44 protein-coding genes (1 of these 44 running past the window's edge) are annotated in these 52,622 nt (G+C 67.3%); 17 read left to right on the top strand and 27 right to left on the bottom strand.

Annotation, left to right across the window (positions count from 1 at the left end; all coding sequences use genetic code 11):
- From AC5P9I_RS12960 to AC5P9I_RS12945, 4 genes are all read left to right on the top strand, one after another.
- Positions 1 to 760 (top strand): methyl-accepting chemotaxis protein (locus AC5P9I_RS12960; protein ID WP_495217363.1); only part of this gene is annotated, 760 nt, incomplete at its 5' end.
- A gap of 34 nt (positions 761 to 794) precedes the next feature.
- Positions 795 to 1,664, top strand: a complete 870-nt coding sequence (locus AC5P9I_RS12955) for a CheR family methyltransferase (RefSeq protein ID WP_049416359.1) — start codon at positions 795 to 797, stop codon at positions 1,662 to 1,664.
- Positions 1,661 to 2,257 (top strand): chemoreceptor glutamine deamidase CheD, encoded by a 597-nt coding sequence (gene cheD / locus AC5P9I_RS12950; protein ID WP_014037083.1) that lies wholly within the window; start codon positions 1,661 to 1,663, stop codon positions 2,255 to 2,257. Before AC5P9I_RS12955 ends, cheD begins: the two co-directional genes overlap by 4 nt.
- Complete coding sequence (locus AC5P9I_RS12945; protein ID WP_049466773.1) at positions 2,254 to 3,327, top strand: protein-glutamate methylesterase/protein-glutamine glutaminase; 1,074 nt, start codon at positions 2,254 to 2,256, stop codon at positions 3,325 to 3,327. Before cheD ends, AC5P9I_RS12945 begins: the two co-directional genes overlap by 4 nt.
- Positions 3,328 to 3,555: 228 nt before the next feature.
- On the opposite strand, the gene AC5P9I_RS12940 is transcribed toward AC5P9I_RS12945, so the two are convergent.
- From AC5P9I_RS12940 to AC5P9I_RS12920, 5 genes are all read right to left on the bottom strand, one after another.
- Positions 3,556 to 3,900: an energy transducer TonB gene (locus AC5P9I_RS12940; protein ID WP_235648603.1), complete on the bottom strand. Its 345-nt coding sequence runs from the start codon at positions 3,898 to 3,900 to the stop codon at positions 3,556 to 3,558.
- Positions 3,901 to 4,051: 151 nt separating this feature from the next.
- Positions 4,052 to 4,462, bottom strand: a complete 411-nt coding sequence (locus AC5P9I_RS12935) for an energy transducer TonB (protein ID WP_049466776.1) — start codon at positions 4,460 to 4,462, stop codon at positions 4,052 to 4,054.
- Positions 4,463 to 4,581: 119 nt separating this feature from the next.
- Complete coding sequence (acnB, locus tag AC5P9I_RS12930) at positions 4,582 to 7,173, bottom strand: bifunctional aconitate hydratase 2/2-methylisocitrate dehydratase (RefSeq protein WP_130768126.1); 2,592 nt, start codon at positions 7,171 to 7,173, stop codon at positions 4,582 to 4,584.
- Between the two features lie 44 nt (positions 7,174 to 7,217).
- Complete coding sequence (locus tag AC5P9I_RS12925) at positions 7,218 to 7,616, bottom strand: type II toxin-antitoxin system VapC family toxin (RefSeq protein ID WP_005416402.1); 399 nt, start codon at positions 7,614 to 7,616, stop codon at positions 7,218 to 7,220.
- A gap of 6 nt (positions 7,617 to 7,622) precedes the next feature.
- Positions 7,623 to 7,847, bottom strand: coding sequence for an AbrB/MazE/SpoVT family DNA-binding domain-containing protein (locus tag AC5P9I_RS12920; RefSeq protein ID WP_005409505.1), 225 nt, complete (start codon positions 7,845 to 7,847; stop codon positions 7,623 to 7,625).
- A 302-nt stretch (positions 7,848 to 8,149) separates the two neighbouring features.
- Between AC5P9I_RS12920 and acnA the strand changes: the two genes are divergently transcribed.
- A complete protein-coding gene (gene acnA / locus AC5P9I_RS12915) occupies positions 8,150 to 10,903 on the top strand; it encodes an aconitate hydratase AcnA (RefSeq protein ID WP_088476041.1) in 2,754 nt (917 codons plus the stop codon).
- Between the two features lie 91 nt (positions 10,904 to 10,994).
- Here the strand turns inward: acnA and AC5P9I_RS12910 are convergent, their stop codons facing one another.
- On the bottom strand, positions 10,995 to 12,545 hold the full coding sequence (locus tag AC5P9I_RS12910; RefSeq protein ID WP_049466778.1) for a BCCT family transporter: 1,551 nt from the start codon (positions 12,543 to 12,545) through the stop codon (positions 10,995 to 10,997).
- A 169-nt stretch (positions 12,546 to 12,714) separates the two neighbouring features.
- On the opposite strand from AC5P9I_RS12910, the gene betI reads away from it, so the two are divergent.
- The 5 genes from betI to AC5P9I_RS12885 all read left to right on the top strand — a co-directional run bounded on the left by betI (position 12,715) and on the right by AC5P9I_RS12885 (position 19,533).
- Positions 12,715 to 13,305 carry a transcriptional regulator BetI gene (gene betI / locus AC5P9I_RS12905; protein WP_014647011.1) on the top strand — a complete coding sequence of 197 codons (591 nt, stop codon included), beginning with the start codon at positions 12,715 to 12,717 and terminating at the stop codon, positions 13,303 to 13,305.
- Positions 13,306 to 13,343: 38 nt separating this feature from the next.
- The gene (gene betB / locus AC5P9I_RS12900) at positions 13,344 to 14,816 is read left to right on the top strand and encodes a betaine-aldehyde dehydrogenase (RefSeq protein ID WP_057495112.1); all 1,473 of its coding nucleotides are present in this window, start codon (positions 13,344 to 13,346) and stop codon (positions 14,814 to 14,816) included.
- Between the two features lie 101 nt (positions 14,817 to 14,917).
- Complete coding sequence (gene betA, locus AC5P9I_RS12895; RefSeq protein WP_021202070.1) at positions 14,918 to 16,600, top strand: choline dehydrogenase; 1,683 nt, start codon at positions 14,918 to 14,920, stop codon at positions 16,598 to 16,600.
- Between the two features lie 222 nt (positions 16,601 to 16,822).
- Positions 16,823 to 18,499 carry a long-chain fatty acid--CoA ligase gene (locus AC5P9I_RS12890; RefSeq protein ID WP_049466783.1) on the top strand — a complete coding sequence of 559 codons (1,677 nt, stop codon included), beginning with the start codon at positions 16,823 to 16,825 and terminating at the stop codon, positions 18,497 to 18,499.
- A 161-nt stretch (positions 18,500 to 18,660) separates the two neighbouring features.
- Positions 18,661 to 19,533 (top strand): crotonase/enoyl-CoA hydratase family protein, encoded by an 873-nt coding sequence (locus tag AC5P9I_RS12885; RefSeq protein WP_130768127.1) that lies wholly within the window; start codon positions 18,661 to 18,663, stop codon positions 19,531 to 19,533.
- A gap of 70 nt (positions 19,534 to 19,603) precedes the next feature.
- Here AC5P9I_RS12885 and AC5P9I_RS12880 read toward each other — a convergent pair whose 3' ends face one another.
- The 10 genes from AC5P9I_RS12880 to recJ form a co-directional block, all read right to left on the bottom strand.
- The gene (locus AC5P9I_RS12880) at positions 19,604 to 21,781 is read right to left on the bottom strand and encodes a response regulator (RefSeq protein ID WP_049466785.1); all 2,178 of its coding nucleotides are present in this window, start codon (positions 21,779 to 21,781) and stop codon (positions 19,604 to 19,606) included.
- Entirely contained in the window at positions 21,778 to 22,923 is a 1,146-nt protein-coding gene (gene rpfG, locus AC5P9I_RS12875) for a cyclic di-GMP phosphodiesterase response regulator RpfG (RefSeq protein WP_495223785.1), read from the bottom strand. The genes AC5P9I_RS12880 and rpfG overlap by 4 nt, the downstream gene beginning before the upstream one ends.
- 205 nt (positions 22,924 to 23,128) lie before the next feature.
- On the bottom strand, positions 23,129 to 24,640 hold the full coding sequence (gene lysS, locus AC5P9I_RS12870) for a lysine--tRNA ligase (RefSeq protein WP_049466789.1): 1,512 nt from the start codon (positions 24,638 to 24,640) through the stop codon (positions 23,129 to 23,131).
- A 160-nt stretch (positions 24,641 to 24,800) separates the two neighbouring features.
- On the bottom strand, positions 24,801 to 26,441 hold the full coding sequence (locus AC5P9I_RS12865) for an acetolactate synthase large subunit (protein WP_074726315.1): 1,641 nt from the start codon (positions 26,439 to 26,441) through the stop codon (positions 24,801 to 24,803).
- 62 nt (positions 26,442 to 26,503) lie between these two features.
- Positions 26,504 to 27,889: an NAD-dependent succinate-semialdehyde dehydrogenase gene (locus tag AC5P9I_RS12860; RefSeq protein WP_049466793.1), complete on the bottom strand. Its 1,386-nt coding sequence runs from the start codon at positions 27,887 to 27,889 to the stop codon at positions 26,504 to 26,506.
- A gap of 621 nt (positions 27,890 to 28,510) precedes the next feature.
- Positions 28,511 to 29,293 (bottom strand): helix-turn-helix transcriptional regulator, encoded by a 783-nt coding sequence (locus AC5P9I_RS12855; RefSeq protein WP_130768128.1) that lies wholly within the window; start codon positions 29,291 to 29,293, stop codon positions 28,511 to 28,513.
- Positions 29,294 to 29,338: 45 nt separating this feature from the next.
- Positions 29,339 to 30,464, bottom strand: a protein-coding gene (gene prfB / locus AC5P9I_RS12850; protein ID WP_099479803.1) for a peptide chain release factor 2 whose coding sequence is annotated in 2 segments (ribosomal slippage) — positions 29,339 to 30,388 and positions 30,390 to 30,464 — 1,125 coding nt in all. Because the reading frame shifts where the segments join, the coding sequence is not laid out codon by codon here.
- Complete coding sequence (locus AC5P9I_RS12845) at positions 30,387 to 30,569, bottom strand: hypothetical protein (RefSeq protein ID WP_167357713.1); 183 nt, start codon at positions 30,567 to 30,569, stop codon at positions 30,387 to 30,389. Before AC5P9I_RS12845 ends, prfB begins: the two co-directional genes overlap by 78 nt.
- Before the next feature lie 144 nt (positions 30,570 to 30,713).
- Complete coding sequence (locus AC5P9I_RS12840; protein ID WP_049464320.1) at positions 30,714 to 33,626, bottom strand: DUF2135 domain-containing protein; 2,913 nt, start codon at positions 33,624 to 33,626, stop codon at positions 30,714 to 30,716.
- Between the two features lie 143 nt (positions 33,627 to 33,769).
- Positions 33,770 to 35,527, bottom strand: a complete 1,758-nt coding sequence (gene recJ / locus AC5P9I_RS12835) for a single-stranded-DNA-specific exonuclease RecJ (protein WP_235645205.1) — start codon at positions 35,525 to 35,527, stop codon at positions 33,770 to 33,772.
- A 145-nt stretch (positions 35,528 to 35,672) separates the two neighbouring features.
- Here recJ and AC5P9I_RS12830 point away from each other — a divergent pair, with 145 nt between their 5' ends.
- The gene (locus AC5P9I_RS12830; protein WP_049464321.1) at positions 35,673 to 36,713 is read left to right on the top strand and encodes a DUF1176 domain-containing protein; all 1,041 of its coding nucleotides are present in this window, start codon (positions 35,673 to 35,675) and stop codon (positions 36,711 to 36,713) included.
- Positions 36,714 to 36,826: 113 nt separating this feature from the next.
- On the opposite strand, the gene AC5P9I_RS12825 is transcribed toward AC5P9I_RS12830, so the two are convergent.
- From AC5P9I_RS12825 to dapB, 5 genes are all read right to left on the bottom strand, one after another.
- Positions 36,827 to 37,744 carry a phosphoglycerate mutase gene (locus tag AC5P9I_RS12825; RefSeq protein WP_049464323.1) on the bottom strand — a complete coding sequence of 306 codons (918 nt, stop codon included), beginning with the start codon at positions 37,742 to 37,744 and terminating at the stop codon, positions 36,827 to 36,829.
- A gap of 4 nt (positions 37,745 to 37,748) precedes the next feature.
- The gene (greA, locus tag AC5P9I_RS12820; protein WP_181453298.1) at positions 37,749 to 38,213 is read right to left on the bottom strand and encodes a transcription elongation factor GreA; all 465 of its coding nucleotides are present in this window, start codon (positions 38,211 to 38,213) and stop codon (positions 37,749 to 37,751) included.
- 8 nt (positions 38,214 to 38,221) lie between these two features.
- Positions 38,222 to 41,464 (bottom strand): carbamoyl-phosphate synthase large subunit, encoded by a 3,243-nt coding sequence (carB, locus tag AC5P9I_RS12815; RefSeq protein WP_049464325.1) that lies wholly within the window; start codon positions 41,462 to 41,464, stop codon positions 38,222 to 38,224.
- A gap of 148 nt (positions 41,465 to 41,612) precedes the next feature.
- Positions 41,613 to 42,740 carry a glutamine-hydrolyzing carbamoyl-phosphate synthase small subunit gene (carA, locus tag AC5P9I_RS12810; protein ID WP_049464327.1) on the bottom strand — a complete coding sequence of 376 codons (1,128 nt, stop codon included), beginning with the start codon at positions 42,738 to 42,740 and terminating at the stop codon, positions 41,613 to 41,615.
- A gap of 309 nt (positions 42,741 to 43,049) precedes the next feature.
- Positions 43,050 to 43,769, bottom strand: coding sequence for a 4-hydroxy-tetrahydrodipicolinate reductase (gene dapB / locus AC5P9I_RS12805; protein ID WP_130768129.1), 720 nt, complete (start codon positions 43,767 to 43,769; stop codon positions 43,050 to 43,052).
- A 213-nt stretch (positions 43,770 to 43,982) separates the two neighbouring features.
- Here dapB and AC5P9I_RS12800 point away from each other — a divergent pair, with 213 nt between their 5' ends.
- Positions 43,983 to 44,444 (top strand): DUF4304 domain-containing protein, encoded by a 462-nt coding sequence (locus AC5P9I_RS12800; RefSeq protein ID WP_057495100.1) that lies wholly within the window; start codon positions 43,983 to 43,985, stop codon positions 44,442 to 44,444.
- A 65-nt stretch (positions 44,445 to 44,509) separates the two neighbouring features.
- On the opposite strand, the gene AC5P9I_RS12795 is transcribed toward AC5P9I_RS12800, so the two are convergent.
- The 3 genes from AC5P9I_RS12795 to AC5P9I_RS12785 are packed head-to-tail and all read right to left on the bottom strand — an operon-like array spanning position 44,510 to position 46,871.
- A complete protein-coding gene (locus tag AC5P9I_RS12795) occupies positions 44,510 to 44,755 on the bottom strand; it encodes a DUF6587 family protein (protein WP_057495099.1) in 246 nt (81 codons plus the stop codon).
- Complete coding sequence (feoB, locus tag AC5P9I_RS12790; protein WP_053462673.1) at positions 44,755 to 46,620, bottom strand: ferrous iron transporter B; 1,866 nt, start codon at positions 46,618 to 46,620, stop codon at positions 44,755 to 44,757. Before feoB ends, AC5P9I_RS12795 begins: the two co-directional genes overlap by 1 nt.
- The gene (locus tag AC5P9I_RS12785; protein WP_049464336.1) at positions 46,617 to 46,871 is read right to left on the bottom strand and encodes a FeoA family protein; all 255 of its coding nucleotides are present in this window, start codon (positions 46,869 to 46,871) and stop codon (positions 46,617 to 46,619) included. Before AC5P9I_RS12785 ends, feoB begins: the two co-directional genes overlap by 4 nt.
- Positions 46,872 to 46,990: 119 nt before the next feature.
- On the opposite strand from AC5P9I_RS12785, the gene AC5P9I_RS12780 reads away from it, so the two are divergent.
- From AC5P9I_RS12780 to yeiP, 5 genes are all read left to right on the top strand, one after another.
- Positions 46,991 to 47,779 (top strand): enoyl-CoA hydratase/isomerase family protein, encoded by a 789-nt coding sequence (locus AC5P9I_RS12780; protein ID WP_130768130.1) that lies wholly within the window; start codon positions 46,991 to 46,993, stop codon positions 47,777 to 47,779.
- A 2-nt stretch (positions 47,780 to 47,781) separates the two neighbouring features.
- On the top strand, positions 47,782 to 48,183 hold the full coding sequence (locus AC5P9I_RS12775) for a VOC family protein (protein WP_130768131.1): 402 nt from the start codon (positions 47,782 to 47,784) through the stop codon (positions 48,181 to 48,183).
- Entirely contained in the window at positions 48,180 to 49,076 is an 897-nt protein-coding gene (locus tag AC5P9I_RS12770) for a hydroxymethylglutaryl-CoA lyase (RefSeq protein WP_064238405.1), read from the top strand. The genes AC5P9I_RS12775 and AC5P9I_RS12770 overlap by 4 nt, the downstream gene beginning before the upstream one ends.
- Positions 49,077 to 49,177: 101 nt before the next feature.
- On the top strand, positions 49,178 to 49,948 hold the full coding sequence (locus AC5P9I_RS12765) for an SDR family NAD(P)-dependent oxidoreductase (RefSeq protein ID WP_103282966.1): 771 nt from the start codon (positions 49,178 to 49,180) through the stop codon (positions 49,946 to 49,948).
- Positions 49,949 to 49,997: 49 nt separating this feature from the next.
- Positions 49,998 to 50,564 (top strand): elongation factor P-like protein YeiP, encoded by a 567-nt coding sequence (gene yeiP / locus AC5P9I_RS12760; protein WP_005409468.1) that lies wholly within the window; start codon positions 49,998 to 50,000, stop codon positions 50,562 to 50,564.
- A gap of 118 nt (positions 50,565 to 50,682) precedes the next feature.
- Here the strand turns inward: yeiP and AC5P9I_RS12755 are convergent, their stop codons facing one another.
- The 3 genes from AC5P9I_RS12755 to AC5P9I_RS12745 form a co-directional block, all read right to left on the bottom strand.
- Entirely contained in the window at positions 50,683 to 51,375 is a 693-nt protein-coding gene (locus tag AC5P9I_RS12755; RefSeq protein ID WP_130768132.1) for a COG3650 family protein, read from the bottom strand.
- 83 nt (positions 51,376 to 51,458) lie between these two features.
- Positions 51,459 to 51,851 carry a nuclear transport factor 2 family protein gene (locus AC5P9I_RS12750; protein ID WP_130768133.1) on the bottom strand — a complete coding sequence of 131 codons (393 nt, stop codon included), beginning with the start codon at positions 51,849 to 51,851 and terminating at the stop codon, positions 51,459 to 51,461.
- Positions 51,832 to 52,622, bottom strand: partial view of a multidrug efflux RND transporter permease subunit gene (locus tag AC5P9I_RS12745; RefSeq protein WP_130768134.1) — the 3' portion only. It continues 2,359 nt past the right edge of the window; the window shows 791 of its 3,150 coding nt (coding positions 2,360-3,150); its start codon lies beyond the right edge, outside the window; the stop codon is at positions 51,832 to 51,834. Before AC5P9I_RS12745 ends, AC5P9I_RS12750 begins: the two co-directional genes overlap by 20 nt.

The following is a 52,622-nucleotide window of genomic DNA, read 5'->3' as shown; positions in this document are numbered from 1 at the left end:
CGCCGAGCACGCCCGCCAGGCCAACCAGCTGGCCATCGGCGCGCACGGCGTCGCCTCGCAGGGCGGTGAGGTGGTCGGCCAGGTGGTCACCACCATGTCGGCCATCGAAGCCTCGTCGAAGAAGATCGCCGAGATCATCAGCGTCATCGATGGCATCGCCTTCCAGACCAACATCCTGGCGCTGAACGCCGCAGTGGAAGCCGCGCGTGCCGGCGAACAGGGCCGCGGTTTCGCCGTGGTCGCCAGCGAAGTGCGTACCCTCGCCCAGCGCTCGGCCGCGGCCGCCAAGGAGATCAAGGGCCTGATCGACGACTCGGTCGGCAAGGTCGCCGAAGGCTCCAGCCTGGTCCACCAGGCCGGCAGCACCATGGGCGAGATCGTCGCCTCGGTGCAGCGCGTGACCGACATCATGGCCGAGATCTCCGCCGCCTCGCAGGAAGAGAGCGCCGGCATCGAGCAGGTCAACCAGACCGTGGTGCAGATGGACGAGACCACCCAGCAGAACGCCGCGCTGGTGGAGGAAGCCACCGCCGCCGCACGCGCCATGGAAGAGCAGGCCGCGCAGCTCGCAGACGCGGTGGCGATCTTCCGCCTCGACAACCAGGTGGCTGCTGCAATGAAGGCCGCGGCCGCGCGCGTCGAGCCCGCCCGCGCGGCCCCTGCAGCGCGCCCGCAGCCCGCCAGCGTGCCAGCACCGGCGCGGCGCGCAGGCGGCAGCGGCACCTTCGTTGCCAGCGACAGCGACTGGCAGGAATTCTGACCCACTGCGGTGGCTTCGGCCACCGCCTCCGCCGATGGACACGTCCCCCGTGCAAAGTCCTACTCCCATCGTTACCGGCCCGCGCGAATTCGAGTTCGCCGACCGTGATTTCCGCCGCGTCTGCGACCTGATCTACCAGCGCGTGGGCATCGCCCTCGCCCCGGCGAAGCGCGACATGGTCTATGGCCGCCTGTCGCGCCGCCTGCGCACGCTGGGCATGCGCAGCTTCCAGCAGTACCTGGACCATCTGGAACAGGAGGACGGCGACGAGTGGCAGGCGTTCACCAATGCCCTGACCACCAACCTGACCTCGTTCTTCCGCGAGCCGCACCACTTCGACAAGCTGCGCGAAGAACTCCAGCAGCGCTCCAGCCGCACCCCGCTGCTGCTGTGGTCGTGCGCGGCGTCCACCGGCGAAGAGCCCTACTCGATGGCGATCACCGCCTGCGAGGCCTTCGGCACCCTGAAGCCGCCGGTGCGCATCATCGCCACCGACGTCGATACCCAGGTGCTGGCCACCGCCGGCCGCGGCGTCTACAACATCGATCGCGTCGCCAGCCTCGATCCGGACCTGCGCCGCCGCTACTTCCAGCGGGGCAGCGGTCCGAATGAGGGCCAGTGCCGCGTACTGCCGGCGCTGCGCGAGTTGATCGAGTTCCGCCCGTTGAACCTGCTCGCTCCGCGCTACGACGTCGGTGGCCCGTTCGATGCGTTGTTCTGCCGCAACGTGATGATCTACTTCGACAAGCCCACCCAGCGCGCCATCCTCGGTCGCCTGGTCCAGCACCTGGCCGACGACGGCCTGCTCTACACCGGCCACTCGGAGAACTACCTGCACGCCGCCGATCTGATCCAGCCCTGCGGCCGCACCCTGTACCGCCGTGCAGCGAAGGCCGGCGCATGAACGCTTCGCTGCGTACCGACGATGTGATGCGCTACCAGGATGCGCGCTTCCAGACCATTGCCGCCAAGCTGCTGCCGACCCAGTACCTGGTGGTCGATGACACCACCGCGCTGACCACCACCCTGGGCTCGTGCGTGGCGGCGTGCCTGCGCGACCCGGTGCTGAAGATCGGCGGCATGAACCATTTCCTGCTGCCCGAGGGCAACGCCGGCGATGGTGCGCCGGCGCGCTACGGCAGCTACGCGATGGAACTGCTGATCAACGACATGCTCAAGCGGGGCGCCCACCGCAAGCGCATCGAAGCCAAGGTGTTCGGCGGCGCCAACGTTCTCAAGGGCTTCACCAGCAATCCAGTGGGCACCCGCAACGCCGAATTCGTGCGCCAGTACCTGCAGGCCGAGCACATCCCGATCATCGCCGAGGACCTGTGCGGCATCCATCCGCGCAAGATCTGGTTCTTCGCCGACACCGGCCGCGTGGTGGTGCAGCGCCTGCCCCATGCACATGAGGCGGAGGTGGCCGCCACCGAATCGGCCGTGCGTGCGCGCCTGTCCAAGGCGCCGGTCACCGGTGGCGTGGAGCTGTTCGAATGACCTTCACCGGCAACGCTCCCTGCCGGGTGCTGATCGTCGACGACTCCGCCGTCGTGCGCCAGATGCTCACCGAGATCCTGTCCAGCGATCCGGCCATCGACGTGGTCGGCACCGCCGCCGACCCGCTGCTGGCCCGTGAAAAGATCAAGCGACTGGCCCCGGACGTGATCACCCTGGACGTGGAAATGCCGCGCATGGACGGGCTGGCGTTCCTGGAAAACCTGATGCGCCTGCACCCGTTGCCGGTGGTGATGATCTCCTCGCTGACCGAGCGCGGCGCCGACACCACCCTGCAGGCACTGGCGCTGGGCGCCGTGGATTTCGTTTCCAAGCCGAAGTTGGACGTGGCCCGCGGCCTGCAAGGCTACGCCGACGAGATCATCGCCAAGGTCAAGATGGCGGCGCGCTCACGCGTCCGCCCGTTGGTGCGTGCCGCCGCACCGAAACTCCTGCTGGACGCCGCGCCCGTGATGCGCCCCGCCGCTCCGCAGTTCCGCACCACCGACCGGCTGATCGCGATCGGCTCCTCGGCGGGCGGCACCGAAGCGCTGCGCGTGGTACTGGAAGGCATGCCTGCCGACGCGCCCGCCGTGGTGATGACCCAGCACCTGCCGGCCAGCTTCAGCAGTGCCTTCGCCGAGCGACTGGACCGCCACTCGGCGATGGCCGTGCGCGAGGCCAGCGACGGCGAAGCGGTGTTGCCCGGCCACGCCTACCTGCCGCCGGGCGGCAAGCACCTGCGGATCATCCGCGACGGTGCGCGCTGGCGCTGCCGCGTCGACGACGGCCCCGCGGTGAACCGCCACAAGCCCGCGGTGGACGTGCTGTTCCGCTCGGTCGCGCAGAGCGCCGGTGGCAATGCGATCGGTGCCATCCTCACCGGCATGGGCGACGACGGCGCGCGCGGCCTGCTGGAAATGCGCCAGGCCGGCGCGCCGACGCTGGTGCAGGACGAAACGACCAGCGTGGTCTGGGGCATGCCGGGTGCCGCGTTCAAGCTGGGCGCGGCCGAGGAACAGGTGCCGCTGGAGCGGATCGCCGAGCGGTTGCTGGCGCTGGCGCGCAGCTGATCGCATGCAGCAGGTGCAGGCCAGCCGCTGACCCTGCTCACCCGATACTGGTAGTGCCGGCCGCTGGCCGGCAGCACCACTGCGGGCAATGTGCGCTTTGCCGGGAAGCGCCTTCAGGGCACGGCCAACTGGACCATCCAGTAGCAGATAACTCAGGAATGCGCCAGGGGGCACCGCTTCAACTGCCTGCCGGGCAATGCGCGGCACCGCTGCATCATGCAGTCGCAGTTACGGCCCCCACATCGTGATCCGCACCTTCCCACGCACCGGTACGCCGTCCCTGCTGGCCGCGTTGTAGCTCCATCGATACGCCGCCTCCACAGCCGCCGTATCCTGCACCGCCGATCCGCTGTCGCGCGCAACGTCCACGGCAACCGGGCGGCCCTGCTCGTCTACGTCCACCAGCAGGGTGGCCGCGCCGTCACCGCGCTCAGGCTTCTGGTAGTTCTCAAGCTGCATCGGATGCTGGCGTTGGGATTCCGCATCGACCGAAGCGTAGATTTCCACCTTCTCGGCAGCCTCTGACCGCACCGCGTTGGCACGGGCGATCTCCAGAAACTGCTCCTGCAGCATATACACGCGGCGTTCGGCGGCACTCACCGGGTATCAGCGTCGCCCTCGTGGCTCGCCTGCGTTGCCGGCGGCACGGGTTCATTGGCCCAGGCGGGTATCAAAGCTGCCAGTAGCAGCGCCGCTCGCCCCAGGCTTGCGGCTGCGCGCAGCATCACAGCTTGAACGACACCGGTACGCGTATCTCTCCGGGCACCGGCACACCGTCTTCGCTCGCCGGCAGGTATCGCCACTTGCGAGTCGCCACCTGCGCGGCCTCGTCCAGCTCCGGCCAGCCGCTGCTCTCCAGAACGATCGCGTCAAGCCACTGTCCATCGGCAGCCACCTTCACCATCAGGATCGTTTCGCCCTGTTTCTCCTCGCGAAAGGCCTGCGACGGATAGCGCGGCGGGTTGTTGTGCTTGGTCTCCATCACGATCGACGCCGATACGCGCGCGGGGCGAATTTGCTGCGTCTCCTGCTGCGCCATGGCGCTGTGGGCCATCATCAGCGTGGCCAGCACCACCGCACTGCCAACGCAGCGCCGGCAGCGGGTTCGAATCCCTTTCAATCGATCCTGCGACATCCGTGTACTCCAACATACGAAGCGGAAAGTCCAGCCCGGTGCACAACAAGAAAACCCCCGGCTCTCACCGGGGGTTTTTCATTTCAACGGGATGCCGGCCAGCGACCGGCACTACCGCATCAGGCAGCGACCGTCTTGGCCACGTCCTGGTATTCCTCGATCTGGTCGAAGTTCATGTAGCGGTAGATCTCGGCGCCGCTGGCGGCGATCACGCCCACATCGGCCATGTACTCCTCCTTGGTCGGGATGCGGCCCAGGCGCGAGCAGATTGCCGCCAGTTCCGCCGAACCCAGGTACACGTTGGTGTTGCGGCCCAGGCGGTTCGGGAAGTTGCGGGTCGAGGTCGACATCGCAGTGGAGCCTTCACGGATCTGCGCCTGGTTGCCCATGCACAGCGAGCAGCCCGGCATTTCCATGCGCGCGCCGGTGGCGCCGAAGGTGCCGTACACGCCTTCCTTGGTCAGCTCCGAGGCGTCCATCTTGGTCGGCGGGGCCACCCACAGGCGGGTCGGCAGGTCACGCTTGCCTTCCAGCAGCTTGGCCGCGGCGCGGAAGTGACCGATGTTGGTCATGCACGAACCGATGAACACTTCGTCGATCTTGGCCCCGGCCACTTCGGACAGGGTCTTCACGTCGTCCGGGTCGTTCGGGCAGGCCACGATCGGCTCGTGGATGTCGGCCAGGTCGATCTCGATGACGGCGGCGTACTCGGCGTCGGCATCCGGCTCCAGCAGCTGCGGGTTGGCCAGCCAGGCTTCCATCTTCTCGATGCGACGCTGCAGCGAACGCGGATCCTGGTAACCCTCGGCAATCATCCACTTCAGCAGCGTGATGTTGCTGGTCAGGTACTCGATGATCGGTTCCTTGTTCAGGCGCACCGAGCAGCCGGCGGCCGAACGCTCGGCCGAGGCGTCGGACAGTTCGAACGCCTGTTCGACCTTCAGCTCCGGCAGGCCTTCGATTTCCAGGATGCGGCCGGAGAAGATGTTCTTCTTGCCAGCCTTGGCCACGGTCAGCAGGCCGGACTTGATCGCGTACAGCGGGATCGCGTTGACCAGGTCACGCAGGGTCACGCCCGGCTGCATCTTGCCCTTGAAGCGCACCAGCACCGACTCCGGCATGTCCAGCGGCATCACGCCGGTGGCAGCGGCGAAGGCGACCAGGCCCGAACCGGCCGGGAACGAAATGCCCACCGGGAAACGGGTGTGCGAGTCACCGCCGGTACCTACGGTGTCCGGCAGCAGCATGCGGTTGAGCCAGCTGTGGATCACGCCGTCGCCCGGGCGCAGCGAAACGCCGCCACGGGTGGAGATGAACTCCGGCAGGGTGTGGTGGGTCTTCACGTCCACCGGCTTCGGGTAAGCCGCGGTGTGGCAGAACGACTGCATCACCAGGTCGGCCGAGAAGCCCAGGCACGCCAGGTCCTTCAGCTCGTCGCGGGTCATCGGGCCGGTGGTGTCCTGCGAGCCGACCGAGGTCATCTTCGGTTCGCAGTAGGTGCCCGGGCGCATGCCCTGGCCTTCCGGCAGGCCACAGGCGCGGCCGACCATCTTCTGCGCCAGCGAGAAGCCCTTGCCGGTATCGGCCGGCTGCACCGGCAGGCGGAACAGGTCGGTCGGGGCCAGGCCCAGCGCTTCGCGCGCCTTGCCGGTCAGGCCACGGCCGATGATCAGCGGAATGCGGCCGCCGGCACGCACTTCATCGAACAGCACGTCGGACTTGACCTGGAACTCGGCGATCACTTCGCCGTTCTTCAGCGCCTTGCCTTCGTACGGGCGCAGCTCGATGACGTCGCCGTGCTCCATCTTCGATACGTCCAGCTCGATCGGCAGCGCGCCGGCATCTTCCATGGTGTTGTAGAAGATCGGTGCGATCTTGCCGCCCAGGCAGACGCCACCGGCGCGCTTGTTCGGGATGAACGGAATGTCATCACCGGTCCACCACAGCACGCTGTTGGTGGCCGACTTGCGCGAGGAACCGGTGCCGACCACGTCGCCGACGTAGGCAACCAGGTGGCCCTTTTCCTTCAGCGACAAGATCTGCTGGATCGGGCCGCGCTTGCCGTCTTCTTCCGGGGTGAACGGCGCATCGTCGCGCTTGTTCTTCAGCATCGCCAGGGCGTGCATCGGAATGTCCGGGCGGGTGGTCGCGTCCGGTGCCGGCGACAGGTCGTCGGTGTTTGTTTCGCCCGGCACCTTGAACACGGTGACGGTCAGGCTCTGCGGCACTTCCGGATTGCTGGTGAACCACTCGGCATCGGCCCAGCTCTGCAGCACGGCCTGGGCGTTGTCATTGCCCGCCTTGGCCTTTTCCTGCACGTCATGGAACGCATCGAACACCAGCAGGGTCTTCTTCAGGCCGTTGGCGGCGATGGTGCCGACGCTGGCGTCGTCCAGCAGCTGCACCAGCGGGGCCACGTTGTAGCCGCCGAGCATGGTGCCCAGCAGTTCGGTGGCGCGCTCACGGCTGATCAGCGGGTTCTGCTCGCTGCCCAGGGCGATCGCCGCCAGGTACGACGCCTTGACCTTGGCCGCGTCATCGACGCCGGCCGGCACGCGGTGGGTCAGCAGGTCGAGCAGGAACTCGGCCTCGCCCTGCGGCGGGTTCTTCAGCAGTTCGATGACATCGGCCGTCTGCTGCGCGCTCAGCGGCAGCGGCGGGATGCCAAGCGCAGCGCGCTCGGCGACGTGGTGGCGGTAGGCTTCCAACATGACAACTCCCGGGTAATGCGTAGGTTGAAAAATCAAAAGTGGGCTCAGGCGTGCGGCACGATCAGCTTCAGGCCCTTGAAGTAGTCGCGGTAAAACGTGTCGTTCCAGGTGATCAGGCCATCGCACTGCAGCAGTGCGTGGGCGCCGACCATGAATTCATCCAGGCTGCGGCGGCTGCCGCCACGCTGGCGATGACGGCGGTGCATCTCGCCGGCGCGCAGTGCCGACTTGGCTTCCATCGGGTTGAAGTGCACGCCCATTTCTTCCAGCGCTTCGAGCACCTCGGCACCGCCGCGCAGCGATGCGCAGACTTCGGCCAGGGTCGCGCCGCAGACCACCACGCGGCCGCCGACCAGGCTCTGCCGGAGGATGGCTTCCACGGCATCGGCCTGCGGGCCATTGCTGAGCAGCTCGACCAGTACCGGTGAATCGACGGCGATCATCACGGCTTATTCCTCGTCGCGCACCGCGCGCACCGCCGCATCGGACGACTCGAAGCCGTCCAGCGCGAACTTGCCGCGCGCCCGTGAAATGGCATCGTCAACACTCTTGCGCAGGATGATGCGGCTGCCGTCCAGCTCGACCTTCAGCAGCGTGCCCTTGGTCAGGCCGAGGGCATCACGCACCGCCTTGGGCAGGGTGATCTGTCCGCGTTCTGCAACAGTGGCTTCCATCGGTAGGCCCTCCAGAGTATGCACAAATTATACATACTTCCCCGGGCATACTTCCACCCTGAACAGGACCGGCGCCCCGCCAGCCCTTGCCTCGCAAAGGATCGGCCACAAACGTGACATACGCCATACACCTCCCGCTGTAGTCTGGAACCGATGCCGCAGGTCGGAGCCCGGCCCGGATGAACCCATTCAGTCCGGGGTTCATACTGGGATGACCGGGGCCGTCAGGCCCGCGGCGACCGCAAGCAGGCCCGCCCATGCGCGGGCCACTGCAAGCCATCCGCAAGAAGGAGTTACCCCGCATGAGCGATTCGTTCTCCACCCGCAGCCAGCTGAACGTCGGCGGCAAGACCTACGACTACTTCAGCCTGCCCACGCTGGGCCAGCGCTTCGATATCTCCCACCTGCCCTACTCGATGAAGATCCTGCTGGAGAACCTGCTCCGGCACGAGGATGGCGGCATCACCGTCGGCAAGGACCACATCGAGGCCGTGGCCCGCTGGAATCCGGCCGCCGAACCGGACACCGAAATCGCCTTCATGCCCGCGCGCGTGGTCCTGCAGGACTTCACCGGCGTGCCCTGCGTGGTCGACCTGGCCGCGATGCGCGACGCCGTCGTCAAGCTCGGCGGCAAGCCGGAGCAGATCAATCCGCAGATTCCCTCCGAACTGGTCATCGACCACTCGGTGCAGGTCGACGTGTTCGGGAAGCCCGACGCGCTGGACCTCAACGGCAAGATCGAATTCCAGCGCAACCAGGAGCGCTACGGCTTCCTGCGCTGGGGCCAGAAGGCCTTCGACAACTTCAAGGTGGTGCCGCCCAACACCGGCATCGTCCACCAGGTGAACCTGGAGAACCTGGCCCGCGTGGTGATGACCGCGGACAAGGATGGCAAGGCCGTGGCCTACCCGGATACCGTGTTCGGCACCGACAGCCACACCACCATGATCAACGGCATCGGCGTGCTGGGCTGGGGCGTGGGCGGCATCGAGGCCGAGGCGGCCATGCTCGGCCAACCATCGTCGATGCTGATCCCGCAGGTGGTCGGCTTCAAGCTGACCGGCAAGCTGCCCGAGGGCGCCACCGCCACCGACCTGGTGCTGACCGTCACCCAGATGCTGCGCAAGCTCGGCGTGGTCGGCAAGTTCGTCGAGTTCTACGGTGATGGCCTGCAGCACCTGCCGCTGGCCGATCGGGCGACCATCGGCAACATGGCCCCGGAATACGGTGCCACCTGCGGCATCTTCCCGATCGACGCCGAGTCGCTGAACTACCTGCGCCTGTCCGGCCGCAGCGAAGAGCAGATCAACCTTGTCGAGGCCTATGCCAAGGCGCAGGGCCTGTGGCACGAGCCGGGCAGCCCGCACGCCCAGTACAGCACCACGCTGGAACTGGACATGGGCACGGTGAAGCCGTCGCTGGCCGGTCCGAAGCGCCCGCAGGACCGCGTGCTGCTGGAAGACGTGCAGAAGAACTACCGCGAAGCACTGGTCGGCATGACCAGCAACCGCGACAAGCGCAGTGATGATGTGTCCTCGTTCGTCAATGAAGGCGGCGGCGCGGCGGTCGGCAACGAGCAGCTGGCCAAGGGCTTCGCCGACATCGAGATCGAAGGCCGCAAGGTGCGGCTGAAGGATGGCGCGGTGGTCATCGCCGCCATCACCTCGTGCACCAACACCTCCAACCCGGCGGTGATGATCGGTGCCGGCCTGCTGGCCCGCAACGCGGCCGCCAAGGGCCTGAACCGCCAGCCGTGGGTGAAGACCTCGCTCGGGCCGGGCTCGCGCGTGGTCACCGACTACCTGGAAAAGGCCGGCGTGCTGAAGGAACTGGAGAAGATCGGCTTCTACGTGGTCGGCTACGGCTGCACCACCTGCATCGGCAACTCCGGCCCGCTGCCGACCGAGGTCAGCGCCGGCATCGCCGCCGGTGACCTGGTGGTCACCTCGGTGCTGTCGGGCAACCGCAACTTCGAGGGCCGCGTGCACCCCGAAGTGAAGATGAACTACCTGGCCAGCCCGCCGCTGGTGGTGGCCTACGCCATCGCCGGCACCACCGACATCGACCTGACCACCCAGCCGCTGGGTACGGGCAGCGACGGCCAGCCGGTGTTCCTGCGCGACATCTGGCCGAGCAACAAGGAAATCGGCGACGTCATCGCTGCCACCATCGGGCCGGAGATGTTCAAGCAGAACTACGCCGACGTGTTCAAGGGTGACACCCGCTGGAACACCATCGCCTCGCCGGACGGCAACCTGTACGCGTGGAGCGATGCGTCCACCTACATCAAGAACCCGCCGTACTTCGATGGCATGACCATGCAGACCGGCAGCATCGACGACGTGCACGGCGCGCGCGTGATGGGCCTGTTCGGCGATTCGATCACCACCGACCATATTTCCCCGGCCGGCAACATCAAGAAGGACTCGCCGGCAGGCCGCTTCCTGCAGGAACGCGGCGTGCAGCCGGCCGACTTCAACAGCTACGGCAGCCGCCGCGGCAACGATGACGTGATGGTCCGCGGCACCTTCGCCAACATCCGCATCAAGAACCTGATGTTCGGTGGCGAGGAAGGCGGCAACACCCTGTACTACCCCGCCGGTGGTGGCCAGCCGGAGAAGCTGGCGATCTATGATGCCGCCATGAAGTACAAGGCCGACAAGGTGCCGCTGGTGGTGCTGGCCGGCAAGGAATACGGCACCGGCTCGTCGCGCGACTGGGCGGCCAAGGGCACCCTGCTGCTGGGGGTGAAGGCAGTCATCGCCGAGAGCTTCGAGCGCATCCACCGCTCCAACCTGGTCGGCATGGGCGTGCTGCCGCTGCAGTTCCGCAACGGCGAGAACGCCCAGAGCCTGGGCCTGGACGGCTCGGAAGTGATCGACATCACCGGCCTGCAGGACGGTGCCAGCAAGCGCGCCACGGTCACCGCGACCAAGGCCGACGGCACGAAGAAGACCTTCGAGGTCTCGGTGATGCTGCTGACCCCGAAGGAAGTCGAGTACTTCCGTCATGGCGGCCTGCTGCAGTACGTGCTGCGCCAGTTGGCCAGCAAGTAACGAAAAAGGGCCGGATCCGCACGGATCCGGCCCTTTCCGTTTGCGATGCCCCCCCTTAGAGCCGAGCCTGCGCTCGGCTCTACAGAAGCGCTTACCTGCGTGGCGCATCCGGGTCGGTGCGCAGCGCCTTCAACAGGCCCCACATGTAGAACGCCAGGGTGAACGAGAACGGCAGGCCACACAGCACCACCGCCGTCTGCATCGCACTGAAATTGCCGGCCAGCAGCAGGCCGACGCTGGCCACGGTGATGCCGGCCGCCCAGAACACGCGCAGCCAGATCGGCGCGTCATGGCCATCTTCGACACCATCGTCAACGCGACGGGTGCACAGGTTGGCGATCATCAGCGTGCCCGAATCGACCGGGGTCAGGAACAGCACGAAGCCGATCACCACCGCGGCACCGGCCACGTATGGCGCGCCGGGCAGGTACTCCAGCAGCTTGAACAGCGTCATCGCCGCATCGTGCTGGGCCACCTCGCCCAGGATCGACTGGCCATGGTTGAGCACCAGGTCGATGGCGGTGTTGCCGAAGATCGACAGCCAGGCCAGGGTAAAGCCGAGCGGGATCAGCAGCACGCCCATGATCACTTCGCGGATGGTGCGGCCGCGCGAGATGCGCGCCACGAAAAGGCCGACGAACGGCGCCCAGGCGATCCACCACGCCCAGTAGAACAGCGTCCACGACCCCATCCATTCACGGCCCTTGGGATCGTTGAGGTACATGTCGAAGCTCTTGCGCACGAACGCGCCGAGATAATCGCCGGTGTTCTGGATCAGGCCGTCGAACAGGTGCAGGGTCGGGCCGGTGACCAGCACGAACAGCAGCAGGCCGCACAGCAGGCGCACGTTGAGGTTGGACAGCCACGCAATGCCCTTTTCCACGCCAGCGACCACGCCGATGGTGGCCACCACCATCATCACCAGCACGATGGCCACCAGCACCTGCGGCGTATCCGGGATGTGGAACAGGTAGACCAGGCCGGACTGCACCACCAGCGCGCCGATTCCGAGGTTGGTCACCATCGAGATCAGCGTGGCCAGGATGCCGAAGCCATCGACCATGTCGCCGATGCGGCCATGGATGCGCTCACCGAAGATCGGGTACAGCGCCGAGCGCAGCGCCAGCGGCAGGTCGCGGCGGTAGGCGAAGTAGCCCAGCGCCACCCCGACCAGTGCATACAGCGCCCAGCCATGCAGGCCCCAGTGCAGGAAGGTCAGCACCATCGCCTCGCGGCCGGCGGCCACGGTGCCGCCAGGCTGCCCGGGCGGGTGCAGGAAATGGTCCAGCGGCTCGTAGGCGCCGTAGTACAGCAGCGCGATGCCGATGCCGGCCGAGAACAGCATCGAGACCCAGGCAACGTAGCCAAAGGCCGGTGATTCCTCGTTGTGGCCCAGGCGGATGCGGCCGTAAGGCGAGAACGCCAGCCACAGCACGAAACCCAGGCACAGCACGATCAGCAGCATGTACCACCAGCCGAACGCGGCAGAGACCTCGGCCTGCGCCCATTGCAGCCAGTGCTCGCTGCCTTCGGGATAAAGAACGGTGAGCAGCCCCAGGATGCCGATCGACACCGATGAGCTGAGGAAGACAAAACGGTTCAAGCGCAGGGGCGAACGCTTGGGATGAGCCAGGGAAGACATGGGATCGTCTCATCAGTCCGGGGGAGCACATGGGCGGGGCCGGACCGGAAAACCGGGCCCATGGCGTGGGGCGCGAGCGCATCCTAGGGTTTATTGATTGAACGTTCAATCAATAAAAAGCATAATGGCCGGCAACCCGATCGTTCGGGTCGCAAACCGTGGAGAGACAATGCCGAAGAAAGGCGTGGAACCGGTACGGCGCGAACAGCTGATCCGGGCCACTTTCCAGACCATCGACGAGATCGGCATGGCCGACGCGACCGTCGCCACCATCGCGAAGAAGGCAGGGCTGTCCAGCGGCATCGTCGCCCACTACTTCGGAGACAAGGACGGCCTGCTCAATGCTGCAATGCGGCAGATCCTGCGCGAACTGAAGGACGCCGTCGCCCGCTACCGCGCCGAGGCCAGCGATGACCCCCGCGAGCAGCTGCGTGCCATCGTCGATGGCAACTTCGACGACAGCCAGATCAACGGTACCGCGATGCGCGTCTGGCTCACGTTCTGGGCCGCCAGCATGCATCAGCCGGAACTGGCCCGGTTGCAGCGCGCCAACGACCAGCGCCTGTTCTCCAACCTGTGCCACCAGTTCAACCGCCTGCTGCCCCATCCGCAGGCGCGCCTGGCCGCCCGTGGCCTGGCCGCGATGATCGACGGCCTGTGGCTGCGCGGCAGCCTGGTCGGCGGCCAGTTCAACGCCGACAAGTCCCGGCGCATCGCCTACGGCTACATCGACTTCCAGTTGCAGGCTGCCGCGCTATAAGCGCTTCAGCACCCGCCCCCTTCCAAGGAGTACGCCCCATGACCACCCTGCCCGTCCAACAGCTCTACATCCACGGCCAGCGCGTCGATGCCACCAGCGGCAAGACCTTCAAGACCGTCAACCCGGCCACCGGTGAGGTGATCGCCGAAGTGCAGGTTGCCAGCCAGGCCGACGTCGAGCGCGCCGTGCAGAGCGCGGCCGAGGGCCAGAAGGCATGGGCGGCAATGACCGCGATGGAGCGTTCGCGCATCCTGCGCCGCGCCGTCGAGATCCTGCGCGAGCGCAACGACGAGCTGGCCCACCTGGAAACGCTGGACACCGGCAAGGCGCTGGCCGAGACCACCACGGTGGACATCGTCACCGGTGCCGACGTGGTCGAGTACTACGCCGGCCTGGCCACCGCCATCGAAGGCATCCAGCTGCCGCTGCGCGAATCGAGCTTCTTCTACACCCGCCGCGAACCGCTGGGTGTGGTGGCCGGCATCGGCGCCTGGAACTACCCGATCCAGATCGCCATGTGGAAGTCCGCCCCCGCCCTGGCCGCCGGCAACGCGATGGTGTTCAAGCCGTCCGAAGTGACCCCGTTGACCGCGATCCGGCTGGCCGAGATCTACACCGAAGCCGGCGTGCCGGCCGGTGTGTTCAACGTCGTGCAGGGCCCGGGCCGCGAGATCGGCCAGTGGCTGACCGAGCACCCGGTGATCGAGAAGATCTCCTTCACCGGCGGCGTCGCCACCGGCAAGAAGGTCATGGCCAGCGCGGCGTCCTCGTCGCTGAAGGAAGTGACCATGGAGCTGGGCGGCAAGTCGCCGCTGGTGATCTGCGATGACGCCGACCTGGACCGCGCCGCCGACATCGCGGTGATGGCCAACTTCTTCAGCTCCGGCCAGGTCTGCACCAACGGCACCCGCGTGTTCGTGCCGCGCACCATGCTGGCCGCGTTCGAGGCCGCCGTTGTCGAGCGCGTCAAGCGCATCCGCATCGGCGACCCGATGGCCGCCGAGACCAACTTCGGCCCGCTGACCAGTTTCCCGCACATGGAAAACGTGCTGCGCTACATCGAAAGCGGCAAGGCCGAGGGCGCCCGCCTGCTGGTGGGCGGCGGCCGTGCCACCGAAGGCGCGCTGGCCAACGGTGCCTACGTGCTGCCGACCGTGTTCTCCGATTGCCGCGACGACATGACGATTGTCCGGGAAGAGATCTTCGGGCCGGTGATGAGCATCCTCGCCTACGACGACGAAGACGAAGTGGTGCGCCGCGCCAACGACACCACCTTCGGCCTCGCCGCCGGCGTGGTCAGCAAGGACATCAGCCGCGCCCACCGCATCATCCATCGCCTGGAAGCCGGCATCTGCTGGATCAACACCTGGGGTGAATCGCCGGCCGAAATGCCGGTCGGTGGCTACAAGGAATCCGGCGTCGGCCGCGAGAACGGCATCTCGACCCTCGGCCACTACACCCGCATCAAGTCGGTGCAGGTCGAGCTGGGCGACTACGCCAGCGTGTTCTGACCGGCGCGCCGCCAGCACGCCCCTTCGTCCGGCCATCGCGCCGATCCGACATTCCGCCGCGACGCCTGCCCGCAGTGCGTCGCGGCCTGCAGGAGACACCCATGAGCACCCATAACGAGTACGACTACATCATCATCGGCGCCGGTTCGGCCGGCAACGTGTTGGCCACCCGCCTCACCGAAGATGCCGATGTCAGCGTGCTGCTGCTGGAAGCCGGTGGCCCGGACTACCGGTTCGATTTCCGTACCCAGATGCCGGCCGCACTGGCCTTCCCGCTGCAGGGCAAGCGCTACAACTGGGCGTACAAGACCGATCCGGAGCCCTTCATGAACAACCGCCGCATGGACTGCGGCCGCGGCAAGGGCCTGGGCGGCTCGTCGCTGATCAACGGCATGTGCTACATCCGTGGCAATGCGATGGACTACGACAACTGGGCCAGCATGCCCGGCCTGGAAGACTGGACCTACCTGGACTGCCTGCCCTACTTCCGCAAGGCCGAAACCCGTGACATCGGCCCCAACGACTACCACGGCGGTGACGGCCCGCTGCGCGTGACCACGCCCAAGGCCGGCAACAACGAACTGTTCGCTGCGATGGTCGAGGCCGGCGTGCAGGCCGGCTACCCGCGCACCGACGATCTCAACGGCTACCAGCAGGAAGGCTTCGGCCCGATGGACCGCACGGTGACCCCGAAGGGCCGTCGCTCCAGCACCGCCCGCGGCTACCTGGACCTGGCCAAGCCGCGCCCGAACCTGACCATCGTCACCCACGCGCTGACCGACCGCATCCTGTTCTCGGGCAAGCGTGCGGTGGGCGTGCAGTGGCTGCACAACGACCAGCCGCAGCGTGCGACCGCCCGCCGCGAGGTGCTGCTGTGCGGCGGCGCCATCGCCTCGCCGCAGATCCTGCAGCGCTCGGGCGTCGGCCCGGCCGACCTGCTGCGCAGCCTCGACATCGACCTGGTGCACCACCTGCCCGGCGTCGGCGCCAACCTGCAGGACCACCTTGAGATGTACCTGCAGTACGAGTGCAAGAAGCCGGTCTCGCTGGCCCCGGCGCTGAAGCTGTACAACCAGCCGGCGATCGGTGCCGAGTGGCTGTTCCTGGGCACCGGCATCGGCGCCAGCAACCAGTTCGAGGCCGGTGGCTTCATCCGCAGCGACGCCGAATTCGACTGGCCGAACCTGCAGTACCACTTCCTGCCGGTGGCGATCAATTACAACGGCTCCAACCCGATCAAGGCGCACAGCTTCCAGATGCACGTCGGCTCGATGCGCTCGCCCAGCCGTGGCCGCATCCACGTGCGCTCGAAGGATCCGCGCGAACATCCGAGCATCCTGTTCAACTACATGTCGCACGAGCAGGACTGGCGCGAATTCCGCGCGGCGATCCGCATCACCCGCGAGATCTTCGCGCAGCCGGCACTGGCCCCGTACAGCGGCCGCGAGATCTCGCCGGGCAGTGCACTGCAGACCGATGCACAGATCGATGCGTTCGTGCGCGAGCATGCCGAGACCGCCTACCACCCGTCCTGCTCGAACAAGATGGGCCATGCCGATGACCCGATGGCGGTGGTCGATGGCCAGGGTCGCGTGCACGGCCTGGAAGGCCTGCGCATCGTCGATGCCTCGATCATGCCGCAGGTGGTGACCGGCAACCTCAACGCGCCGACCATCATGATGGCCGAGAAGCTGGCCGACGTGATCCGCGGCCGCACGCCGCTGGCCCGCAGCACCGCGCCGTACTACAAGGCCAACGGCGCACCCGTTCGCAAGCAGGGTTGACGCAGGCGGCCCGCTTGGGGCCACGATAGTGCCGGCCGCTGGCCGGCATCCATCGGATGGCCTGTCCAGCGCAGATGCCGGCCAGCGGCCGGCACTACCCAGCAAAGAGGCTCTCCGGGGCCTCTTCGCGTTTTCCCTACGGCGGGGTATGCTGCAATGACCGGCCGTTGTCGATACGCTCAGGGTCGGAACCTAATACATCACGATTCCTGGAGGGGGAATATGAGTCTGGATCGTCCCTGGCTGCAGAGCTATCCGAAAGGCGTTCCCGCCGAAATCGACGTCAACGAGTTCCATTCGGTAGCTTCGGTCTTCGACGCTTCCGTCGCGAAGTTCCGCGACCGTCCCGCCTACTCCAGCTTCGGCAAGGTCCTCACCTATGGCGAGACCGACGCGCTGGTCGAACAGTTCGCGGCCTACCTGCTGGGTGAGCTCAAGCTCAAGAAGGGCGACCGCGTCGCCCTGATGATGCCCAACTGCCTGCAGTACCCGGTGGCCACCTTCGGCGTGCTGCGCGCCGGCCTGACCGTGGTCAACGTCAACCCGCTGTACACCGCGCGCGAGCTCAAGCACCAGCTGATCGACGCCGGCGTGACCGCGCTGGTGGTGGTCGACAACTTCGGCGACACCGTCGAACAGGTCATCGCCGATACGCCGGTCAAGCATGTGGTCACCACCGGCCTGGGCGACCTGCTCGGCGCCAAGGGCGTGATCGTCAACTTCGTGCTGAAGTACATCAAGAAGATGGTGCCCAACTACCATCTCAAGGGCGCGGTGCGCTTCCGCCAGGCGCTCAAGCTCGGCAGCCGCCACAGCCTGCCCAAGGTCGAGATCGACCACGACGACATCGCCTTCCTGCAGTACACCGGCGGCACCACCGGCGTGGCCAAGGGCGCGATGCTGACCAACCGCAACCTGATCGCCAACATGCAGCAGGCCTCGGCCTGGATCAGCGCGTCGGGCATCGAGATGGGCAAGGAGTGGATCATCACCGCCCTGCCGCTGTACCACATCTTCGCGCTGACCGCGAACGGGCTGGTCTTCATGAAGTTCGGTGGCTGCAACCACCTGATCACCAACCCGCGGGACATGAAGGGCTTCGTCAAGGAGCTCAAGTCGGTGCGCTTCACCGCCATCACCGGCGTCAACACGCTGTTCAACGGGCTGCTCAACACCCCCGGCTTCGACACGGTCGACTTCTCCTCGCTGAAGGTCACCCTGGGCGGTGGCATGGCGGTGCAGCGCGCCGTGGCCGAGCGCTGGAAGAAGGTCACCGGCGTGACCCTGGTCGAGGCCTATGGCCTGACCGAGACCTCACCGGCGGCCTGCATCAACCCGCTCACCCTGACCGAGTACAACGGCTCGATCGGACTGCCGATCCCGTCCACCGATGCCTGCATCAAGGATGACAACAGTGCCATCCTGCCGCTGGGCGATGTCGGCGAGCTCTGCATCAAGGGCCCGCAGGTGATGAAGGGCTACTGGCAGCGCCCGGAGGAAACGGCCAAGGCCATCGACGCGGACGGCTGGCTGCATACCGGCGACATGGCCAAGATGGACGAACACGGCTTCTTCTACATCGTCGACCGCAAGAAGGACATGATCCTGGTGTCCGGCTTCAACGTGTACCCGAACGAAGTCGAGGACGTGATCGCGATGATGCCGGGCGTGCTGGAAGTGGCCGCAGTCGGCGTCCCGGACGACAAGTCCGGCGAGGTGGTGAAGGTGGTCATCGTGAAGAAGGACCCGAACCTGACCGCCGAAATGGTCAAGGAGCATGCCCGGGCCAACCTGACCGGCTACAAGCACCCCAAAATCGTTGAATTCCGAAAGGAGCTGCCGAAGACCAACGTCGGCAAGATCCTCCGTCGCGAACTCCGCGATACGCCCGCCCAGTAAGGGTTTGCGGCAATTTGAACGATGCAGGGCCCGGGGCGGAAACGTCCCGGGCCCTTTCGCATGCGACGCCCCTGAGGCGGTGTAGCATCGCCGCGTGTGTGGACCGTTCGGCCCGCCGGCCACCCACCTGACACTGCGGGCCGCATGCCGAGGACCCTTCCATGAGTACCATCGAAAAGCTGCCTTCAAGCGGCTCACCGTTCGCCACCATCCGTACCGAAGACAGCGCCGACGGCGCTGCCCACTGGCTGTTCATGCACGCCGATGCCGCCACCGGGATCCGCCCCTGCTGCCGCAAGGACATGCTCGACGAAATGTGGAGCTACATGGCGGCCATCACCCGCAGCCCTGCCCAACGCCACAACGGGACATTGCGGCATTTCGTGCTGGCCTCCGACGCCGTCGCCTACAACCTGGGCGGCGACCTGGACCTGTTCACCCGCCTGATCCGCGAAGGCAACCGCGACCTCCTGCTGAACTACGCCCAGCGCTGCGTGGAGGGCGTGCACCACCTGCACACCGGGTTCGGCGGCGACGTCCGTTCGATCGCGCTGATCCAGGGTGACGCCCTCGGCGGCGGCCTGGAAATGGCCCTGGCCTGCCACACCATCGTCGCCGAGGAAGGCTGCGGACTGGGCCTGCCGGAGGTGCTCTTCGGCCTGTTCCCGGGCATGGGTGCGTACTCCTTCCTGTGCCGGCGCGTGTCCCCCCACCTGGCCGAGAAGATCATCCTCGACGGCCGGGTCTACAGCGCCGAGGAGATGCACGCGATGGGCGTGGTCGACGTGCTGGTGAAGAAGGGCGAAGGCCGGGCGGCGGTGGAAGAACTGATCCGCCAGCAGCAGCGCACGCCGCAGTCCTATCTGGCGATGAACGCCGCACGCGCCATCGCCCAGCCGGTCAGCTACGACGAACTGCTGGAGATCACCAAGGTATGGGTCGATTCCGCCCTCGCACTCGGCGACCGCTCGCTGCGCACCATGGATCGCCTGATCAAGGCCCAGACCCGTCGCGCCAGTCTCGACGCGGCCTGATTCCTCCCCTCCCCCAGGATGGGTTCAAGCCCGGCTGGCCACCGGGCTTTTTTTGAATTCACGCCACGCCTCAGCGCGCTTCACCATCGTCGGCGGCTCCGCGCATGCGGCGTTCGGCCCGCGCGTCCAGTGCGCGCCGGCCTTCCTTGATCGCCTCCTGCAGGATGCCCAGGCGCGTGCGCCATTCGGTCTTCAGCTGCCAGTCGGCCATCCGCATCAGCTCGCCGGCACGGTTGGACGCGCGCATCAGGCCAAGGTTGCTGGCCACGCCCTTGATCGCGTGGGACTGTTCGCGGAACACGTCCCAGTGAGCCGCCTCACCGGCCTGCTCGGCCTTGCCCATGCAGCTCGCCACGTCTTCCAGGCACTGGCGGATGAATTCACGCTCGAAGCCCTCGCCCATGCCCAGCGAGGCCAGTTCGTCCAGCACGCTGCTGTCGAGCACGCCATCCTGCAGCGGCGCCGCCGGTCGCACCACCGGTGCGGCCATGGTCTTCAGCTGGGCATTGCTGGCGATCTCGGCCAGCGTATCGAGCAGGCGCACCGCAACGACGGGCTTGGCCAGGAAGGCATGTGCGCCGGCCTGGGTACAGCGCTGGATCGCCTCGGGCGTTACATCCGCACTGAGTACCAGTACCGGCGTGCGCGGACCGCCGCCGGCCTGCATCACCCGCAGTTCCTTGAGCATGTCCAGCCCGCTCATGCCCGGCATGTGCAGATCGACGATGACCGCGTCGAACTCGCTGTCGGCCAGCGCATCCAGCACCGCCTCGCCGCCGTCCACGCACAGCACGCGATGGCCGGCCTTCTGCAGCAGGCGCTGCAGGACCATGCGGTTGGCCTCGTGGTCGTCGGCCACCAGGATCTGCATGCTGCGCACGCGGGCGCGATGGCGCAGGAACGGATCGGCAAAAGCGATCACGTTGCCGCCCGGGCCCACGCCTTCGTCGCCGCTCAGACTCGGCACCGCGCCCGGCACCTGCGGCTGCGGCGGCGCGAACGGCAGCTCGACCCAGAAGTGGCTGCCGCGCGGCGGGTTTTCCAGATAGCCGATGTCACCGTCCATTGCCTCGACCAGGCCCTTGGCGATGGTCGTGCCCAGCCCGGTCCCCTCGTGACGGCGCGCCATGCTGACGTCGGCCTGCTCGAACGCGTCGAACAGCCGTGCACGCATGGCAGGTGGCACGCCGATGCCGGTGTCGAGGATGTCGAAGCGCAACCGCACCGCCCCGCTGGCATCGGCCTGTACCACGCCGACCCGGATCTCGACCCGGCCATGGTCGGTGAACTTGACCGCGTTGCCGGCCAGGTTCAGCAGGATCTGGCGCAGGTGCCCGACATCGCCGCGCACGCGTGGCGGCACACCGTCGGCCACCTTCACCCGGTAATCCAGCCGTTTGGCTTTGGCCTGTGGCAACAGGATCAGGCCGATCGCCTGGATCACGTCGGCCACGGCGAAGTCCTCGGCCACCACGCGCAGCTTGCCGGCCTCGATGGCCGAAATGTCCAGCACTTCCTCCACCAGTGCCAGCAGGCTGCGCGACGACGCCTGGATGGTGTTGAGGCACTCGCGCTGCTCGTCATCCAGGCGCGTGGTGGCCAGCACTTCGGTCATGCCATTGAGACCGTTCAACGGCGTGCGGAACTCATGGCTCATGTTGGCCAGGAACCGGCTCTTGGCCTCGCTGGCGCGGCGCGCCTCGGCCATCGCTTCGGTCAGCTGCCGCAGCAGTGTCGAGAAGTACAGCGGCACCGCTGCCAGGCCCAGCCAGAGGCCGATGGCCAGGCGGAAATTCTGTTGCCAGTAGGGCGTCAGCAGCACGGTGCAACCGAAGCTCACCATGGCCATCGCCACCGCCACGTACAGGTAATGGTTGCCGAAGCGCATGCCGTTGCCGACCGTCACCCACATCACCACGATGTAGACCCAGGCCAGCGGTTCGCCCATCTGCACCATGCCCGCAGCGATCAGGCCGTAGTCGGCCAGCATGCCCAGCACGCGGCGGGGATCGGAACGCGCCGGCCGCCACAGCAGCCAGCCGAACAGCAGCAGCGACAGGCTCAGGCCGGTCAGCACGATCGCCAGCACACCGACGTACTGGGTGTGCGGCAGATCGTGGCGCGGCGCCGGCAACAGCACGTAGGCCAGGATCAGGCTGATCAGCACGATGCGGACGATCTGCTGGCCGTGCTCGCTGTCCTGGCGCTGGGACAGGCGCAGCCGCAGCTGCGACAACAGGCGTTTCACGCGCCCAGCCCCGGGCGCGCGGACGCCATCGAATGCTCGGCGCAGATCTGGTCCAGCTGTTCGCGGCCGCGCAGCAGCGCGTCCACGCATCGAGGATCGAACAGCCGGCCACGCTGGGCGTAGAGATAAGCCAGGGTGGCTTCCATGGTCCATGCTTCCTTGTACGGACGGGGCGAAATCAGGGCGTCGAAGACATCGGCGACGGCCACGATGCGCGCTTCCAGCGGAATCGCATCGCCGACCAGCCCGTCGGGATAGCCGCTGCCGTCGTAGCGCTCATGATGACGCAGTGCGATCAATGCGCCAACCTGGATGAAACGATTCTGGCTGCCGCTCAGCAGTTCATGGCCAATCCGCGGGTGCCGGCGCATGATCGCCAGCTCTTCCTCGTTGAGCTTGCCCTGCTTGAGCAGCACCGCATCGGGAATGGCGATCTTGCCCATGTCATGCAGCGGCGCAGCCATTTCGATCAGGCGCACGTCCTCCTCGGGCAGCCCGAGCTGTTCGGCGATCAGTCCGGCCACGCGCGCCATGCGCTCCAGGTAGGCGCTGGTGCCGGCGTCACGGAACTCGATCGCCCGCGCCAGCCGCGACAGCGTTTCGCGCTCGCGCTCTTCGACCTCATGCATGCTGGCCAGCAGGCGCTGCTCCAGCGACAGCGCCCGTTGCTTCACGTTTTCGGTCTGCTGGCACAGCTGCAGCAGGTTGTAGCAGCGCGCACGCAGTTCGCGCGGGCGGATCGGCTTGACCAGGAAGTCGATGACGCCGGCTTCCAGTGCCGCCTGGCGGATCGGCTCGTCACCGACCACGGTGATCAGGATCACCGGAATGTCGCGGTGCTTGGGCAGGCGACGGAAACGACGGGCGAACTCCAGCCCATCCATCTCCGGCATGCGGTAATCGAGCAGCAGCAGGTCGACCGGATGGGCTTCGCACCAGGCCAATGCGGTCAACGGGTCTCCGAAGTCATACACGCTCAGTTCCGGCGCGATGTCTTCGATGACGTGACGCAGCATCGTCCGTGCGGAAGTCTGGTCGTCAACGATGACGATGTTCAACGCGTACTCTGCCTGGTTTTTCGACCACGCTGGATCATCAGCAGGCGAGGATACTCTGCCGCTGCGAACGCTCGCACCCTGCATCGGCCTGACTCCCGTGTCATGCGTCCCGATTCATGATCGTCATCACAATGTGAAGCGGACTCCCCACACCGTGCCCTCCCCCTGGCGCCGATCAAGCCATAACAGGCGTCAAGGTAGTGCAATTACGATACGCCGAGTGCGGGACGCGTCAATCGCGCCGTCTCGTTTCGGGACGGCGCGCACAATCGGGAGTCAAAAAGGCGACTTACTGCTCCGGACGCATGTACGGGAACAGCAGTACATCGCGGATCGAGCTGCTGCCGGTCAGCAGCATCACCAGACGATCCACGCCGATGCCGAGGCCGCCGGTCGGTGCCATGCCGTACTCCAGCGCACGGATGTAGTCGGCGTCGTAGTGCATGGCCTCGTCATCACCACCTTCCTTCGCGGCCACCTGGGCCTGGAAGCGCTGGGCCTGGTCTTCCGGATCGTTCAGCTCGGAGAAGCCGTTGGCCAGCTCCTTGCCGTTGACGAACAGCTCGAAGCGGTCGGTGTAGCCCGGGTCATTGTCGTTGGCACGGGCCAGCGGCGAGACCTCCACCGGGTGGTCGGTGATGAAGGTCGGCTGGATCAGGGTGTGCTCGACGGTGGCCTCGAAGATCTCCAGCAGCAGCTTGCCCCAGCCGTAGGACGGCTTGACGCGGATCTTCAGGCGCTCGCAATGGCGCAGCAGCGCGTCGCGGTCGGTACAGTCGGCGACGGAGATTTCCGGGTTGTGGTGGCGGACTGCCTCGTCCATGCGCCAGCGGCGGAACGCCGGGCCCAGGTCGATCTTCGCGCCATCCCACTCGACCTCGGTGCTGCCGTTGACGGTCCTGGCCACGTCACGGATCACGCCTTCGGTCAGGTCCATGATCTCGTTGTACGTGGCGTAGGCCTCATACAGCTCCATCATGGTGAATTCCGGGTTGTGGCGGGTGCTGACGCCTTCATTGCGGAAGTTGCGGTTGATCTCGTACACCCGCTCCAGGCCACCCACGGTCAGGCGCTTGAGGTACAGCTCCGGCGCCACGCGCAGGTACAGGTCCAGGTCCAGCGCATTGTGGTGGGTGGTGAACGGCTTGGCCGCCGCGCCGCCGGGGATGTAGTGCATCATCGGCGTCTCGACTTCCAGGAAGTCGCGGCTGTCCAGCCATGCGCGCATGGCGCGGATGATCTTGGAGCGCTTGATGAAGACCGCGCGCGACTCCGGGGTCACGATCAGGTCGACGTAGCGCTGGCGATAGCGCTGCTCGACGTCGGCCAGGCCGTGCCACTTGTCCGGCAGCGGGCGCAGCGACTTGGTCAGCAGGCGGATCGACTCGGCCTTGACCGACAGTTCGCCGGTCTTGGTGCGGGTCAGCCCGCCTTCGACGGCGATGATGTCGCCCACGTCCCAGCCCTTGAACGCGGTGTAGGCATCGCCCAGCACGGCCCCCTGCAGGAACAGCTGGATGCGGCCGGATTCGTCCTGGATCTGCGCGAAGCTGGCCTTGCCCATGATGCGCTTGGCCATCAGGCGGCCGGCCATCTTCACCTGGCGGCCGTTGCCTTCCAGCGCCTCGGCGGTCCACTGTTCGGCATCGGCGAATTCTTCCTGCAGGCGGCCGGCGAAGTCCTCGCGGCGGAAATCGTTCGGATACGCGATGCCCTGCCCACGCAGCGCTTTGAGTTTCTCGCGGCGCTCGGCGATCAACTTGTTTTCGTCGACGGGGGGGGTATCGGTAGCTTCGCTCATGGATCTGCGGGAATCGTGTAGTGAGGGGGGATGCAGCGCCCGGCACAGCCGGTTGCCCAGCATACCAAAACCGCCCTGCCCCAGCCGGGAGAAGGGTCAGATCCCTTTGCTGCGCAAAGGCATCCGACCCCGTCCGGGACCCTGCCTGGACCCTGGATGTCTACCTGTTGCCGGGGAAGGCCTGCCGCAACTCATCCACCAGCACCCGCTGGTTCTCCGAATAGTCCACCGGCACCGAGACCAGGTGCACCCCACCCTCGTTGAACGCAGCTTCCAGGGTCGGGATGAACTGCTCGATGGCGGTCACCTCGTGGCCCTTGCAGCCGTAGGCCTCCGCGTACTTCACGAAATCCGGGTTGCTGAAGGTCATGCCATAGTCGGTGAAACCATCCACCGCCTGCTTCCAGCGGATCATGCCGTAGGCACCGTCGTTGAGGATCAGCACCACCAGGTTCAGGCCCAGCCGGCGCGCCGTCTCCAGCTCCTGGCTGTTCATCATGAAGCCGCCGTCGCCACACACCGCCAGCACCCGTCGTTGCGGGTACAGGATCGAGGCCATGATCGCCGACGGCAGGCCCGCGCCCATGGTCGCCAGCGCGTTGTCCAGCAGCAATGTGTTGGCCACCTGGGTGCGGTAGTTGCGCGCAAACCAGATCTTGTACATGCCGTTGTCCAGCGCCACGATGCCATCCGGTGGCATCACCTGGCGCACGTCGTGCACCAGCCGCTGCGGGGTGAACCGGGCCTCTTCGGCACGGTCGGCCAGGTGCTCGAGGATGGTTGCGCGCAGCGGCAGCAGCGCATCGGCATTGGGCACTGCACCTTCGATGCGATCGGCCAGCTGGGTCAAGGAACGGCCGATATCACCGATCACCTCCACCTGCGGGAAGTACACCTGCTCCACCGCCGCCTGCGAGTAGCCGATATGGATCACCGTCGGCCCACCGGGGCGCATCACGAACGGCGGCTTCTCGGTGACTTCGTGACCGATGGTCACGATCACGTCGGCCTGGTCGATCGCCATGTGCACGTAATCACGCTCGGTCAGCGCCGCGGTGCCCATGTACAGGCCCGAGCCCCCGGCCACCGCGCCCTTGCCCATCTGCGTGGTGAAGAACGGAATGCCGGCGCGCAGCACGAACGCCGACAGCGCCTCGCTGGACTGCGGCCGCGACGCCGCCGAAGCGATCATCAGCAGCGGACGCCGGGCGTTGCGGATGATCTCCGCCGCGCGATCCAGCGCTTCCGGGCTGGCGACCGGGCGGTCCACTGCGTGCGGCGGGATCAGCGCCGCGCCCTCGACCTCATCGGCGGCGATGTCCTCGGGCAGCTCCAGCAGCACCGGGCCTGGCCGCTCTTCCTGGGCAACCCGGAACGCCTCGCGGACGATGGTCGGGATCGTGCGCGCCGAGACGATCTGCCGCGCCTGCTTGGTCAGCGGCTTCATCGTGCTGACGATGTCGACGATCTGGAAGCGCGCCTGCTTGCTGGCCACGATGCCCTTCTGTCCGGTGATCAGGATCACCGGCCACGCACCGAGCAGCGCATAGGCAGCGCCGGTGGTGAAGTTGAGTGCGCCCGGGCCGAGCGTTGCCAGGCATACGCCCGGCTTGCCGGTCAGGCGGCCGTAAGTGGCCGCCATGAAGACCGCTGCCTGTTCGTGGCGGGTGATGACCAGTTCGATGCTGGAATGGCGGAGCGACTCGACCACGTCGAGGTTTTCTTCGCCGGGAATACCGAAAATGCGCTCGACGCCTTCGTTCTCAAGTGCGGCGACGAGCAGATCTGAACCCTTGGACATCGGATGCCGTCCTTTGTGCTGGACTGATGGTGGATCGTTGCAGGAAGGATGAGAGCCGCGCGTCAATGCTTGTCGAACCACACTGTCTGCGCGTTGACGAATTCACGGATGCCGAAGTGCGAGAGCTCGCGGCCGAAGCCGCTCTTCTTCACGCCGCCGATCGGCACGCGGGGGTCGGAAGCGGAGAAGCCGTTGACGAACACACCGCCGGTCTGCAGCCGGCGCGCCAGCTGCATGGCACGGGCGCGGTCGCCGGTCCACAGATTGCCGCTGAGGCCGAATTCGCTCTGGTTGGCCAGTTCCACTGCGTGGTCGGCATCGCGGGCGCGGCTGATCGAGGCCACCGGCCCGAACGTCTCCGTATCAAAGGCCTGCATGCCCGGCTCCACGTCCGCCAGCACGGTGGGCGCATAGAACGCGCCCGGGCGATCGAGCTGATGGCCACCGACGAGCAGCTTCGCGCCTGCGTCCACCGAGGCGCGCACCTGCGCGTCCAACTGTTCCAGCAGGTCCTGGCGTGCCATCGGCCCGATGCGGTTGCCTGCCTCGCGGCCATCGCCGATGGTCAGTGCCTGCACCTTCTGGCAGAACTGCGCGACGAAGCGGTCGTACACCGCGTCTTCAACGATGATCCGCTTGCCGGCAATGCAGACCTGCCCGGTATTCTGGAAGCGCGAGGCCACCGCCGCCTCCACGGCAGCGTCCATATCGGCATCGGCCAGCACGATGAACGGATCCGAGCCCCCCAGCTCCAGTACCACCTTCTTCAGCGCCTGCCCGGCCTGGGCGGCGATGCTGCGGCCGGCGGCCACGCTGCCGGTCAGGGTGACTGCCGCAATGCGGTCATCGGCAATCGCGCGGCTGGTGCCCTCGCGGCTGATGTTGGCGGCGATGAAGGTGCCTTCCGGCAGCCCCGCGTCGCGCCAGGCGGCGTCGAGCAGCTGCGCGGTACCGACGATGTTCTCGGCCGGCTTCAGCAGGAAGCCGTTGCCACCCATCAGGATCGGCACCGCCGCGCGCATCACCTGCCAGTACGGGAAATTCCACGGCATGATGCCCAGCACCACGCCCAGCGGCAGGTAGGACACGTAGGCCTTGTCATCGGGCACCTGGGTGGGTTCGTCACGCAGGAACTGCGCGCCGTGGTCGGCGTACCAGTCGCACAGCACGGCGCACTTCTCGATCTCGGCCAGTGCTTCGGCCTGGACCTTGCCCATTTCGGCAGTGGCCAGCGCGGCCAGCTTTTCACGGTCACGGCGCAGTACGGCGGCCATCGCACGCAGCACTGTGGCCCGCTGTTCGAGGCTGCTGGCGCTCCAGGCGGCGAAGCCGGCCTGGCCACGCTCGAGGATCGCATCCAGTTCGGCATCGGTGGCGAAGGGATGGCTGGCGATCTGCTGGCCGGTAGCCGGATCGCGGGAAATGGCGGTGGTGGGGGCAGCGGACATGCAGGGCTCCTGTTGTCTCGACAACGGGCGGTGGCCCGTCTTCTGCACAGGAATGTGGACCCGATTGGCGGAGGCAACAAGGCGTCTGCCTATCCTGTGACCGGCACTTACCTGGCTGAATGGGGGCTCTTGGCAGGGCTGCGCCCTGCACCCGCAGAGCAACTGCAACAGCCGAAGCAGCAGCAACAGCGGGCTATCCGTGGGATGGCGAGGTGCGTCCGGTTGCGGGAGACGCCGTAAACCCGTCCTTGGGGGCTTGGCCGCGGCATCCATGCCGCGGACACTCCCGCAACCGGACCCACCCCGCCTTCGACGGTTTTCCGCGATCTGCCGGAAATACTCTTGGGAACTTCTTTCGATATCTGACAGATGTGTCGACCAACGTCGACACCCACCAACAGCCGCGCGGAAACTGTCAAAGGCGGGGCGGTGTGGGTTGGCAGGACCGTTGGCGCCATGGATGGCGCCATCGAGCCCCCAAGGATGGGTTTACGGCGTGTCCTGCCAACCCACACCGCCCCGCCATCCCACGGAATGCCCGCTGTTGTTGTTGCTTCTGAGGTTGCCGGCCAGCGGCCGGCACTACCGCGGGTGCAGGGCTGCAAGCCCTGCCGAACAGCCCTACTTTCGCGGCAGGTAGGTCACCAGGGAAAGATCGTGCCGGCTCTCCGGCACCAGCGCCACGTACTGCAGGTCCAGCAGCCCGCGCGTGGGATGGTTCAGCTTCTTCGCACCCTCATCGAACCGGCGCACGTCGTGCTCCGGCCACCACTGGCGGAATTCTTCGCTGTGCGCGGCGAGGTCCTCGACCAGCGCCAGGAACGGCGCCTTGTCCGGCGCCTGCGCCATCGCCGCGCGGAAGCCGGCCAGCAGGCCACGGGTCATTTCTTCCCAGTTGAGGATCAACGTGCGGTACGGCGGGTACAGGAACATCAGCCGCAGCGTGTTGCGCTCATGCGGCGCCAACTGGCTGTAATCCACGAACAGATCGGCAATGGCCGGATTCCAGGCCAGGATGTCAAAGCGGGTGTTGCGCACGTAGGCCGGGATCGGCTGCATCGCCTCCACCAACTGGCGCAGGCCATCGGTCACGCTCTCGTCCGGCGACTCCAGCGGCACGCCGTAGCCGGACAGCGCAAACGCATAGGCGCGCTCGTCGTCGCTCATGCGCAGCACCTGCGCCAGCCGCTCCAGCACCACGGGCGAGGCGCGCACTTCACGGCCCTGCTCGATCCAGGTGTACCAGCTGACGCTGACCCCGATCGCCAGCGCGACTTCCTCGCGTTTCAGGCCCGGGGTACGCCGGCGCCCGGCCGGCAGGCCGAGCGTGGCGGGGTCGACACGGGCGCGGCAGGCCCTGAGGAAGCCGCCCAGTTCCTTGCGTTCACTTTCGCTGCGCATCATCGCCCTCCGTTGCGGAAGGCGATGCTATCCGCGCAGGCGCGTCGATCAGGCATCGACGCGCTTGGAGCCCACGGCCAGGCCGGCCTTGAGGCTGGCCTCGACGAACTCGTCCAGGTCGCCGTCGAGCACCTTCTGCGTATCCGAGCGCTCGATGCCGGTACGCAGGTCCTTGATACGGCTCTGGTCGAGCACGTAGTTGCGGATCTGGCTGCCCCAGCCGATGTCGGACTTGGTGGCTTCCACCGCGTCCTTCTCGGCGTTGCGCTTCTGGATCTCCAGCTCGTACAGCTTGGCGGCCAGCATCTTCATCGCGTTGTCGCGGTTCTGGTGCTGGCTGCGGCCGGTCTGGCAGGCCACGACGATGTTGGTCGGGATGTGGGTGATGCGCACCGCCGACTCGGTCTTGTTCACGTGCTGGCCACCGGCACCGGACGAACGGTACACGTCGGTACGCAGGTCGGCCGGGTTGATGGTGATGTCGATGTTGTCGTCGATTTCCGGCGACACGAACACCGAGGTGAAGCTGGTGTGGCGGCGATTGTCCGAGTCGAACGGCGACTTGCGCACCAGGCGGTGCACACCGGTCTCGGTCTTCAGCCAGCCATAGGCATAGTCGCCTTCCACGCGCAGCGTGGCCGACTTGATGCCAGCAACGTCGCCGCCGGAGACTTCCATCAGCTCGGTCTTCCAGCCACGCGATTCACACCAGCGCAGGTACATGCGCAGCAGGATCTCGGCCCAGTCCTGGGCTTCGGTACCACCGGCACCGGCCTGGATGTCGACGAACGCGGCCGCATTGTCCATCTCGCCGGAGAACATGCGCTGGAACTCCAGCTTCTCCACGTGCGCCTGGTGCTTGTCGAGGTCGGCGACCACGGCCAGAGCGGTTTCCTCGTCCTGCTCGGACTCGGCCAGCTCCAGCAGCTCGGTGGCGTCGTTCAGGCCATCGAGCACCGAGGCGATGCCGCCCACGGTCTTTTCCAGGCTGGAACGCTCGCGGCCCAGGTTCTGGGCGTATTCGGCGTTGTTCCAGACGTCGGGGCTTTCCAGCTCCCGCGTTACTTCTTCAAGACGCTCTTTCTTGGCGTCGTAGTCAAAGATACCCCCGAAGCGACAGCACGCGATCGGTCAGATCGGTGATGCGCTGGCGGACAGGATTCAGTTCGATCATGTCGGCGGTCGTACATTCAAAAGATGACTGGTAATGATACCGCAGGCGGCGGGTGCCCGGAATGAGGGCCCGGGCAGGCTGCGGGCGGGCGCGAGCGTGGTCCACCGCCGCAGCCTCCGGACCGGGCGATGGCCGCCATGGGCCGGGAGCGGCTGAGCGGCAGCCGCCCCCCCCGCAGGGCATCGATGCTCTGCGGCCGACGACGGTGTCCCCGGCCCAACCCACCGGACCGCGGCCGCCAGCCGATCACTACTTCACCTCGAACTCGCCTACCAGCACGGTCTCGGCACGGTCCTTCAGCCGCATCGTCACGCTCTGGTCCTTCTGCTTCGGCGTACCCCAGTGGGTGGTCAGGCGCAGCATGAGCGTGGTGGCACCGGTGACCAGCTGCTGGCGGCTGCCGAAGTAGTTGGCCTCCACCTTGTACCTGCCCGGCTTGGCGTTGCGCAGCGAGAACTGCTCAGGTCCATAGCCACCGGTGAAGTCCTCCGACATCTGCCCGCCCTGGTAGGTCAGGCGATTGCCGTAGTACGCGCGCTCGCCGTTCGGGTCGGTCACCCACAGGTCCATGTCGCTGTTGTCGGCATCCCAGGACAGCACCACGCGCAGGTCCAGCGGCATTGCCTGCAGCAGGCGCGGGTCGATGGCCGAGGTATCCAGCCGCGGCGTGCTGCGTGCCACCAGGTTGGTCAGCTCATCCAGGGCAACCAGCGCGATGCCGTCAAAGCGGCTGTCCCACGGCCGCACCACCACCTGGTACAGCGGCGCCAGGGCCTGCTGCGGCTGGCCGGCCGCTGCCAGTGCCAGGCCCAGGTCACGGAAGCTCTGCGGTTCCTCCTGGCCCATCGCCAGCACCTGCTCGAATACCGGCACCGCCAGCGCGGGCGCGTCGGCCTGCATCAGCCGGTAACCGAGCACGCGCAGCAGGTGGCGGTTGTCCAGCTCCATCTCGGCCAGGTTCGACAGCACCCGCAGCGCCAGCTCGCGCTGGCCCTGCTCCAGCAGCAGGTCGGCCACATCAAGGAAGAACGCGCTGCTGTCGGCGTGGGCATCGCGCTCGGCCAGATAGCGGTCATAGAGCTGCGACGGCGGCCCCTGGCGCAGGCGCCGGGCGACGGCCGAGTCCGGCTGCCAGGCCGCCAGCTGGATGCCGAGCTGGCCATCGTTGGCGGCTGCAGCGGCATCGACCGAGCCGCCGGTGACCACAATCGAATCCAGTGCATTCTCCGACGCGGGCGCCGGACGACGCGCGCGTGCGCTGCTGGCCTGCATGCGCTGTTCTGCCGCCGCGGACATCGGTGCAGGCGCGGGCGGTGCCGCGGGCGCCGGTGCGACGAGCATCGCCATCGGCGCTGACTCGGCAGGATAGTCGGCCGAAGCAACGTGCAGCGCTGCTTCCTTGGCCCGCGGCGGCGCACCCTTCGGCCAGCTGCGGCTCCACCACTGCTGGCGCTCCTTCCAGCGCGCAGCCACCTGGTCCAGGCGCTCGCGATCGGCAGCAGCGCGGTCAGTCACCTGCCGTGCGAACCGCGCATCGTAGTCCGCGCGCAGCTTGCCGGACGGACGGATGGCATAGCGCAGGTAATCCTCCAGCGTCTCCAGCACGATCAACGAGGTGTCCGGCCCGACCAGGCCAAACTGCTGTGACAGGCGCTGCATGGCCTCGCGGTTGCCGCGGCGGTCGACGGCCAGTTGCTGCAGGCGCGCCTGCGCCCACAGGCCGGCCAGCAGTTCGCCGTCATCGCCTTTCTGCGTGGCCGGCAGCGCCTGCCATTCGCCGCCACCCACGCGCACCCGCATCGGCACGCCGTCGGCTGCCAGTCGTGCATGCAGCCACAGCCAACCCTGGGCTTCACTGCGACGGTCGATGACCACGTCCTGCACGCCGCGCCCCGCATCGACCTGCACATCCAACGGCGACGCCAGCAGCGCATGCGCGGCCGCGTCGACATCCTTGCCCAGCGCGACGAAACGGCCGCCATGCGCCTCACTCCAACCCCGCAGTCGCACGGCATCGGTGCGCGCGCCGGCGCTGCTGACCGCAAACAGGCGTTGATCCGGCGCCATCGCCGGCAGCTGTTCCGGCCCATAGGTCAGCAGGCCATCGCTGAACAGCATGTATTCCTTCACGCTCGATTGCGGCTGCCACTGCGCCAGCGCGCTGGCACCGTCCGGGCGCACGGCCTGCAGGGCTGCGCGCAGCTCGCTCCAGTTGCCGGCGCGGATACGGAATCGACGCACCGGCTCGGCGCGATCCCGCAGCACGGTCAACGCCACGGTGCCGTCACCCAGCGCAGCGAAATAGCGATCCAGCAGGGCGAACTCACGTGTGCGATCGCGCTGGCCCGCCGAGCCGGAACCGTCCCACAGCAGCCCGATCTCGCTGGGCAGCGTGCGCGGCGTGCTGCTGGCCGCCAGCGGCAGCTGCGCCAGCAGGTAATGGCCGTCCTGCCAGGGCGCCACCTGCACCTGTGCCTGGCGGGCTGCCGGCAGGCTCCACTGCAGTTGCTGCGGCAGCTGCGCACCCCTGCCCTGCCACTGCAGCTGGCCCGCGCTGATGCGGAAGGGTGCCGTACCTGCAGTAGTCGCGCCGGGGGCCTGCAGTTTCAGCTCAACCGAGGCTGCACCGGCGGCGAACTGCAGCGGCAGTATCCACTGCCAGCCTTGGCCGGCGAAGGCCAACGACTCGCGGATCACCAGCTGCACGCGCCGGCTGCCGCCGGCCGGCAGCGGATAGATGCGCAGCCGGAACTGGTTGCCGGCGGTCTGTTCCAGCAGCCCCGGGTCGACGCCACGACGGGCGATCTCCTCGAACACCTGGCGGCCGCGGTCCTTGGGCACCGGCACCGCGTCACGCATCTCGCCGTTGATATCCAGCGCGAAGCCGCTGATCTGCTGGCCATCGGCCAGGGGGAACTGCAGCTCGCCCTCCAGTACCCGCCGGTTGGGGTTGTGGAATTCCAGCGTGATCCGGGTCTGGGCGATGCCGGCCTGCACTTCGCCTTCGATGCGGGCTTGTCGTAATTGAACCGGCTGCTCAGCCGCCGGCGCGATCAGCAGCGGCGTGGCAGCCTGCGGCCGGGAGATCGGCGGCGACTGCGCGCCAGCGGGCCAGGCCGCAAGGGCCAGCAGCAATACGGTGCAGCAACGGGTGAAGACCATGACCGGACTCCAGTGGGATCGTGGAGCGTTGAACGCACCAGCAACCGTAACGGGGTTGGCGCCCCCCAAAAAGGGGACGGAGGGGATTAAGTCGCAATTGGCGTACAAGGCAAAAGCGGCTTAATCCCCTCCGTCCCCTTTTTCTATGCGGGCAGGCAATGCTCCACGATCAGCTGGATGGCGCTGCCGCCACGGTAGTCATCGCAGGCCAGCCGGTAGGCCAGGTGGACGTGACGTGATGGCGCGTTGCCGTGCCAGCCGCCGAAATGGATGGCGTTGATCGTGCCGGGTACGCCGGGCAGGCGCAGTTCCAGCTTCAGGTGACGCTCCTTCAGCACGCGCCAGTTGGCCACTTCGAAGTGGCCGTCGAACAGCGGCTCGGGGAAACCCTGGCCCCACGGCCCGGCCAGGCGCAACGCATCGGCGTGGCGATGGTCCAGCTCGTCCGCGGCCAGCTCGCCGTCACTGAGCACCTGCTGCTGCAGTGCCGCCGGATCGAGCATCTCCAGCACCACCGCGGCGAAGGCGGCCTTGAAGTCATCGACGTGGTCACGCCACAGGCTGAGGCCGGCCGCCATGGCGTGGCCACCGAAGCGTTCGATCAGGCCCGGGTGGCGCGCATCGACCAGCGCCAGGGCGTCACGGATGTGCAGGCCGGGAATGGAGCGCGCCGAGCCTCGCAGGGTGTCGGCGCCGGGTTCGGCCGGCGCGAAGGCGATCACCGGGCGATGCAGGCGATCCTTCATCTTCGACGCGACCAGGCCGACCACACCCGGATGCCAGTCGGCATCGAACAGGCAGGCCGCCACCGGTCGCTGCCCCGACATGTCGAGCACCACGCGGGTCAACGCCTGCTCGGCGCCATCGGTCATCGACTGCTGCACCGCACGGCGTTCTGAGTTGATCTGCTCCAGCGTCTGCGCGATCTCGCGCGCCTGGCGCGGGTCTTCGGTCAGCAGCAGCGCGATGCCCAGCGCCATGTCTTCCAGCCGGCCCGCGGCATTCAGGCGCGGGCCGAGCGCGAAGCCGATGTCGGTGGCAGTGAGCCGCGCGGCATCACGGCCACTGGCTTCGATCAGCGCACGCAGGCCGACACAGCCCTGCCCCGCGCGCAGGCGCCGCAGGCCCGCGCTGACCAGTGCCCGGTTGTTCGGATCCAGCGCCACCAGGTCGGCGACGGTGCCGACCGCCACCAGGTCCAGCAGCGTGGTCAGGTCCGGCCCCTTGCCATCGGCGAAGACGCCGGCCTCGCGCATGTGCCGGCGCAGCGCCATCAGCACGTAGAAGATCACCCCGACGCCGGCCAGTGACTTGCTGGGGAAGGCATCACCGTCGAGATTGGGATCGACGATGACATCGGCCGGCGGCAGCTGCGGCCCGGGAAGGTGATGGTCGGTGACCAGCACCTGCCAGCCACGCGCCTTGGCCGCGGTCACGCCCGCATGGCAGGCGATGCCGTGATCGACGGTCACCAGCAGGTCCGGCTGCAGCGCGGCCAGTTCCTCCACCAGCGACGGCGACAGGCCATAGCCATGCACCATGCGGTTCGGCACCGCGTGGAAGACGTGTTGCGCGCCGAGCATGCGCAGGCCGCGCACGCCGACCGCACAGGCGGTGGCGCCATCGCAATCGAAATCGCCGACCACCAGGATGCGCCTGTCATTGGCGATGGCCTCGATCAGCAGACCCACCGCATCATCGATGCCGGTCAGCAGCTCCGGCGCGTGGAGGCTGCCCAATTTCGGCAGCGCCAGCTCTGGCGTACCTGCGCCACGGCTGGCATACAGGCGCGCCAGCAGTGGCAGCGTGCCCTCTGGCCAGCTGCCGGGTACGACCGCATCGCGGCGGCGGATCATCGGCGTATCGGAGGAGGAGTGCGCAGCATCGGCGGCAAGGGACATCGGCATCGCCGGGTTGCGGAAGACATCCCCATGATAGCGCGGGGTCGGATCTCTCTGCCCGCAGGAGGCTCCACCCCGATCGCGAGCATTTGGAATTTGCCAGCATATCTTCCATGCTTGTCGGCCCGGAAATGGACTTCAACGCATGCATCGCACGCTCCTTCCCGCGCTGCTGGGCCTCGCCCTGGCCCCGGCCACCCACGCCGCCACGCCCGAACCGAAGGCCGGCGTGCAGTTCCAGCACAACGACTGGTCGCTGGCCTGTGACAACACCCGCACCTGCCGCGCCGCCGGCTACAGTCCGGAACAACCCGGCAACCTGCTCAGCCTGATGCTGGAACGCGCGGGCGGCCCGGGTACGAAGGTGCTCGCGCGGCTGCGCAATGGCGAGGATGGCGAAAGCGCGACGCCGGCCGGAGCGCTGCGCCTGCGCCTGAACGGCAAGGACCTGGGCCCGGTGCGCGACACGGGCGACGGGGACAAAGTGTTGTTGCAGCAGGCACAGACCGATGCACTGGTCGCCGCACTGCCGCGCCAGGCACGCATCGAGATCATCGACGGCAAGGGCAAGGCGTGGCCGATCTCCGACAGCGGTGCAGCGGCCGTACTGCTGAAGATGGACGAGGCCCAGGGCCGGCTGGGCACGCCCGGTGCGTTGGTGCGGCGTGGCGACAAGCCCGAAGCGAGCGTGCCTGCGGCATTGCCGGTGCCAGTGATCATGCGCGGCACGCTGGTGGCTCCGCGCGCCTTCGACGCGGCACTGGCGAAAGCACCGGGCCTGCGCAAGGCACTGATCGCCAGCCTGCCGAAGCCGGATGAGTGCGGCCGCCTGAGCGAGGGCGGGACAGATGAGATCGAGATCCAGCGACTGGACGCCCAGCATGTGCTGGCAAGCACCAGCTGCTTCATGGGTGCCTACAACTTCAGCAGCGGCTACTGGGTAGTGCAGGACAAGGCGCCGTACGAAGCACGCTTCGTCACGTCCGATGCGGAAGACTTCGATCGCGACGACGCTACGTTGAGCGGTCGTTTTCGCGGGCGCGGCGTCGGCGACTGCATCTCCGGCCACGACTGGGTCTGGGATGGAACGCGTTTCGTGAAGGCCAGTGCGTTCACTACCGGGCAGTGCCGGGGCGTAGCGGGCGGGCACTGGACGCTGCCGACGGTGGTCAGCGAGGTTCGTTGAGGCGCCGCTACCTGCGGTAGTGCCGGCCGCTGGCCGGCAACCCCGGGAAACATCGGGGTCAGAGCCATTTTCCGATGGCAAACGGATCCGATCCCGCTCGGCCGAGGCCCCGATCAGTCGTGGAGCTGGCGCGGCTTCTTCCAGAACTGCCAGCGCTGGCCGCGGTCGAGCTGGAACTGCAGACCGTCCTCGAAATCCAGCACCAGCCGTTGCAGTTCGCCACGCTTCAGCGCGGCCAGCAACGGCCGGATCGCATCGTTGCCGAGCTGCTGCAGCGAACGCAGCTGGCGCAGATCAACCAGTGCGTCCACCGCCTGCTCGCCGTCGACCGCCACACCGGCGGCCAGGGCCAGGCCCTGCAGCAGCGCGTCGCGGCTGCGCACCTGCGCGTGCGGCGTGCTGACCGACACCGGCATCACGCCACCGCCCCAGAACCACAGCGAATTGATCGGCTGCTGTCCCTGCGCGGCGCGCTGCTGGTTCCAGGAATGGTTGTGCAGCAGCACCTGCGCCTCGGTCATCAGCGCCCGCCAGCGGCGGCCGCCCTCGCCTTCCGGCAGGTGCGAGAACAGGTCATCGCCCAGCACCTCGTCCGGGCTGTCGAAGTCCGGCAGGACCACGTCGATCGGCAGGCGCAGGTACCAGCGCGAAGGATCAGGCGCATCGAGCACGAACCCGGCATCGGCGAACAAGGGTTGCAGCACCGGCAGCAACGCCAGGCTGTCGGCCAGCGTAGGCCGCAGCGTTTCGCCGTAGGCCATCATCCGCGCGCCATGCATGTCCGGCACCATGCAGGCCGGATCGGCACGCAGCCAGCTGGCGCCAGCGGCATCGCCGACATCGCGCTGGCGGGTCAGCGCGGCCACCGGCCAGTGCGGCGCGGCGACCGAGAAATGGCGTGACAGCTGCGCGCGTTCGCCCGGCGCGACCTGCACGGTCGTGGCACGGCCGAGCGCGCGTGCCACATCGTCCGGCAACGCCGCCGCGGCAAAGCGGCTGCGCGCCGGCAACAGCAGGGTCGCCGTCGCCACCCGGTCAGTCCACGTAGCTGACGCTGACGATCTCGTACTCGCGCTGGCCGGCCGGGGCGTCGATCACGATCGAATCGCCTTCCAGCTTGCCGATCATCGCGCGCGCCACCGGCGAGGAAATCGCGATCAGGCCCTGCTTGATGTCCGCCTCTAGGTCACCGACGATCTGGTACTTCTTCTCTTCGTCGGTTTCCACGTCGGCCAGGGTCACGCTGGCGCCGAACACCACCTTGGAGCCGGCATTGAGCTTGCTCACGTCGATGATCTCGGCGTGCGACAGCTCGCCTTCCAGCTGCTTGATGCGGCCTTCGATGAAGCCCTGTTCCTCGCGCGCGGCGTGGTACTCGGCGTTCTCCTTCAGGTCGCCATGCTCGCGCGCTTCGGCGATCGCGGCGATCACCTTCGGGCGCTTGACCGACTTCAGGTGATCCAGTTCGTCGCGCAGCTTCTGCGCGCCCTTCATGGTGATGGGGGCTCTCATGCATTCAACTCCTTGTGCAGCTCCTGCAGCGACCAGACGGGACCGGTGCCGCGGAATTCCAGTGAATCCACCAGCGCCTTGGCGCCGGCAATGGTGGTCGAGTAGGTGACGCGATGCTGCAGCGCCTCGCGACGGATCGAGAACGAGTCGTTGATCGCCGAACGACCTTCGGTCGTGTTGACGATGTAGACGATCTCGCCGTTCTTGATCGAGTCGACGATGTGCGGACGGCCTTCGACCACCTTGTTGATGATCTCGCAGTCCATGCCGTGCTGCTGCAGCCAGGCGGCGGTGCCACGGGTGGCGACCAGGCTGTAGCCACGCGCCAGCAGCGCCTTGGCCACCGGCAGCACGCGCTTCTTGTCCGGATCACGCACCGAGACGAACGCCTTGCCGACCGGCGGTGCCTTGATGCCACCCGCTTCCTGCGCACGCGCGAAGGCGGCGTTGAAGCTGCGGCCCACGCCCATCACCTCACCGGTGGAGCGCATCTCCGGCCCGAGGATCGGGTCGACGCCCTGGAACTTGGCGAACGGGAAGATCGCTTCCTTCACCGAGTAGTAGTCCGGCACGATTTCCTTGGTCGCGCCCTGCTCGGCCAGCGTCTTGCCGGCCATGCAGCGGGCGGCGATCTTGGCCAGCGGCATGCCGGTGGCCTTGGACACGAACGGCACGGTGCGCGAGGCACGCGGGTTCACTTCCAGCAGGTAGATGGTGTCGGCACCTTCGTCGCTGGTCTGGATCGCGAACTGGGTGTTCATCAGGCCGACCACGTTCAGGGCCTTGGCCAGCTCCACCACCTGGCGGCGCAGCTCGGCCTGGGTTTCAGCCGACAGCGAGTACGGCGGCAGCGAGCACGAGGAATCGCCCGAGTGCACGCCGGCTTCTTCGATGTGCTCCATCACGCCACCGATCAGGACGTTGCCGTCCTTGTCGGCAATGATGTCGACGTCGCACTCGACGGCGTTGTCGAGGAAGCGGTCCAGCAGCACCGGCGAATCGTTGGACACCTTCACCGCGTCGCGCACGTAGCGGGCCAGGTCGGCTTCACCGTAGACGATTTCCATCGCACGGCCACCCAGCACGTAGCTCGGGCGCACCACCAGCGGGTAGCCGATCTCGCGGGCCAGCAGCAGGGCTTCCTGGTCGTTGCGGGCGATGCGGTTCGGCGGCTGCTTCAGGCCCAGCTTGTCGACCAGCTGCTGGAAGCGCTCGCGGTCTTCGGCCAGATCGATCGAGTCCGGGCTGGTGCCGATCACCGGCACGCCGTTGGCTTCCAGCGCGCGCGCCAGCTTCAGCGGGGTCTGGCCGCCGTACTGCACGATCACGCCCTTCGGCTGCTCCAGTTCGACGATTTCCAGCACGTCTTCCAGGGTCAGCGGTTCGAAGTACAGGCGGTCGGAGGTGTCGTAGTCGGTCGACACGGTCTCCGGGTTGCAGTTGACCATGATGGTTTCATAGCCATCCTCGCGCAGCGCCAGTGCCGCGTGCACGCAGCAGTAGTCGAACTCGATGCCCTGGCCGATGCGGTTCGGGCCACCGCCCAGGATCATGATCTTGTCGCGGTTGCTCGGCGCGGCCTCGCACTCGTCCTCGTAGGTCGAGTACAGGTAGGCGGTGCCGGTGGAGAACTCGCCGGCGCAGGAGTCCACGCGCTTGTAGACCGGGCGCACCTTGTGCGCACGACGCAGCGCGCGGATGGCGGCTTCGTTGGTGCCGGTCAGCTGCGCCAGGCGCGCGTCGGAGAAGCCAGCGCGCTTCAGCTTGCGCAGGCGTGCGGCGTCCAGCGCGTCGATGCCACCGGCAGCGACTTCTCCTTCTGCAGCGATGATTTCCTCGATCTGGTCCAGGAACCAGTGATCGATGAACGACAGCGCGTAGATCTCTTCCACGCTCATGCCGGCGCGGAACGCATCGGCGACGAAGAACAGGCGCTCCGGGCCGGGCGCCTTCAGCTCGCGGCGCAGGGTCTGCAGGTCGTCTTCGTTGGACAGGTCCAGCCCGGTCGGATCGAAGCCGACCTTGCCGGTCTCCAGGCCACGCAGGGCCTTCTGCACCGACTCCTGGAAGGTGCGGCCCATCGCCATCACCTCGCCCACCGACTTCATCTGGGTGGTCAGGCGGGCGTCGGCGGCCGGGAACTTCTCGAAGGCGAAGCGCGGGATCTTGGTGACGACGTAGTCGATGGACGGCTCGAACGAGGCCGGGGTCAGGCCGCCGGTGATCTCGTTCTTCAGTTCGTCCAGGGTGTAGCCCACGGCCAGCTTGGCGGCGACCTTGGCGATCGGGAAGCCGGTGGCCTTGGAGGCCAGCGCCGAGGAACGCGACACGCGCGGGTTCATCTCGATGACGACCACGCGGCCGGTCTTCGGGTTGATGCCGAACTGCACGTTCGAGCCACCGGTATCGACGCCGATCTTGCGCAGCACGGCGATGGAGGCATCGCGCAGGCGCTGGTATTCCTTGTCGGTCAGGGTCTGCGCCGGCGCCACGGTGATCGAGTCACCGGTGTGCACGCCCATCGGGTCCAGGTTCTCGATCGAGCAGACGATGATGCAGTTGTCCGCAGTGTCGCGGACCACTTCCATCTCGAACTCCTTCCAGCCCAGCACCGACTCTTCCACCAGCACTTCGGTGGTCGGCGACAGTTCGAGGCCGCGGCTGACGATCTCGACCAGCTCTTCGCGGTTGTAGGCAATGCCGCCACCGCTGCCGCCCAGGGTGAAGCTGGGGCGGATGATGGTCGGGTAGCCGACGCGGGTCTGGATTTCCAGCGCTTCGTCCAGGGTGTGGGCGACGGCGGCGGTCGGGCATTCCAGGCCGATCTCACCCATGGCCACGCGGAACAGCTCGCGGTCTTCGGCCATGCGGATCGCTTCGCGCTTGGCGCCGATCAGTTCGACGTTGTACTTCTCCAGCACGCCGTTGTCGGCCAGGTCCAGCGCGCAGTTCAGCGCGGTCTGGCCACCCATGGTCGGCAGCAGCGCGTCGGGCTTTTCCTTGGCGATGATCTTCTCGACCGTCTGCCAGTTGATCGGCTCGATGTAGACGGCGTCGGCCATCTCCGGGTCGGTCATGATCGTGGCCGGATTGCTGTTGACCAGCACCACGCGGTAACCCTCGTCGCGCAGGGCCTTGCAGGCCTGGGCGCCGGAGTAGTCGAACTCGCAGGCTTGGCCGATGACGATCGGGCCAGCACCGATGATGAGGATGGTCTTGAGGTCAGTGCGCTTGGGCATTTTCTTCTCTAAGTCAGTACAGCGTGACAAGGGGGGTGATCGCACGCTGTCGATCAGGAATCTTGATCCGCAGCGCCGCGCCGGGGGCAGCAGCGATGCGGGGTTTACGGTCCATCGCGACGCCACCGGCAGGCCGGCGGCGTACTGATCACGCCTTGGCCTGCTCCATCAGCACCACGAAGCGGTCGAACAGCGGACCGACGTCGTGCGGGCCCGGCGACGCTTCCGGATGGCCCTGGAACGAGAACGCCGGCACGTCGGTGCGGGCGACGCCCTGGTTGGTGCCGTCGAACAGCGAACGGTGGGTCACGCGCAGGGTCGGCGGCAGGGTTGCTTCATCGATCGCGAAACCGTGGTTCTGCGAGGTGATCATCACCCGCCCGCTGTCCAGGTCCTGCACCGGGTGGTTGGCACCGTGGTGGCCGTGGCCCATCTTCATGGTCTGCGCGCCCGAGGCCAGGCCCAGCAGCTGGTGGCCCAGGCAGATGCCGAAGGTCGGGATCTTCACGTCGATGAAGGTCTTGATCGCTTCGATGGCGTAGTCACACGGCTCCGGGTCACCCGGGCCGTTGGACAGGAACACGCCGTCCGGCTTCAGTGCCAGCACTTCGGCGGCCGGGGTCTGCGCCGGCACAACGGTCACTTCGCAGCCGCGCTCGGCCAGCATGCGCAGGATGTTGGTCTTCACGCCGAAGTCATAGGCAACGACCTTGAACCGGGCCGGCACGCTGACGAAGGCATTGGCATCCAGGTCCAGCTGGCCCTCGGTCCAGGTGTAGGTCTTCTCGGTAGTGACGACCTTGGCCAGATCCATGCCCTTGAGGCCCGGGAACTTGCGGGCGGCTTCCAGTGCCTTTTCCACGTCGATGTCGCCGGCCATCAGCGCACCGTTCTGCGCGCCCTTCTCGCGCAGGATGCGGGTCAGCTTGCGGGTGTCGATGCCGGCGATGGCAACCACGCCACGCTGGATCAGCCAGTCCTGCAGCGACACCTGGCTGCGCCAGTTGCTGGGACGGCGCGGAACATCGCGCACGATCAGGCCGGCCGACCACACCTTGGACGCTTCATCGTCCTGGTCGGTCATGCCGGTGTTGCCGATATGCGGATAGGTCAGCGTGACCATCTGCCGGGCGTAGGACGGGTCGGTCAGAACTTCCTGATAGCCGGTCATGGCGGTGTTGAACACCACCTCACCGACGGACAGGCCGGGCGCGCCTACGGATTCGCCCTCGAATACGGTGCCGTCTTCGAGGACGAGGATTGCGGCTTGGGTCACGGGAATCTCACTTTGGCTACCGAGGGGGCTGCCGAAGTCACGCCTGCGCTTCACGGAAATCCGGTTGCAAAAAAGCGCGGACGTACGGTCTGGGACCGGTCCGGCTTTCGTGATTCGGCGAGTGCGAATTGTAGCGCTGCCGGGGCGCTCGCGCCAGCGGTTATCGCGCTTCATGAACAGGCGATTGCGCATTCATTTCAATCCGGCGGCGTATGCGGCAACCGCTACCGGATAGTGCCGGCCGCTGGCCGGCAATCCCATTGGCGCCCCGTAACCCAAGGTTGCCGGCCAGCGGCCGGCACTACCGCCTTACGCCAGCAGGTCCCGCACCCGGTAGCTGCCCGGGGCCCGGCCCTGCAGCTGGCGGGCGGCGAACAGGGCGCCGCGGGCGAAGATGTCGCGGTTGGTGGCCCGATGCACCAGCTCGATGCGCTCGCCCAGCCCGGTGAACTGGACCAAGTGCTCGCCGACGATGTCGCCTGCACGCAGGCTGGCGTAGTGCGGCTCCGCCCCACCCCGCTGCGCGGCCGCACCCAGGGTCAGCGCGGTGCCCGACGGCGCGTCCTTCTTCTGGGTGTGGTGCGATTCGACGATGTCGCAGTCCCAGCCGGGCAGCGCCTGCGCCGCGCGCTCGACCAGCTCGTCCAGTACCGCCACGCCCAGGCTGAAGTTCGAGGCCCAGACCAGCGGAATCTTCGCCGCTGCCGCCTCCAGCGCCTGGCGCTGCGTGCTGGAGATGCCGGTGGTGCCCGACACCAGCCCGGCCCCACGCTCCACGCACAGCGCCAGCAGCGGGTCGAAGCCCTCCGGCAGGCTGAAGTCGATCGCCACGTCGAACACCGGCGCGCCGGGCAGTTCGCTGGCACCGAAGAACGGCACGCCGTCGACTACGCGCTGCGCCGGCGCACGGCCGGTCACCGCAGCCACCATCTGCAGGGTTTCGGGATGTTCGGCGGCCAGCCGCAGCAGGGCCTGGCCCATGCGCCCGGAGGCGCCGTGAATGAGCAATCGCAGGGGAGTCTGGTTCATGCCTGCAGGCTAGCGGCAGCACGCCCGCTCCGGCAAGCGCCATCGCTGTGACGCTGCATGCTCTTTGATTGAGGGCGCTCATTCCTCGCGACGCACGGTGTTGCCTGCGCGCACCTGTCAGGCCGTTCGACTCCGGCGGTGACGGGTTTGCCACTGGACGCGGCAACGCTCCGCTTCAAGTCTGTGGCCCTCCCTTCAGCCGGGGCAACACCCATGAAATCCTCGACCGTCTTCAGCAAGTGCGCCAGGAAGACCGGCTTTGCCGGGACGTCGACGACCCGCTACCGCTTGTTGGATGCCGCGCTGCTTGTCGTGAATCACCAGCGCGCCAGCGAAAGCCGGGGCTTCTATGTGAATGCTGGACTCTACTTTCCGGAGCTGCTCGCGTATCCGCTCGCGCCTGACGATCTTGAAACGGCCTTCCGGTACCGCTCCAGCATTCCCACGCCCCATGTCGACTGGCGGATCGAAGAAACGCCGGGCCTGCGCCGGGCCTTCATCCAGCAGGATCTTGAAGATCTGCTCGAGGCCGGCAATCGCGACGCATTGAAGGCCCTGCTGCTCGATGCCCTGGCGGACGTGGCGGGTTTCGCAGCAGCCCATGGAAACCGCGCGTCGGTGCGGCGCCTGAACCGGGACGGGAACTTCCGGGCGATCATCCGCAGAGAGGTCTGAACACTGAGAGCGTGCGAACCAAGGTTCGCACCCACCCGGCGGCCGCCGCCGAGCATGGCTCGACGCTACTTCTTGGTCGGACCGCAGCTGTCGCAACCGCCACAGGCGCCACCACTACCCGTTGCCGGCGGCGCGATCTTTCGCCCCAGCGCCTGCGCCCAGGCCGCGCGGCCCGGCTTCAGCAGGGCCAGCGCCAGCGCCCCGCGCAGCGTGCGCACGGTCCCGGGGAACTGCTTCTTCAGCACCACCCAGGCACTGACCAGCACGGCCACCGCGATGATCAGGTACTGGACCAGCAGCCCGGTATCCATCAGCCGCCTCCCAGCGCCCTGGTCACCTGGTAGGTGATCAGCGCGGCCACATAGGCCGCCGCGAACAGGTAGAACGCCGCGAAGCCCATCTGCTTCCACGAGTTGGTCTCGCGCTTGATGGTGGCCAGCGTCGAGATGCACATCGGGGCGTAGATGTACCAGACCAGCAGCGACAGGGCCGTGGCCAGCGACCAGCCGTCGCTGATCAATGGGGTCAGTGCCTGGCTGGCGGCATCGTCGTCGGCCGCCGACAGCGCATACACCGTCGCCAGCGACGACACCGCGACCTCACGCGCGGCCAGGCCCGGAATCAGCGCGATGCAGATCTGCCAGTTGAAGCCCAGCGGCGCGAAGAACACGGCCATCGCATGGCCGATCCGGCCCGCGTAGCTGTAGTCGATCGCCGGCAGGGTGGCATCGACCGGGGCCGCCGGGAACGACAGCAGCACCCACAGCAGGATGGTCAGCGCCAGGATGATGCCGCCGACGCGCTTGAGGAAGATCATGCCGCGCTCATACAGGCCCACCGCCAGGTCACGCACGTGCGGCAGCCGGTAGGACGGCAGCTCCAGCATCAGCGGGTGCTCGCTCTTGTCGCGGCGCCACTTCTTCATGATCCACGACATCGCCAGCGCACTGAGGATGCCGGCCGCGTACAGGCCGAACAGGACCAGGCCCTGCTGGTTGAACACCCCCCACACCGTCTTCTGCGGAATGAACGCACCGATCAGCAGCGCATACACCGGCAGGCGCGCCGAGCAGGTCATCAGCGGTGCGACCAGGATGGTGGCCAGGCGGTCACGCGGGTCCTGGATGCTGCGCGTGGACATGATGCCCGGCACCGCGCAGGCGAAGCTGGACAGCAGCGGGATGAACGAGCGGCCGGACAGGCCGGCGGCGGCCATCATGCGGTCGAGCAGGAACGCCGCACGCGGCAGGTAGCCGGATTCCTCCAGCACCAGGATGAAGAAGAACAGGATCAGGATCTGCGGCAGGAACACCACCACGCCACCGACGCCGGCGATGATGCCGTCCGTCAGCAGGCTGGCCAGCGGGCCCTCCGGCAACACGCTGCCAACGAGAGTACCGAGCCAGGCGAAGCCAGCCTCGATGCCGTCCATCAGCGGCGTCGCCCACGCGTACACGGCCTGGAAGATCAGGAACATCACCACCGCCAGGCTGATCAGCCCGAACACCGGGTGCAGCAGCCAGCGGTCCAGTGCGTCGTCGATCTTCGCGGTCCGGGCCGGCATCCGCACGGCGACTGACAGGATCTCGCGCACCCTGGCGTGGTAATCGATGCCACCTTCCGGGCCCGGCACCGGTGCATCCAGGTGCGGCACCATCGCGTCCAGGCGCTCGACCAGGGCCCTGGCCCCCTGCTTGCGCACCGCCACGGTCTCCACCACCGGTACGCCCAGCTCGCGCTCGAGCGCGGCCACGTCCACCTGGATGCCACGGCGCTGGGCCGCGTCGACCATGTTCAGGGCCACCACCATCGGCTTGCCCAGTTCGCGCAGCTCCAGCGCGAAGCGCAGGTGCAGGCGCAGGTTGGTGGCGTCGATCACGCACAGCAGCACGTCCGGCGCCGCTTCGCCCGGGTAGAAGCCCCGGCACAGGTCACGGGTGATCGCCTCGTCCAGGCTGGCCGGATGCAGGCTGTAGGCGCCCGGCAGGTCGAGCACGGCGAATTCACGGCCGGACGGCGCACGCAGGCGGCCTTCCTTGCGCTCGACGGTGACGCCGGTGTAGTTGGCGACTTTCTGCCGGCTGCCGGTCAGCTGGTTGAACAGCGCGGTCTTGCCACTGTTGGGGTTACCGACCAGTGCGATGCGCAGCGGGGCGGAGGAGGCAGTAACGGTCATGCACGGCGTTCCTGACTGACGGCGTCGACCACGACGCGCTTGGCTTCACTGATCCGCAGCGCGAACCGGGTGAACCCGACCTGCACCAGCAGCGGCTCGCCCCCCACCGGACCCTTGGCCACCAGGCGTACTTCCTCGCCATTCACGAAACCCAGCTCGCGCAGGCGACGGGCAATGGCATCGTTGGCATGCAGGTCCTGCACGGACTCGACCACGGCCGAGGTGTGCAGCGGCAGTTCGGACAGCGTCATCTAGCGTGTTCTCTGCTGGATGTAAATGGTTCTCGATTCTAACATTCCCGCGTCGCGTCATGGCCCATGACCAACGGCCCGCTATGATCCATACAGGTATGGAGTGACTCTGGAATCCCATGAACGATGCTTTGCAGATCGAGCGCCGCGGCGCCGTCCTCACCCTCTGGCTGAACCGGCCGGAGCTGCACAACGCCTTCGACGCCAGCCTGATCGCCCGGCTGACCGCCGCGCTGGAGGCCGCCGGGCGCGACGATTCGATCCGGGCCGTGGTGGTGGCCGGTCACGGCGCCTCCTTCTCGGCCGGTGCCGACATGCAGTGGATGCGCGGCATGGCGGCGGCCAGCGAAGCCGACAACCGCGAGGACTCGCTGGCCCTGGCACGGCTGATGCGCACCCTGGACGAGCTGCCCAAGCCGACCCTGGCACGGGTCCACGGCGCGGCCTTCGGCGGCGGTGTCGGCCTGGTCGCCTGCTGCGACATCGCCATCGCCAGCACCGCGGCCCGCTTCGGCCTGACCGAAAGCCGCCTGGGCCTGCTGCCCGCCGTCATCTCGCCCTATGTGATCGAGGCCATCGGCCCCCGCCAGGCCCGTCGCTGGTTCGCCACCGGCGAGCACTTCGATGCCGACACCGCGCTGCGCATCGGCCTGGTCCATCAGCTGGTCGAGCCCGAGCGCCTGGACGAGGCGCTGGAACGCCAGCTGGCGCTGCTCGACAAGGCCGGCCCGATCGCCTCGTCCACCGCCAAGCAGCTGGTGCGGCAGGTCCGGGACAGCCATGACCGCGACGCCCTGGATCGCGATAATGCGGCCCTGATCGCGCGCCTGCGGGTCTCCGCCGAGGGCCAGGAAGGCCTGGGCGCCTTCCTCGACAAGCGCGCCCCCCATTGGGTCACGGAAGCCTGAACATGCTCGATCATCTTGGTTTGACCAGCGCCGACCTGGCGCGCAGCAAGACCTTCTTCCTGCAGGCGCTGGCGCCGCTGCAGATCGGCGTGGTGATGGAAGTGAGCGCCGAACAGACCGGCGACCACGACCACGTCGGCTTCGGCAGCGACGGCAAGCCGTTCTTCTGGCTCGGCAATGGCGGCACCGCCAGCCACGGCGTGCACGTGGCCTTCGCCTGCGCCCGCCGCGCGCAGGTGGACGCCTTCCACGCCGCTGCCCTCGCCGCCGGTGGCCGCGACAACGGCGCCCCGGGCCTGCGCCCGTGGTACCACCCGGATTACTACGCTGCCTTCGTGCTCGACCCGGACGGGAACAACATCGAAGCGGTCTGCCACCTCCCCGCCGCCGGGGTGGCCGCATGAGCGACTACGTCCGCATCGTCGAGGTCGGCCCGCGTGACGGCCTGCAGAACGAAAAGCAGTCGGTGTCCACCGCCGACAAGATCGAACTGATCAACCGCCTGTCGGCCACCGGCCTGCGCAGCATCGAGGCGACCAGTTTCGTCAGCCCGAAGTGGATCCCGCAGCTGGCGGACGCCGCCGAGGTCTACGCCGGCATCCAGCGCCGGCCCGGCATCCACTACCCGGTGCTGGTGCCGAACGAACAGGGCTACGACCGCGCCCGCGCGGTGGGCGTGGAGGAAGTGGCGGTGTTCACCGCTGCGTCCGAGGCCTTCAACCGCACCAACACCAATGCCGGCATCGACGAATCGCTGGCCCGGTTCGAGCCGATCCTGCGCCGCGCCGCCGCCGATGGCGTGCGCGTGCGCGGCTACGTTTCCACCGTGCTCGGCTGCCCTTACCAGGGCGAGGTGCCGCTGGCCGACGTGGTGCGGGTAGCGCGCGCGCTGCACCAGATGGGCTGTTACGAAATCTCGCTGGGCGACACCATCGGCGTCGGCACCCCGCGCAAGGCACGGGCGATGCTGCAGGCGGTCGCTGCCGAGATCCCGATGGACGCCTTGGCCGTGCACTTCCACGACACCTACGGCCAGGCCATCGCCAACATCGCCACCTGCCTGGAAGAAGGCGTGCGTGTGGTCGACAGCGCCGTGTCCGGTGCCGGTGGCTGCCCGTATGCGAAGGGGGCCAGCGGCAACGTCGCCAGCGAGGACGTGGTCTACCTGCTGCAGGGCCTGGGCCTGGACAGCGGCGTGGACCTGCCGGCACTGGCCGAGACCGGCCGCTGGCTGGCTGGCCTGCTCGGCCGCGCCACCGCCAGCCGCACCGGACAGGCGCTGGCAGCGACCGGCTGAGCACCCCGCTGCGCCGCTCCTGCCGGGGCGGCGCAGTGCACAACGGCGGCGGTCGCCGCTTCCGTTAGAATCGGCGGTTCTCGAACCTGCAGGACCGTTCAATGCAGCTGTCTTCCGTACGTGCCGTGATCACTGGCGGCGTCTCCGGCCTCGGCCTGGCCGTGGCCCAGCACCTCGTCGCCCAGGGCGGCAAGGTGGCCCTGTTCGACCTCAACGATGACAAGGGCGCTGCCGCCGTCACCGCACTGGGTGCCGACAAGGCCCGCTATTTCAACGTCAACGTCAGCGATGAGTCGGCCGTGGCTGCGGCCATCGACCAGGCCCACGATTTTCTCGGCGGCCTGAACGTGGCGATGAACTGTGCCGGCATCCTCGGCGCCGGCCGCGTGCTGGGCAAGGAAGGCCCGATGCCGCTGGCCGCTTTCCAGGGCACGGTGATGGTCAACCTGGTCGGCAGCTTCAACGTGGCCAAGGCCGCGGCCAACCGCATGCAGCACAACGACGCCGGCGAAGACGGCGAGCGCGGCGTGATCATCAACACCGCCAGCATCGCCGCCTATGAAGGCCAGATCGGCCAGGCCGCGTATGCGGCCAGCAAGGGCGGCGTGGTGTCGATGACGCTGCCGATGGCGCGCGAGCTGTCGCGCTTCGGCATCCGCGTCAACACCATCGCCCCGGGCGTGTTCTGGACGCCGATGGTCGATGGCATGCCCGAAGCCGTGCAGCAGTCGCTGGCCGCCTCGATCCCGTTCCCGTCGCGGCTGGGCAAGCCGGAAGACTTCGCCAGCCTGGTCGGCTTCATCCTCGGCAACACCTACCTCAACGGCGAGACCATCCGCCTGGACGGCGCCACCCGCCTCGCTCCGAAGTGATTCCCCCCGGGCGCCGGGACGGCGCCCTCCCCCAACGACCTAGATCACCATGAAAGCCAACGACATCAAGAAGGGCAACGTCGTCGAGTACAACAACGGCGTGTACCAGATCCGCGACATCGAGCGCAGCTCGCCGCAGGGTCGCGGCGGCAACGTCCGCTTCCGCTTCATCATGTACAGCGTGCCGGGCGGCAACAAGCTCGATGCCAGCTTCGATGCCGACGACAACCTGGTCGAGGTCGAACTGCTGCGCCGCCAGTCCACCTATTCGTACAAGGACGGCGATGCCTTCGTGTTCCTCGATGACGAGGACTACACCCCCTACACCCTGGACGCGGACGTGATCGGCGATGACGCCGGCTACATCACCGACGGCCTGACCGGCATCTACGTGCAGGTGATCGACGAGCAGCCGGTGGCGATCCAGCTGCCGGCCTCGGTGGTGCTGGAAGTGATCGAGACCCCGCCGGAACTGAAGGGCGGCACCGCGACCAAGCGCCCGAAGCCGGCCAAGCTCAACACCGGCATCGAGATCATGGTGCCGGAGTACATCGTCAACGGTGAACGCGTGCTGGTGAACACCGCCACCGGCGAATTCGCCGGCCGCGCCGACTAAGCACCTTCGCTGATCGGCAGCCTGTCCCTGCCTGCGGCAAGTTCACCGCAGGCAGCGGGCAGCGCATCGGATGCAGCAGCCGTATAGAGCCGAGCCCACGCGCGGCTCCACAGGAGGCTTACGGCTGCTGTGTACCGAAGTTGCCGCAGCCGTGGTACTGGCGGGTGCCGATGGTCAGATTCACCTTGGCCTCGAACGCCTCGCCGCTCATGTCGTCCTGGCAGGTGGTGCGCTGGAAGCTGAGCTTGACGTCGGTGCCATCGGATGCTTTGCCGCTCCATCCGTCAGCACCTCGGGTGGGCTGGGCGACGTCGAAGCGGCGCTCGCCATAATCGACTTCCACCTGCAGGCCAGGCGCGTCGCCATCGACGACCGCCAACCAGCCCGGCTCGTTGCCGGTGGCGCGGAACGCGGCCGTGCCCGCGCTGCCATCGCCTTCGGTGGGTTCGACCGCGTGGCACTCGCGATCGGCCTCGCCCTTCAGGCTCAACAGGCCGTCATCGCTGCCCTTGGTCCAGAAGCTGTTGCCCTGGCCATCGCTGTACTTGGCGCCGGATGCCGCGCGCTCGGAGGTCATGGCGAAGGTACGGTCGCCGATCACCACGGTCGCCGCATCCTCGCCATTGAAGGTCGCGCGCACGCCCAGGTCACCGCATTGATAGGCGGTCTCGCTGCCGCCGCCCTTGGCGCCGGGGTCCGGCTGCGGCGTGGCAGGCGGGGTGTCATTGCCGGCGGCGGGTGCCTGAGCCGGCTGGCACGCGGCCAGCACCAAGCCGAGGGAGGCCGCCAACAGACTGGGAACTACACGCATGGCTCGACTCCTTGTCGAAACTACAGAGACGCTCGACCCTACCACCTTGCGGTGAGCAGGGCCTGAAAGCGGCCTGACCGTACTCACGCGGCCAACACCGCCATCGACAACAACCGGGCGCCGCTGTCTCCAGAACTGCAGGTCCAGACCCGCAGCAGGCGCAGTTTCAACTCGCGCTCCCGGCCCTGCCAATGCACCACCCCTTGCACATCGCCGGACAGCAACGCCAGGCGGCCACACAGCAGCGTTTCCACCGCGTGCAGGCGCAGGCTCCGCACCTGCAGGCCACCGGCACGCCACGCTCCCAGCCACGGCAGGTCGCGCATCTGGCCACCGTGGCCATCCATCATGAACAGGGCCGGCGATAGCAGCGTGGCCAGCACATCGTGATCATTCTCCAACAGTGCCGTGCACAGGCGCTGCTCCAGCGCCATCAACTGGGGCTCGTGCAGATCTTCAACGCTGTTGCGTTCCATCCACGGTTCCTTCCGGCATCGGCCGGCGCCTGCGCAGCCGCTGCGCGATCCACTGCCGCGCGCGCTGCACCACTACATAGAAGACCGGCACGAAGAACACCGCCAGCACGGTCGCACTGACCATGCCGCCGAACACACCGGTTCCAATCGCCTGCTGGGTTTCCTTCGACGCGCCCTGCGCCAGCATCAGCGGCACCACGCCCAGCGCGAACGCCAGCGAGGTCATCACGATCGGCCGCAGGCGCAGCCGCGCCGCCTCCAGCGCTGCTTCAACGAGGCCGCGACCCTGCTGCTGCAGCTGGCGCGCGAACTCGACGATGAGGATCGCGTTCTTCGCCGACAGCCCGATCACGGTGATCATGCCGACCTTGAAGAACACGTCGTTGGGCATGCCACGCAACAGCACCGCAGCAACCGCACCGAGCAGGCCCAGTGGCACCACCAGCATCACCGCCAGCGGGATCGACCAGCTCTCGTACAGTGCCGCCAGCACCAGGAACACCACCAGCATCGACAGCAGCAACAACCACGGTGCCTGCTGTCCCGATTCGCGCTCCTGCAGCGACTGGCTGGTCCACTGCAGGGCAAAACCGGACGGCAGCTTCTGCGCCAACCGCTCCATCTCCGCCATGGCCTGGCCGGTCGATACGCCCGAGGCCGGTGCGCCGGACAGATTCAACGCCGGGAAGCCGAGATAGCGCTGCAGCTGCAGCGGCGCCTCGGTCCAGTGCGGGGTGACCAGCTCGGACAGCGCCACCATGCCGCCTTCGC

Source organism: Stenotrophomonas sp. YJH_SMC_29, assembly GCF_059371235.1.
The sequence above is the reverse complement of the archived record's forward strand: the minus strand, read 5'-3'. Positions and strand labels throughout refer to the sequence as shown.

Bases quoted from the DNA above. Each gene is read 5' to 3' on its own strand.
- AC5P9I_RS12955 (WP_049416359.1), top strand. From the start codon at position 795: ATGGACACGTCCCCCGTGCAAAGTCCTACTCCCATCGTTACCGGCCCG.
- cheD (WP_014037083.1), top strand. From the start codon at position 1,661: ATGAACGCTTCGCTGCGTACCGACGATGTGATGCGCTACCAGGATGCG.
- AC5P9I_RS12945 (WP_049466773.1), top strand. From the start codon at position 2,254: ATGACCTTCACCGGCAACGCTCCCTGCCGGGTGCTGATCGTCGACGAC.
- AC5P9I_RS12940 (WP_235648603.1), bottom strand. From the start codon at position 3,900: ATGCTGCAGGAGCAGTTTCTGGAGATCGCCCGTGCCAACGCGGTGCGG.
- AC5P9I_RS12935 (WP_049466776.1), bottom strand. From the start codon at position 4,462: ATGTCGCAGGATCGATTGAAAGGGATTCGAACCCGCTGCCGGCGCTGC.
- acnB (WP_130768126.1), bottom strand. From the start codon at position 7,173: ATGTTGGAAGCCTACCGCCACCACGTCGCCGAGCGCGCTGCGCTTGGC.
- AC5P9I_RS12925 (WP_005416402.1), bottom strand. From the start codon at position 7,616: ATGATCGCCGTCGATTCACCGGTACTGGTCGAGCTGCTCAGCAATGGC.
- AC5P9I_RS12920 (WP_005409505.1), bottom strand. From the start codon at position 7,847: ATGGAAGCCACTGTTGCAGAACGCGGACAGATCACCCTGCCCAAGGCG.
- acnA (WP_088476041.1), top strand. From the start codon at position 8,150: ATGAGCGATTCGTTCTCCACCCGCAGCCAGCTGAACGTCGGCGGCAAG.
- AC5P9I_RS12910 (WP_049466778.1), bottom strand. From the start codon at position 12,545: ATGTCTTCCCTGGCTCATCCCAAGCGTTCGCCCCTGCGCTTGAACCGT.
- betI (WP_014647011.1), top strand. From the start codon at position 12,715: ATGCCGAAGAAAGGCGTGGAACCGGTACGGCGCGAACAGCTGATCCGG.
- betB (WP_057495112.1), top strand. From the start codon at position 13,344: ATGACCACCCTGCCCGTCCAACAGCTCTACATCCACGGCCAGCGCGTC.
- betA (WP_021202070.1), top strand. From the start codon at position 14,918: ATGAGCACCCATAACGAGTACGACTACATCATCATCGGCGCCGGTTCG.
- AC5P9I_RS12890 (WP_049466783.1), top strand. From the start codon at position 16,823: ATGAGTCTGGATCGTCCCTGGCTGCAGAGCTATCCGAAAGGCGTTCCC.
- AC5P9I_RS12885 (WP_130768127.1), top strand. From the start codon at position 18,661: ATGAGTACCATCGAAAAGCTGCCTTCAAGCGGCTCACCGTTCGCCACC.
- rpfG (WP_495223785.1), bottom strand. From the start codon at position 22,923: ATGCAGGGTGCGAGCGTTCGCAGCGGCAGAGTATCCTCGCCTGCTGAT.
- lysS (WP_049466789.1), bottom strand. From the start codon at position 24,640: ATGAGCGAAGCTACCGATACCCCCCCCGTCGACGAAAACAAGTTGATC.
- AC5P9I_RS12865 (WP_074726315.1), bottom strand. From the start codon at position 26,441: ATGTCCAAGGGTTCAGATCTGCTCGTCGCCGCACTTGAGAACGAAGGC.
- AC5P9I_RS12860 (WP_049466793.1), bottom strand. From the start codon at position 27,889: ATGTCCGCTGCCCCCACCACCGCCATTTCCCGCGATCCGGCTACCGGC.
- AC5P9I_RS12855 (WP_130768128.1), bottom strand. From the start codon at position 29,293: ATGATGCGCAGCGAAAGTGAACGCAAGGAACTGGGCGGCTTCCTCAGG.
- AC5P9I_RS12840 (WP_049464320.1), bottom strand. From the start codon at position 33,626: ATGGTCTTCACCCGTTGCTGCACCGTATTGCTGCTGGCCCTTGCGGCC.
- recJ (WP_235645205.1), bottom strand. From the start codon at position 35,527: ATGTCCCTTGCCGCCGATGCTGCGCACTCCTCCTCCGATACGCCGATG.
- AC5P9I_RS12830 (WP_049464321.1), top strand. From the start codon at position 35,673: ATGCATCGCACGCTCCTTCCCGCGCTGCTGGGCCTCGCCCTGGCCCCG.
- carB (WP_049464325.1), bottom strand. From the start codon at position 41,464: ATGCCCAAGCGCACTGACCTCAAGACCATCCTCATCATCGGTGCTGGC.
- dapB (WP_130768129.1), bottom strand. From the start codon at position 43,769: ATGAACCAGACTCCCCTGCGATTGCTCATTCACGGCGCCTCCGGGCGC.
- AC5P9I_RS12800 (WP_057495100.1), top strand. From the start codon at position 43,983: ATGAAATCCTCGACCGTCTTCAGCAAGTGCGCCAGGAAGACCGGCTTT.
- AC5P9I_RS12795 (WP_057495099.1), bottom strand. From the start codon at position 44,755: ATGGATACCGGGCTGCTGGTCCAGTACCTGATCATCGCGGTGGCCGTG.
- feoB (WP_053462673.1), bottom strand. From the start codon at position 46,620: ATGACCGTTACTGCCTCCTCCGCCCCGCTGCGCATCGCACTGGTCGGT.
- AC5P9I_RS12785 (WP_049464336.1), bottom strand. From the start codon at position 46,871: ATGACGCTGTCCGAACTGCCGCTGCACACCTCGGCCGTGGTCGAGTCC.
- AC5P9I_RS12780 (WP_130768130.1), top strand. From the start codon at position 46,991: ATGAACGATGCTTTGCAGATCGAGCGCCGCGGCGCCGTCCTCACCCTC.
- AC5P9I_RS12775 (WP_130768131.1), top strand. From the start codon at position 47,782: ATGCTCGATCATCTTGGTTTGACCAGCGCCGACCTGGCGCGCAGCAAG.
- AC5P9I_RS12770 (WP_064238405.1), top strand. From the start codon at position 48,180: ATGAGCGACTACGTCCGCATCGTCGAGGTCGGCCCGCGTGACGGCCTG.
- AC5P9I_RS12765 (WP_103282966.1), top strand. From the start codon at position 49,178: ATGCAGCTGTCTTCCGTACGTGCCGTGATCACTGGCGGCGTCTCCGGC.
- yeiP (WP_005409468.1), top strand. From the start codon at position 49,998: ATGAAAGCCAACGACATCAAGAAGGGCAACGTCGTCGAGTACAACAAC.
- AC5P9I_RS12755 (WP_130768132.1), bottom strand. From the start codon at position 51,375: ATGCGTGTAGTTCCCAGTCTGTTGGCGGCCTCCCTCGGCTTGGTGCTG.
- AC5P9I_RS12750 (WP_130768133.1), bottom strand. From the start codon at position 51,851: ATGGAACGCAACAGCGTTGAAGATCTGCACGAGCCCCAGTTGATGGCG.